The organism is Microbulbifer maximicatervae (SeqCode) (assembly GCF_056231245.1).
This window is the reverse complement of the sequence record NZ_CP174334.1, coordinates 3,190,396-3,245,352: the sequence shown is the minus strand read 5'-3', so window position 1 is coordinate 3,245,352 and position 54,957 is coordinate 3,190,396. Positions and strand designations below refer to the sequence as shown.

The 54,957-nt window shown below is 48.3% G+C and carries 61 protein-coding genes, 11 tRNA genes and 1 pseudogene (1 of these 73 only partly in view); 52 read left to right on the top strand and 21 right to left on the bottom strand.

Annotated features, from left to right (window positions below; translation table 11 throughout):
* On the bottom strand, positions 1-336 hold the 5' portion of the coding sequence (locus ACJJIS_RS14135; protein ID WP_282933559.1) for a glycine cleavage system transcriptional repressor. 195 nt of this gene lie to the left of the window's left edge; 336 of the gene's 531 nt are visible here — the first part of the coding sequence; its start codon is at positions 334-336; the stop codon falls past the left edge of the window.
* A gap of 131 nt (positions 337-467) precedes the next feature.
* Here ACJJIS_RS14135 and ACJJIS_RS14130 point away from each other — a divergent pair, with 131 nt between their 5' ends.
* The 4 genes from ACJJIS_RS14130 to ACJJIS_RS14115 all read left to right on the top strand — a co-directional run bounded on the left by ACJJIS_RS14130 (position 468) and on the right by ACJJIS_RS14115 (position 2,520).
* Complete coding sequence (locus ACJJIS_RS14130; protein ID WP_282933558.1) at positions 468-773, top strand: MTH1187 family thiamine-binding protein; 306 nt, start codon at positions 468-470, stop codon at positions 771-773.
* A gap of 16 nt (positions 774-789) precedes the next feature.
* Positions 790-1,602, top strand: coding sequence for a class I SAM-dependent methyltransferase (locus ACJJIS_RS14125; RefSeq protein WP_444935462.1), 813 nt, complete (start codon positions 790-792; stop codon positions 1,600-1,602).
* Between the two features lie 62 nt (positions 1,603-1,664).
* Entirely contained in the window at positions 1,665-1,889 is a 225-nt protein-coding gene (locus ACJJIS_RS14120; RefSeq protein WP_108732557.1) for a YheU family protein, read from the top strand.
* On the top strand, positions 1,882-2,520 hold the full coding sequence (locus ACJJIS_RS14115; protein WP_475708360.1) for an alpha/beta family hydrolase: 639 nt from the start codon (positions 1,882-1,884) through the stop codon (positions 2,518-2,520). The genes ACJJIS_RS14120 and ACJJIS_RS14115 overlap by 8 nt, the downstream gene beginning before the upstream one ends.
* Here ACJJIS_RS14115 and ACJJIS_RS14110 read toward each other — a convergent pair.
* Positions 2,495-2,782 (bottom strand): antibiotic biosynthesis monooxygenase family protein, encoded by a 288-nt coding sequence (locus ACJJIS_RS14110; RefSeq protein WP_445360004.1) that lies wholly within the window; start codon positions 2,780-2,782, stop codon positions 2,495-2,497. The genes ACJJIS_RS14115 and ACJJIS_RS14110 overlap by 26 nt on opposite strands.
* 118 nt (positions 2,783-2,900) lie before the next feature.
* Here ACJJIS_RS14110 and tusA point away from each other — a divergent pair, with 118 nt between their 5' ends.
* Entirely contained in the window at positions 2,901-3,131 is a 231-nt protein-coding gene (gene tusA, locus ACJJIS_RS14105) for a sulfurtransferase TusA (RefSeq protein ID WP_475710360.1), read from the top strand.
* A gap of 75 nt (positions 3,132-3,206) precedes the next feature.
* Here tusA and ACJJIS_RS14100 read toward each other — a convergent pair whose 3' ends face one another.
* Positions 3,207-3,893, bottom strand: coding sequence for a hypothetical protein (locus tag ACJJIS_RS14100; protein ID WP_444905848.1), 687 nt, complete (start codon positions 3,891-3,893; stop codon positions 3,207-3,209).
* 293 nt (positions 3,894-4,186) lie between these two features.
* Here ACJJIS_RS14100 and ACJJIS_RS14095 point away from each other — a divergent pair, with 293 nt between their 5' ends.
* The 5 genes from ACJJIS_RS14095 to ACJJIS_RS14075 are packed head-to-tail and all read left to right on the top strand — an operon-like array spanning position 4,187 to position 8,866.
* Complete coding sequence (locus ACJJIS_RS14095; RefSeq protein WP_475708359.1) at positions 4,187-4,771, top strand: elongation factor P hydroxylase; 585 nt, start codon at positions 4,187-4,189, stop codon at positions 4,769-4,771.
* Positions 4,768-5,661, top strand: a complete 894-nt coding sequence (locus ACJJIS_RS14090) for a 5'-3' exonuclease (RefSeq protein WP_444916619.1) — start codon at positions 4,768-4,770, stop codon at positions 5,659-5,661. The genes ACJJIS_RS14095 and ACJJIS_RS14090 overlap by 4 nt, the downstream gene beginning before the upstream one ends.
* On the top strand, positions 5,658-6,779 hold the full coding sequence (locus ACJJIS_RS14085; RefSeq protein WP_475708358.1) for a 4-phosphoerythronate dehydrogenase: 1,122 nt from the start codon (positions 5,658-5,660) through the stop codon (positions 6,777-6,779). The genes ACJJIS_RS14090 and ACJJIS_RS14085 overlap by 4 nt, the downstream gene beginning before the upstream one ends.
* The gene (locus ACJJIS_RS14080) at positions 6,770-7,921 is read left to right on the top strand and encodes an ATP-NAD kinase family protein (RefSeq protein WP_475708357.1); all 1,152 of its coding nucleotides are present in this window, start codon (positions 6,770-6,772) and stop codon (positions 7,919-7,921) included. Before ACJJIS_RS14085 ends, ACJJIS_RS14080 begins: the two co-directional genes overlap by 10 nt.
* A 3-nt stretch (positions 7,922-7,924) precedes the next feature.
* Positions 7,925-8,866 (top strand): class I SAM-dependent methyltransferase, encoded by a 942-nt coding sequence (locus ACJJIS_RS14075; RefSeq protein ID WP_475708356.1) that lies wholly within the window; start codon positions 7,925-7,927, stop codon positions 8,864-8,866.
* Between the two features lie 34 nt (positions 8,867-8,900).
* On the opposite strand, the gene ACJJIS_RS14070 is transcribed toward ACJJIS_RS14075, so the two are convergent.
* Positions 8,901-9,302 (bottom strand): hypothetical protein, encoded by a 402-nt coding sequence (locus tag ACJJIS_RS14070; RefSeq protein ID WP_444912587.1) that lies wholly within the window; start codon positions 9,300-9,302, stop codon positions 8,901-8,903.
* Positions 9,302-10,516 (bottom strand): pyridoxal phosphate-dependent aminotransferase, encoded by a 1,215-nt coding sequence (locus ACJJIS_RS14065; RefSeq protein ID WP_108732567.1) that lies wholly within the window; start codon positions 10,514-10,516, stop codon positions 9,302-9,304. Before ACJJIS_RS14065 ends, ACJJIS_RS14070 begins: the two co-directional genes overlap by 1 nt.
* A 186-nt stretch (positions 10,517-10,702) precedes the next feature.
* Here ACJJIS_RS14065 and msrB point away from each other — a divergent pair, with 186 nt between their 5' ends.
* The 19 genes from msrB (at position 10,703) to cyoD (ending at position 22,422) form a co-directional block, all read left to right on the top strand.
* Positions 10,703-11,119, top strand: a complete 417-nt coding sequence (gene msrB, locus ACJJIS_RS14060) for a peptide-methionine (R)-S-oxide reductase MsrB (RefSeq protein ID WP_475708355.1) — start codon at positions 10,703-10,705, stop codon at positions 11,117-11,119.
* Positions 11,116-11,892, top strand: coding sequence for a DUF1499 domain-containing protein (locus ACJJIS_RS14055; protein ID WP_282933544.1), 777 nt, complete (start codon positions 11,116-11,118; stop codon positions 11,890-11,892). Before msrB ends, ACJJIS_RS14055 begins: the two co-directional genes overlap by 4 nt.
* A 159-nt stretch (positions 11,893-12,051) precedes the next feature.
* Positions 12,052-12,127: transfer RNA gene (locus tag ACJJIS_RS14050), tRNA-Glu, on the top strand.
* A gap of 1 nt (position 12,128) precedes the next feature.
* Positions 12,129-12,204, top strand: a tRNA-Gly gene (locus ACJJIS_RS14045).
* A 118-nt stretch (positions 12,205-12,322) separates the two neighbouring features.
* Positions 12,323-12,398, top strand: a tRNA-Glu gene (locus ACJJIS_RS14040).
* Between the two features lie 33 nt (positions 12,399-12,431).
* Positions 12,432-12,507, top strand: a tRNA-Gly gene (locus ACJJIS_RS14035).
* Between the two features lie 118 nt (positions 12,508-12,625).
* Positions 12,626-12,701: transfer RNA gene (locus ACJJIS_RS14030), tRNA-Glu, on the top strand.
* Between the two features lie 33 nt (positions 12,702-12,734).
* Positions 12,735-12,810, top strand: a tRNA-Gly gene (locus tag ACJJIS_RS14025).
* Positions 12,811-12,928: 118 nt separating this feature from the next.
* A tRNA-Glu gene (locus ACJJIS_RS14020) sits at positions 12,929-13,004 on the top strand.
* A gap of 33 nt (positions 13,005-13,037) precedes the next feature.
* Positions 13,038-13,113, top strand: a tRNA-Gly gene (locus ACJJIS_RS14015).
* 203 nt (positions 13,114-13,316) lie between these two features.
* Complete coding sequence (locus tag ACJJIS_RS14010) at positions 13,317-14,252, top strand: ABC transporter ATP-binding protein (RefSeq protein ID WP_444905840.1); 936 nt, start codon at positions 13,317-13,319, stop codon at positions 14,250-14,252.
* A complete protein-coding gene (locus tag ACJJIS_RS14005; RefSeq protein ID WP_444905839.1) occupies positions 14,249-15,022 on the top strand; it encodes an ABC transporter permease in 774 nt (257 codons plus the stop codon). Before ACJJIS_RS14010 ends, ACJJIS_RS14005 begins: the two co-directional genes overlap by 4 nt.
* Before the next feature lie 7 nt (positions 15,023-15,029).
* Positions 15,030-15,860 (top strand): NADPH-dependent 7-cyano-7-deazaguanine reductase QueF, encoded by an 831-nt coding sequence (gene queF / locus ACJJIS_RS14000; RefSeq protein WP_444905838.1) that lies wholly within the window; start codon positions 15,030-15,032, stop codon positions 15,858-15,860.
* Positions 15,861-16,039: 179 nt separating this feature from the next.
* Positions 16,040-17,572, top strand: a complete 1,533-nt coding sequence (locus ACJJIS_RS13995; protein WP_444905837.1) for a DcaP family trimeric outer membrane transporter — start codon at positions 16,040-16,042, stop codon at positions 17,570-17,572.
* A 35-nt stretch (positions 17,573-17,607) separates the two neighbouring features.
* On the top strand, positions 17,608-18,189 hold the full coding sequence (locus tag ACJJIS_RS13990; RefSeq protein ID WP_444905836.1) for a hypothetical protein: 582 nt from the start codon (positions 17,608-17,610) through the stop codon (positions 18,187-18,189).
* 255 nt (positions 18,190-18,444) lie between these two features.
* The gene (locus ACJJIS_RS13985; RefSeq protein WP_444932707.1) at positions 18,445-19,410 is read left to right on the top strand and encodes a cytochrome c oxidase subunit II; all 966 of its coding nucleotides are present in this window, start codon (positions 18,445-18,447) and stop codon (positions 19,408-19,410) included.
* Positions 19,407-21,482: a cbb3-type cytochrome c oxidase subunit I gene (locus tag ACJJIS_RS13980; protein ID WP_413665088.1), complete on the top strand. Its 2,076-nt coding sequence runs from the start codon at positions 19,407-19,409 to the stop codon at positions 21,480-21,482. The genes ACJJIS_RS13985 and ACJJIS_RS13980 overlap by 4 nt, the downstream gene beginning before the upstream one ends.
* Positions 21,483-22,109 carry a cytochrome c oxidase subunit 3 gene (locus ACJJIS_RS13975; RefSeq protein ID WP_444894403.1) on the top strand — a complete coding sequence of 209 codons (627 nt, stop codon included), beginning with the start codon at positions 21,483-21,485 and terminating at the stop codon, positions 22,107-22,109. It abuts the gene before it with no gap.
* Entirely contained in the window at positions 22,102-22,422 is a 321-nt protein-coding gene (gene cyoD / locus ACJJIS_RS13970; protein ID WP_444912603.1) for a cytochrome o ubiquinol oxidase subunit IV, read from the top strand. Before ACJJIS_RS13975 ends, cyoD begins: the two co-directional genes overlap by 8 nt.
* A 29-nt stretch (positions 22,423-22,451) precedes the next feature.
* Here cyoD and ACJJIS_RS13965 read toward each other — a convergent pair whose 3' ends face one another.
* Positions 22,452-23,849: an adenylate/guanylate cyclase domain-containing protein gene (locus ACJJIS_RS13965; protein WP_282933535.1), complete on the bottom strand. Its 1,398-nt coding sequence runs from the start codon at positions 23,847-23,849 to the stop codon at positions 22,452-22,454.
* 889 nt (positions 23,850-24,738) lie between these two features.
* Here ACJJIS_RS13965 and ACJJIS_RS13960 point away from each other — a divergent pair.
* Positions 24,739-24,826 (top strand) — tRNA-Ser (locus ACJJIS_RS13960).
* Positions 24,827-25,707: 881 nt separating this feature from the next.
* Positions 25,708-25,795 (top strand) — tRNA-Ser (locus tag ACJJIS_RS13955).
* A gap of 128 nt (positions 25,796-25,923) precedes the next feature.
* Here the strand turns inward: ACJJIS_RS13955 and ACJJIS_RS13950 are convergent.
* The 9 genes and pseudogenes from ACJJIS_RS13950 to ACJJIS_RS13910 all read right to left on the bottom strand — a co-directional run bounded on the left by ACJJIS_RS13950 (position 25,924) and on the right by ACJJIS_RS13910 (position 32,148).
* Positions 25,924-26,175, bottom strand: a complete 252-nt coding sequence (locus ACJJIS_RS13950) for a hypothetical protein (RefSeq protein ID WP_444896630.1) — start codon at positions 26,173-26,175, stop codon at positions 25,924-25,926.
* 318 nt (positions 26,176-26,493) lie between these two features.
* Entirely contained in the window at positions 26,494-26,940 is a 447-nt protein-coding gene (locus tag ACJJIS_RS13945; RefSeq protein WP_475708354.1) for a hypothetical protein, read from the bottom strand.
* 346 nt (positions 26,941-27,286) lie between these two features.
* The gene (locus tag ACJJIS_RS13940; protein ID WP_475708353.1) at positions 27,287-27,916 is read right to left on the bottom strand and encodes an HAD-IA family hydrolase; all 630 of its coding nucleotides are present in this window, start codon (positions 27,914-27,916) and stop codon (positions 27,287-27,289) included.
* 24 nt (positions 27,917-27,940) lie between these two features.
* On the bottom strand, positions 27,941-28,249 hold the full coding sequence (locus ACJJIS_RS13935) for a hypothetical protein (RefSeq protein WP_444905831.1): 309 nt from the start codon (positions 28,247-28,249) through the stop codon (positions 27,941-27,943).
* Between the two features lies 1 nt (position 28,250).
* Complete coding sequence (locus tag ACJJIS_RS13930) at positions 28,251-28,868, bottom strand: LysE family translocator (RefSeq protein ID WP_475708352.1); 618 nt, start codon at positions 28,866-28,868, stop codon at positions 28,251-28,253.
* 72 nt (positions 28,869-28,940) lie between these two features.
* Positions 28,941-29,438 carry a hypothetical protein gene (locus tag ACJJIS_RS13925; protein WP_475708351.1) on the bottom strand — a complete coding sequence of 166 codons (498 nt, stop codon included), beginning with the start codon at positions 29,436-29,438 and terminating at the stop codon, positions 28,941-28,943.
* Positions 29,439-29,526: 88 nt separating this feature from the next.
* Complete coding sequence (locus ACJJIS_RS13920; RefSeq protein ID WP_444932710.1) at positions 29,527-30,405, bottom strand: CPBP family intramembrane glutamic endopeptidase; 879 nt, start codon at positions 30,403-30,405, stop codon at positions 29,527-29,529.
* Between the two features lie 724 nt (positions 30,406-31,129).
* Positions 31,130-31,711, bottom strand: a pseudogene (locus tag ACJJIS_RS13915) (HD domain-containing protein).
* Positions 31,712-31,839: 128 nt separating this feature from the next.
* On the bottom strand, positions 31,840-32,148 hold the full coding sequence (locus tag ACJJIS_RS13910; RefSeq protein WP_444896638.1) for a hypothetical protein: 309 nt from the start codon (positions 32,146-32,148) through the stop codon (positions 31,840-31,842).
* Between the two features lie 266 nt (positions 32,149-32,414).
* Between ACJJIS_RS13910 and ACJJIS_RS13905 the strand changes: the two genes are divergently transcribed.
* From ACJJIS_RS13905 to hdeA, 4 genes are all read left to right on the top strand, one after another.
* Entirely contained in the window at positions 32,415-32,915 is a 501-nt protein-coding gene (locus ACJJIS_RS13905; protein ID WP_444916052.1) for an HNH endonuclease family protein, read from the top strand.
* A gap of 379 nt (positions 32,916-33,294) precedes the next feature.
* Positions 33,295-33,975, top strand: coding sequence for a hypothetical protein (locus ACJJIS_RS13900; RefSeq protein ID WP_444959462.1), 681 nt, complete (start codon positions 33,295-33,297; stop codon positions 33,973-33,975).
* A gap of 108 nt (positions 33,976-34,083) precedes the next feature.
* Positions 34,084-34,311, top strand: a complete 228-nt coding sequence (locus ACJJIS_RS13895) for a hypothetical protein (protein ID WP_444932712.1) — start codon at positions 34,084-34,086, stop codon at positions 34,309-34,311.
* 2 nt (positions 34,312-34,313) lie between these two features.
* On the top strand, positions 34,314-34,742 hold the full coding sequence (hdeA, locus tag ACJJIS_RS13890) for an acid-activated periplasmic chaperone HdeA (protein ID WP_282933522.1): 429 nt from the start codon (positions 34,314-34,316) through the stop codon (positions 34,740-34,742).
* 301 nt (positions 34,743-35,043) lie between these two features.
* On the opposite strand, the gene ACJJIS_RS13885 is transcribed toward hdeA, so the two are convergent.
* Positions 35,044-35,119 (bottom strand) — tRNA-Arg (locus ACJJIS_RS13885).
* 410 nt (positions 35,120-35,529) lie between these two features.
* Between ACJJIS_RS13885 and ACJJIS_RS13880 the strand changes: the two genes are divergently transcribed.
* Positions 35,530-35,709, top strand: a complete 180-nt coding sequence (locus ACJJIS_RS13880) for a PA3496 family putative envelope integrity protein (RefSeq protein ID WP_108735213.1) — start codon at positions 35,530-35,532, stop codon at positions 35,707-35,709.
* 338 nt (positions 35,710-36,047) lie between these two features.
* Here the strand turns inward: ACJJIS_RS13880 and ACJJIS_RS13875 are convergent, their stop codons facing one another.
* Complete coding sequence (locus tag ACJJIS_RS13875; RefSeq protein ID WP_413665103.1) at positions 36,048-36,740, bottom strand: 2OG-Fe(II) oxygenase; 693 nt, start codon at positions 36,738-36,740, stop codon at positions 36,048-36,050.
* A gap of 304 nt (positions 36,741-37,044) precedes the next feature.
* On the opposite strand from ACJJIS_RS13875, the gene ccmA reads away from it, so the two are divergent.
* The 8 genes from ccmA (at position 37,045) to ACJJIS_RS13835 (ending at position 43,102) form a co-directional block, all read left to right on the top strand.
* Positions 37,045-37,713 (top strand): cytochrome c biogenesis heme-transporting ATPase CcmA, encoded by a 669-nt coding sequence (ccmA, locus tag ACJJIS_RS13870; protein ID WP_445364773.1) that lies wholly within the window; start codon positions 37,045-37,047, stop codon positions 37,711-37,713.
* A complete protein-coding gene (ccmB, locus tag ACJJIS_RS13865; RefSeq protein ID WP_444932714.1) occupies positions 37,700-38,413 on the top strand; it encodes a heme exporter protein CcmB in 714 nt (237 codons plus the stop codon). The genes ccmA and ccmB overlap by 14 nt, the downstream gene beginning before the upstream one ends.
* A 14-nt stretch (positions 38,414-38,427) precedes the next feature.
* Positions 38,428-39,171: a heme ABC transporter permease gene (locus tag ACJJIS_RS13860; protein ID WP_282933518.1), complete on the top strand. Its 744-nt coding sequence runs from the start codon at positions 38,428-38,430 to the stop codon at positions 39,169-39,171.
* A 1-nt stretch (position 39,172) separates the two neighbouring features.
* Positions 39,173-39,415, top strand: a complete 243-nt coding sequence (gene ccmD / locus ACJJIS_RS13855) for a heme exporter protein CcmD (RefSeq protein ID WP_444896642.1) — start codon at positions 39,173-39,175, stop codon at positions 39,413-39,415.
* An 87-nt stretch (positions 39,416-39,502) separates the two neighbouring features.
* Positions 39,503-39,952, top strand: coding sequence for a cytochrome c maturation protein CcmE (locus ACJJIS_RS13850; protein ID WP_444932715.1), 450 nt, complete (start codon positions 39,503-39,505; stop codon positions 39,950-39,952).
* Positions 39,949-41,940, top strand: a complete 1,992-nt coding sequence (locus tag ACJJIS_RS13845; RefSeq protein ID WP_444912612.1) for a heme lyase CcmF/NrfE family subunit — start codon at positions 39,949-39,951, stop codon at positions 41,938-41,940. Before ACJJIS_RS13850 ends, ACJJIS_RS13845 begins: the two co-directional genes overlap by 4 nt.
* 15 nt (positions 41,941-41,955) lie before the next feature.
* On the top strand, positions 41,956-42,540 hold the full coding sequence (locus tag ACJJIS_RS13840) for a DsbE family thiol:disulfide interchange protein (RefSeq protein ID WP_475708350.1): 585 nt from the start codon (positions 41,956-41,958) through the stop codon (positions 42,538-42,540).
* Positions 42,503-43,102 carry an IMPACT family protein gene (locus ACJJIS_RS13835; RefSeq protein ID WP_413665109.1) on the top strand — a complete coding sequence of 200 codons (600 nt, stop codon included), beginning with the start codon at positions 42,503-42,505 and terminating at the stop codon, positions 43,100-43,102. The genes ACJJIS_RS13840 and ACJJIS_RS13835 overlap by 38 nt, the downstream gene beginning before the upstream one ends.
* A gap of 5 nt (positions 43,103-43,107) precedes the next feature.
* On the opposite strand, the gene ACJJIS_RS13830 is transcribed toward ACJJIS_RS13835, so the two are convergent.
* The gene (locus tag ACJJIS_RS13830; RefSeq protein ID WP_475708349.1) at positions 43,108-44,307 is read right to left on the bottom strand and encodes a CaiB/BaiF CoA transferase family protein; all 1,200 of its coding nucleotides are present in this window, start codon (positions 44,305-44,307) and stop codon (positions 43,108-43,110) included.
* Between the two features lie 281 nt (positions 44,308-44,588).
* On the opposite strand from ACJJIS_RS13830, the gene ACJJIS_RS13825 reads away from it, so the two are divergent.
* The 8 genes from ACJJIS_RS13825 (at position 44,589) to ACJJIS_RS13790 (ending at position 51,406) form a co-directional block, all read left to right on the top strand.
* On the top strand, positions 44,589-45,440 hold the full coding sequence (locus ACJJIS_RS13825) for an HpcH/HpaI aldolase/citrate lyase family protein (RefSeq protein ID WP_413665111.1): 852 nt from the start codon (positions 44,589-44,591) through the stop codon (positions 45,438-45,440).
* A gap of 56 nt (positions 45,441-45,496) precedes the next feature.
* The gene (locus ACJJIS_RS13820; protein ID WP_444957232.1) at positions 45,497-46,024 is read left to right on the top strand and encodes a MaoC family dehydratase; all 528 of its coding nucleotides are present in this window, start codon (positions 45,497-45,499) and stop codon (positions 46,022-46,024) included.
* Between the two features lie 30 nt (positions 46,025-46,054).
* Positions 46,055-46,573: a MaoC family dehydratase gene (locus ACJJIS_RS13815; protein ID WP_413665113.1), complete on the top strand. Its 519-nt coding sequence runs from the start codon at positions 46,055-46,057 to the stop codon at positions 46,571-46,573.
* Between the two features lie 1,114 nt (positions 46,574-47,687).
* Positions 47,688-48,299, top strand: a complete 612-nt coding sequence (locus tag ACJJIS_RS13810; RefSeq protein WP_475708348.1) for a DUF998 domain-containing protein — start codon at positions 47,688-47,690, stop codon at positions 48,297-48,299.
* Between the two features lie 155 nt (positions 48,300-48,454).
* A complete protein-coding gene (locus tag ACJJIS_RS13805; protein ID WP_475708347.1) occupies positions 48,455-48,961 on the top strand; it encodes a GNAT family N-acetyltransferase in 507 nt (168 codons plus the stop codon).
* Positions 48,962-49,233: 272 nt separating this feature from the next.
* Entirely contained in the window at positions 49,234-50,232 is a 999-nt protein-coding gene (locus tag ACJJIS_RS13800) for a hypothetical protein (protein WP_475708346.1), read from the top strand.
* 55 nt (positions 50,233-50,287) lie between these two features.
* Complete coding sequence (locus tag ACJJIS_RS13795; RefSeq protein WP_475708345.1) at positions 50,288-50,776, top strand: GNAT family N-acetyltransferase; 489 nt, start codon at positions 50,288-50,290, stop codon at positions 50,774-50,776.
* A gap of 138 nt (positions 50,777-50,914) precedes the next feature.
* Positions 50,915-51,406 (top strand): GNAT family N-acetyltransferase, encoded by a 492-nt coding sequence (locus ACJJIS_RS13790; protein WP_475708344.1) that lies wholly within the window; start codon positions 50,915-50,917, stop codon positions 51,404-51,406.
* A 188-nt stretch (positions 51,407-51,594) separates the two neighbouring features.
* Here ACJJIS_RS13790 and ACJJIS_RS13785 read toward each other — a convergent pair whose 3' ends face one another.
* Genes ACJJIS_RS13785 through ACJJIS_RS13775 form a run of 3 tightly spaced genes read right to left on the bottom strand, consistent with a single transcriptional unit; the run spans position 51,595 to position 53,840 of the window.
* Complete coding sequence (locus tag ACJJIS_RS13785) at positions 51,595-52,698, bottom strand: 3-deoxy-7-phosphoheptulonate synthase (RefSeq protein ID WP_475708343.1); 1,104 nt, start codon at positions 52,696-52,698, stop codon at positions 51,595-51,597.
* A 52-nt stretch (positions 52,699-52,750) separates the two neighbouring features.
* Positions 52,751-53,473 (bottom strand): 4'-phosphopantetheinyl transferase family protein, encoded by a 723-nt coding sequence (locus tag ACJJIS_RS13780; RefSeq protein WP_475708342.1) that lies wholly within the window; start codon positions 53,471-53,473, stop codon positions 52,751-52,753.
* A gap of 22 nt (positions 53,474-53,495) precedes the next feature.
* The gene (locus ACJJIS_RS13775) at positions 53,496-53,840 is read right to left on the bottom strand and encodes a hypothetical protein (RefSeq protein ID WP_475708341.1); all 345 of its coding nucleotides are present in this window, start codon (positions 53,838-53,840) and stop codon (positions 53,496-53,498) included.
* Positions 53,841-54,957 lie beyond the last annotated feature (1,117 nt).

Below are 54,957 nucleotides of genomic sequence, written 5' to 3'. Positions count from 1 at the left end.
AGCGGTAAGTGCGCGCGAGATCTCGCGGACTATGCCGGGACGGTCGTTGCCAACCAGTTTCAGCGTCAGCGTTTGCTGGGGTTTGGCGGATACTGCAATGGCATCTTCAATGACCAGGTTGTAGCCTGCGTTTGCCAGGGCTGATAACGCCTCTTTAAGTGTCTCGCTTTTATCTGCGGGCACCGCCACCCGCAGGATTCCGGCAAACTTCCCAGCGAAGTGGGCCATATGGCTGTCTTCCCAGTTGCCGCCGTTATCTGCGATAACTGCTGAAAGCTTTTCCACGACACCGGGCTTGTCATCAGAGATCATGGAGATAACGAGATGCTGTTGCATATAGGGTTCCTTTGCTTCACGAGAGACGTTGAGCTGACATTGTAATAGGATCTCGTCGAATAACTCTATCGGCCAATCTCAAAAGCGTTATTTTGAAACCAATATCCAAGTACTTTAACGAGGGACTGTTGATGAACGTGATTGCTGACTTATGTGTGATCCCTATCGGCGTTGGTGTTTCCGTCAGTAAATACGTTGCTGAGTGCGAGCGGGTGCTGGAGGAGGCGGGGCTTTCCTATCGCCTGCACGCATACGGTACCAATATCGAGGGGGACTGGGATAAGGTGATGGCGGCAGTTAAAGAGTGCCACGAGCGGGTGCATCAAATGGGCGCCGACCGAATCAGTTCCAGTCTGAAATTGGGAACTCGTATTGACCGCGAGCAATCTATGCAGGATAAGATCGACAGTGTGCAAATGAAGTTGGACCAACGATAACAACACAGGAAAAACTATGACGAGCAATTTTAAGAAATCCCTGGTGGCCCTGGCCGGTGCCCTGGCTTTGGCGGGCACAGCCCAGGCTGCAGATTTCTCTGCTGCCATTAAGGGGGATCATCGCAACAAGGATTATGTCGCCCGCGATCAGTACCGCAATCCAGCGGAGACCCTGAAGTTTATGGGGATCGAGCCGGATATGACGGTAGTGGAAATTACTCCGGGTGGCGGTTGGTACACCGAAATTCTGGGGCCCTACCTGAGTAAGGAAGGGACCTTATATGCGGCGCACTTCCCTGAGAATAGTGAGTCCGACTACTTCAAGCGCTCCCTGAAGAACTTCAAAGCGAAGCTGGCTGCCAATGATAAGGCCTACAAGAAAGTGATTGTGACTGAGTTTGCCCCGCAAACCGGTCGCGAGATTGCTCCGGCAGGCAGTGCCGATGCCGTAGTAACTTTCCGCAACGTACACAACTGGATGTATCGCGATTATGCCGATGAAGCTTTTGCCAGCTTTTTTGCCGCGCTGAAGCCCGGTGGTGTTCTGGGGATCGTTGAGCACCGTGCCAAGCCAGGTACCAGCCTGGAAGATATGGTGAAAAGTGGTTATGTCACCCAGGAGTATGTTATCGACCTGGCTAAAAAAGCGGGCTTTGAGTTCGAAGAGGCCAGCGAGGTAAATGCGAACCCCAAAGACACTGCTGACCACCCCAAAGGCGTATGGACCTTACCACCGGTAATGCGCTTGGGTGAAGAGGACCGTGAAAAGTATCTCGCTATCGGCGAGAGCGATCGTATGACCCTGCGCTTCCGCAAACCCAAGTCCTGATCGTTTTACAATATTCTGGGGGTGGCTATGGCTGCTCCCAGCCTACCTGAATTAGTCGCTGTATGATTATTCCCTTCGAACAACTAGATGCCGATACCCTGCAAAGTCTGCTGGAAGAGTACGCCACTCGCGAGGGCACCGAATACGGTGAGCGTGAAGTGGAACTGGTGGACAAAGTTGCCAGCCTGCGTCGCCAGCTGCAATCCGGCCAAGTGGTGATCTGGTTTGAGCCCGGTGAAGAAACTGTAAACTTGGTCCTGGCCGAGGACCTGCCCCCCGATGTCTGAATGGTTAATCGATAGCCCGAGTGAGCCCTGTGCGCGCTTTCTATTTGCCCATGGCGCCGGGGCACCGATGGACAGTGAGTTTATGCAGTTCCTGGCGCAGGGGTTGTGTGAGCAGGGTGTGGAAGTTGTCCGTTTTGAGTTTCCCTATATGGCGCAGCGGCGCACCGGGGGAAGTAAGCGGCCACCCAATACCATGCCCCAGCTACAAGAGTCTTTCCGCGAGCAAATCGTCCAGCTAGGCCCCGAGTTGCCCCTGTTTATCGGTGGTAAGTCCATGGGCGGGCGCGTGGCGAGTCTATTGGCGGATGAATACTGGGGGCAGAAGGCGATTGCCGGTGCCGTGTGCCTGGGATATCCGTTTCACCCCCAGGGCAAGCCGGAAAAGCTGCGTACCGAGCACTTGGTGGATATTCGTTGCCAGACCTTGGTGATTCAGGGAGATCGGGACCCATTAGGCAGTCGGGCTGAGGTAGAAGGCTACGGTTTGGCGAACACCATTGAGGTCGAGTGGCTGGAAGATGGCGATCACGACTTTAAACCCCGTCGCGCCAGCGGTTTTAACCAACTTCAGCATTGGCAATCCGCAGTAGAATTGGCCGCCCGGTTTATGCTGCGATCTCCAGGACAGTGATGCGCTCTTCCCGCACCATCAGTGGGTTGAGTAGGTTCATCTGCGCGCGGCGCTCCTGGCTGGTATACCAGTGTTGCCAATGGAGCTCAGATTGCCATTTGGAGAGTGTAAAGCGCCGCAGGGGATTGCCCTTCTCGATATAGGTCTGCCCCTCGATAAAACCTACGGTGCGGTAGGCGCAAGTGAGGATTTTGCGGGCGGCCTCTTCATAGCTGTCCTGCATTTCTGCCGCAATTTCCCGTTCTATTAACACATAGATCATTGTCAGCCCGAATTGCGTTAGCCCTATGAGGATTTTAGTGCGGGTGCAGGGGAATTACCGCGCGGGCCTCTTGCCCCTGGAGATGACGACGGCGGTAAAATTGCGCACAATGATACTTATGAAGTCAGATCACACCTTAGATGCCCGCGGCCTCCTGTGCCCGGAACCCGTCATGATGCTGCATTCAGCGGTGCGTAAAGTCGCCGATGGTGAAGTGTTGAAAATGGTTGCTAGCGACCCCTCCACTCAGCGGGATGTGCCCAAGTTCTGCCAATTTCTTGGATATGAGCTGGTACAGCACGCAGAGGAAAATGACGAATTCGTCTACTGGATTAAAAAAGCGGAATAGCGGGTCGCCGTTGCTCCAGCCCCCATGCCATTGGCGGGGGCTGGCACACTCCTGAATATTAAGACTCAACAGTCCCTAGGGAGCTGTCACCAGGGCAGCGATAGCGGCCAGGGCTTCGGGGTCCTCGGATTTAATTTTGTTAGCGATATGGTGTTGGAAAAAGTACCGGAATCCCTCGCTCTCCTGCGCGGGGTACAGGCAGTGATCCCCCGGTAAAACCGGAGTGGTTTCAACAATATCGTGGTCTATTAGCATGCCGTGAATATCCCCGTCGGCGTGCAACCTCCAGCTGACGACCTCAATCAGTGTCAGGTTCTCGCGCTGTTCATCCATAAACACAGCGTGGGTGCCGATGGTGTCGGGGATCTCCTGGAGTACTTCCTCAGCTTTATTGCTCTCGTATTCAAAGTATTCCGCCGCAGTCTCCAGCTCGACGATCTTGTGAATGGGGGGCTGATGGAAGATTTCCTCGATGCCGGGGTCATAGTAGCCCTCAAAGCGTCCGTCGAGAGGGTCCTTGATGTCGGGACAGGCCACTATGGTGTTTAACCAGGGAACGAGGCCTACGACCTCGCCATTTGCTTTGAGACCCCAGCATAAAACTTTCAGGCTATATAGATCTGTGCCGCTGGAGTTGTTGGAGTAGAGCATTTCCAAGCCGTCTAGCTCCGGCGAAAGACGAATAAAGCGCCTGTCCGCAGAAGTTTCGATGGGCTCGCCGGTGAAGAGGTCAACCACATTGTTGATACTGTGGTCTGTCATGGAACACCTCCTTGCAGGGCCGGTTGTATACCGTCTCCACGTCAGATGAAGGTGCGACAGCGAAATGCCCTACCTCTGAAGGAAGACTGGGGCAGGAGGGTGTTTGATTGCTTTAATTCCCTCCTCGGGGAGACGCTAGAAGGACACGCCCTCTGCGGCATCCCTGTTCCTAAAGGTATATGTTGATTTGCCGAAATACAACCAGCGCCTTTTGCGCCCCGCAAGCGCCTGCGCTTTGATCGGGGCGCAGGCGTTGATATAGTCCCCGCCTTTGAGGTATCCCGGAGAACGCCTTGCCTGTTGCAACCGCACAAATGGCTTCTGTTCCTACGAAACTGCCAATGGCTGATCGTATCGTCAGAGTCTTCGATCACTGTTTTTCAGACCCAAATGGGCTCAATACCCGACTTCGCGGGGGCTTTTGCGAGCCCTATTACCGGCCCAGGGGGGAAGGTCAACCCTACCACCAGGTAGAGTTCACCCTGGACTATGCCGCCAGCGCTTTGCATGAAGTCGCGCACTGGTGTGTCGCCGGAGAGGCCCGGCGGCAATTGCCGGATTACGGTTACTGGTATGCGCCGGATGGTCGCAGTGCCGACCAGCAGGCTGAGTTCGAGCAGGTAGAGGTCAAGCCACAGGCCCTTGAATGGATCTTTGCACGGGCTTGCGGACTCAAGTTCCGCGTGAGCGCCGACAACCTGGAGAATGGATTGGGCGCCAGCGACCCGTTTAAAAAGGCCATCTGGCAGCAAGTTCTGGACTATTGTGATACCCGGCCCAACCCTCGGGCCTGTGCATTCGCCGAAGCCCTGATGAAGGAATTCGGCTGTCCCAATCCTTTTGATCGGGGCAGCTACCAATTGGCGGATCTCTCTTGAATAGTTATCTCATAGACGCATCGGTATATATTTTTCGCTACTACTTTGCGCTGCCGCCCAACTGGGAAAGTCGCAGTGGCTACTCCACTGAAGCCGTTTACGGCTTTACTAACTTCCTGTTGGATATGTTGGCGCGACAACCGGGCTATATTGCCTGCGCCTTCGACGAATCATTGGGAAGCTGTTTTCGCAACGAGATTTACTCAGACTATAAGTGCAGTCGCGCACTGCCCGATGAAGCCCTGGCTTTCCAGCTGGCGGCGTGTCGGGAAATGGCTGAGGTACTGGGTATTGCCAGCTTTTCCAGTGAGCGCTACGAGGCCGATGACATACTGGCCACATTAACCCGGAAGCTGCACCGGCATAACCCAGTGGTCGTGAGTCGGGACAAGGATCTGGGGCAGCTGCTGGCTCGGGGTGCTGTATCCCTGTGGGATTTTGCCAACGACCGGCACCTGGATGGCGAAGGCGTACGGGAAAAGTTCGGTGTGCGCCCGGAACAGATTCCCGACTATCTGGCCCTGGTGGGAGATACTAGCGATGATATTCCCGGGATACCCGGCGTTGGCCCAAAGACAGCGGCACGCCTGTTAGAGACATTCGACACTATAGAAATGTTGCTGGAGCAGCTCGATGCCCTTGCCACAATGCCCATTCGCGGAGCCAAGGGATTGGTGGCCCGGATAGAGGAATACGAAGAGCAGCTGCACCTCGCCAAGCGCCTGACCAGTCTTGAGGAGCGGGTTCCCCTGGGGGTAAAGCTGGCAGATTTGCGCCCACAGCCGGTAGATGTCTATCTGGCCCGTGCCCTGGCGGAGGAATTTGGTATCGGCGGCCTGAGCAAGAAGATTGAACGCACCTTAGCGGGTGTTGATGGAGAACTTACATGACGGATAGCGCTGCACAGAGTGCGGGATTAAAAATTGTCGCCGATGAGAATATTCCTGCGTTGGAGGAGTATTTCGGTGATCTGGGAACGCTGGAGCGCTACCACGGCCGCACCTTGAGCCGAGAACAATTAATTGATGCGGATATTTTGTTGGTGCGCTCGGTAACCCAGGTTGATCAAAGCCTGCTGGAGGGGACCCGGGTGCGCTTTGTTGGCAGCTGCACCATAGGCACTGATCACCTGGATACCCAGTGGTTGGAACGCAATGAGATCTTCTGGAGCGCCGCGCCTGGCTGCAATGCCAACTCCGTGGTGGAGTATGTTTTCTGCATCCTGGCCGCACTGGAAATTGACTGGCATGGGCGCAGCTTCGGCATAGTGGGCTGCGGCAATGTGGGCGGATTATTGCAACAGCGCTTGCATGCCCTCGGGGTTTCCTGCGCAGTTTACGATCCCTGGCTACCGGAAAACCCGGATGCGAGTGAGCTGGCAAAGGTGCTGAGCCAGGATATTGTTTGCCTTCACGCACCGCTGGTTAAGGGCGGCACCTACCCCAGTTTCCATATGATTGGAGCAGAGCAGTTGCGCCAGCTCCGCGATGGCAGCGTCTTGATTAGCGCCGGCCGGGGTGGGGTGGTAGACAACCGGGCACTGTTGGCGGAAATCCAGCGGGGCAAGCGTTTTACTTCCGTACTGGACGTATGGGAAAACGAACCGGATATCGATACTGAATTATTGCAGCATGTTGATCTGGGGACACCGCATATTGCCGGTTACAGCCTGGATGGGAAGCTGGCCGGCACCCGTATGATTCGCGAGGCCTTGTGCCGGGAATTGGGTATTGCACCTATGTCTGCGGAATGTCAGCCGGCTGTTACATTTAAAGAGATCACGGGAGACTCAGCAGAAGAATTACTGTTGCAGATGTACAACCCTCGCGCGGACGATCGCCGCCTGCGCGCGGCTGCAGCAGGTGGTGTGTCGATGGGGAAGGCTTTTGATTTGCTGCGTAAAGAGTACCCCGAGCGCCTGGAGTTCAGTCACTACAAAACTTCAGCCCAGACTTTGGGTGACGAAGAGAAACGGCAACTGGAAGTGTTGGGGTTGGCGTGCAGTTAAGTAAACAAGTAAAAAAGCTTGGTTTAATTATTAACCCCTGGGCTGGCATTGGTGGCCCGGCGGGTCTCAAGGGGAGCGATAGTGCTGAAACGGTGCAACGCGCGCTGGACGCAGGTATCGAGCCCCAGGCAAATCAGCGTGCGGCGCTGGCCCTTGAGGAGTTAAAGCCCTATAAGGATGAGCTGGAAATCCTGTGCTTTGCCGGCGATATGGGGGCCAGTACAGCGCGTAAACTCGGTTTTTCTGTCTGTGAAGTGGGCGTGGCCGAGTGCTCGCCATCCTCCCCGGAAGATACAGAGCGTGCAGCTGCCACTATCCGCAACAATGGTGCAGACCTCATTGTTTTTATTGGCGGTGACGGCACTGCGAGAAATATCGTCAATGCCCTGGGGGATAATTTCCCGGTACTCGGTATTCCCGCCGGAGTGAAAATGCATTCCGCCTGTTTTGCGATTTCCCCTAAAGCGGGTGGTGAGGTTTTGCGCCGTCTGATGGCTGGGCAACTGGTGGACCTCGCTGAGCGTGAAGTGCGGGATATTGATGAGCAGTCATTCCGCAGTGGGCGGGTAACCACGCGTTACTACGGCGAATTGCTGGTGCCCCAGGAAGGTCAGTTTTTACAGGCGGTAAAAAATGCCGGCCGCGAAGTGGAAGAGCTGGCAGTTGCGGATATCGCCGCAGAGATTACCGAAGACCTGGACCCGCAAACCCTGTATGTCGTTGGCCCAGGCTCTACTACGTTGGCAATCCTCAGCGAATTGGGCTGTGAGGGAACCCTGTTGGGGGTGGATTTATTATTGGATGGCCAGTTGTTGCAGTTGGATGTCAGTGCGCCGCAAATTGAACAGGCTATTGCCGATCACAGCGGGCCGGTAAAAATCATTCTCACCGCCATTGGTGGCCAGGGTCATTTAATTGGCCGGGGTAACCAACAATTGTCGGCCAATGTGCTGCGGCGCGTTGGGCGTGATAATTTAATCGTGGTTGCGACTAAAACAAAAATTACGGAATTGCATGGGCGCCCGCTATTAATCGATAGCGGTAACCCCAAGCTTGATAAACGGTGGAGTGGTTTTATTCGAGTGGTTACCGGCTACCGGGATGCCATTCTTTATCCACTGAGTAACGGGGATATTCAATAAGCGATGAGTGCAGATTGGCAGTTACTGCTGGAGCAGGTAGAAAATAAACTAGGACAAAATGTTGGCGACAGCCGCCGTTTTTTTCACGGCCGGGGTCGCAGCTATGAGGGGTTGGAGCAGGTCTGCGTCGACAGCTTTTTCCCCGCTTTGTTAGTAACTTTTTTTGAAAAATATGAAGGTGAAGTAGAGCTGTGTGAAAAACTCTGGCAAATGGCTGAGGCGCGAGGTTATCAAGGAGTTGCTGCACAGCGACGCTATCTCCCTGGGGCACCTTTACAGTGGCACTTTGGAGAGCCGGTAACAGACCCGGTCGCGCAGCGTGGAAACCTTAAATTCCCCCTCACGTTTGATCGACAAAATGTGGGTTTCTTCCTGGATATTGAGCCGGGCAGGGCCTGGCTTGAAGAGCAGGTGCGTGCAAGAGCTGGGCAGACGTCGGCAAAAATGCTCAATCTTTTCGCTTTCACCTGTGCCTTTTCTGCGGTCGCGCGAGCGGCAGGTGATATCGATATTGTAAATGTGGATGTCAATCGCGGTGTTTTAAATCGCGGACGGGAAAATCACGAGGTTAATGGGCTGTCGCTCAAAGGGGTTCAGTTCCTGCAATTCGATGCACTGCGTCAATTCAAGCGCTTCGACCGTCGCGGCCCCTTTGACCTGGGCATTGTCGACCCGCCGACGCGACAAAAAGGTCGCTTCGATGTCAGCCAGAATTATGAAAAGTTGCTGAGGCAGCTGCCCGCTTGTCTCGCCGCTGAGGCGGATCTTCTGATGGTGATCAACTCGCCCCGGCACAGCGAAGCCCAGTTTAGGGAGTTAATCCTCGGATCTGACAGCGGTTATGAAGTTGTAGCGCGGTTGGAGCAGAACCCGGATTTCCCTGATCGGGACCCGGATGCTGCCTTAAAAATGCTGCACGTTAAATATCGTCGCCAATCCCGGTAATGGCGATTGCCAATGCCGCGCATTAAGGAGCCTCTTACAGCGCGGCAAACTCCCGCATCAAGCGCTCCATCAGCGCCTGCAACTGGCCTGATGATCCCTCGCGCACAGCGCTGTTGAGCAACTGGGCGTTGCTCTGCCCGGACTCAGCTCCGGCATTAATCATTAGCAGGAAACCCTTGTGGGTTAATACTGCATCCTCCATCGCCTCCTGGCGCACTAGCTGGGAAAAGTTGATATAGCCACTCTGCTTAAGCCAGGTCATGGACCCCAGGCAGGCTAAATGGCGGGGGGAGTGCAGCCCGTACTCATCCGGTGAGTCGGGGCCGGAAATATCTTCCACGTAAACGGTTGCCGGTACCGGGAATTGATTAAACATGGCCAGCAGTACCCTGCCGGCATCCCGGTAAAAATCGTGAATATGTAAATCGTCCAGCATCAGCAGGAATATCGCTCCAAAAAGTCGCCCAGGCGTTCCATCGCATGCGATAAGTCGTCGGCACGGGGCAGGAAGACAATGCGCAGGTGGTCCGGTGCATCCCAGTGGAAGGCACTGCCTTGAGCCAGTAGTATTTTTTCCTGGCGCAGGAAATCCAGCACCAGCTGCTCGTCATTTTCGATCTTATGATGATCCAGATGCAGCTTGGGAAACAAGTAGATAGCACCGCTAGGTTTGACACAGCTCACACCGGGAATGTCATTGAGCATGCGGTGGGCCATATCTCGCTGTTGGCGCAGGCGCCCGCCGGGCAGGACCAAATCGTTAATACTCTGGTAGCCACCGAGAGCGGTTTGTACTGCGAACATGGCGGGTACATTGCCGCACAGGCGCATGGAAGCGAGTATTTCCATCCCTTGGATAAAACCCTTGGCTCGGTGTTTAGTGCCGCTGATAACCATCCAGCCAGAGCGGAAGCCGGCCAGGCGGTAGGACTTGGACAGGCCGTTAAAACTCAGGCAGAGCACGTCCGGGGCCAGTTTGGCCATCGGGGTAAATTCCGCATCGTCGTAGAGAATCTTGCTATAAATCTCATCGGCGAAGATCACCAGGTTGTGACTGCGGGCAACCTCGACAATATCCTCCAGTAGTTCCCGGGGATAAACGGCACCAGTGGGGTTATTGGGATTGATAACTACTATGCCCCGGGTTTTTGAGGTGATTTTTGCTTTGATATCCTCAATATCGGGCAGCCATCCGGACTCCTCGTCGCAGCGATAGAGAACCGGCTTGGCGCCGGTGAGGTTGGTGGCGGCCATCCACAGGGGGTAGTTGGGCATTGGCAACAGCATTTCGTCGCCATTGTTGAGAAGGGCTTGGGTGCTCATGGAGATTAATTCGGAGACGCCGTTGCCCAGGTAAATATCGTTAATCTCGACGCCCGGGATACCCAGGGTCTGGCACTCTTGCATAATGGCCTTGCGCGCAGCGAAGAGCCCTTTGGACTCGACGTAGCCCTGCGCCTCAGAGAGATTGTGAATGACGTCTTGGATAATCTCGTCGGGGGCGTTAAAACCGAAGGGGGCAGGGTTGCCAATATTCAGCTTGAGGATGCGGTGGCCTTCCTCTTCCATGCGCTGGGCCTGCTCCATCACGGGGCCGCGAATTTCGTAGCAGACGCCGTGCAGTTTTTCTGATTTATTGATGTCCTTCATGGTGACCTGGAAGCTCTATTGCAGAGCAGGAGCGGCCCAGGGCCGCGAGTTCAGTGCGCGAAAACCGGGTAATGTCCACCAGCGGTAGGTACCACTCCTGCGGGAAACCGGGAACCGATACATATAGGCATTGCGACAAGGCGGCGCCTGAACGGAAACCCCAATTGATTACGGAAACACTAGAGTATGTCAAAACAGATGGATGAGAACTACTGGCGGGATAAGCTTACAGATGAGGAGTTTGAGGTCTGCCGGGAAGGTGGGACAGAGGCGCCGTTTAGCGGCGAATATTGGGATGTTTTTGACGATGGCGTCTATCGTTGTCGTTGCTGTGGCGAGGTTTTATTCGGCTCGCAGTCAAAATTTGAGGGCGGTTGTGGTTGGCCCAGCTTTGATGCAGAGCATTATGAAGGTGCGGTGAAGGAGCTGCCTGACAGCAGCTACGGTATGCAGCGTGTAGAGATTCGCTGCAGTAAGTGCGATGCCCATCTCGGCCATGTATTCGACGATGGCCCCACCGATACGGGACTTCGCTACTGTGTGAACTCTCTATCGGTGAAGCTGGACCAGGGCAGTGATGAAACGGAGGATGACACTGAGTGACGGAATCACACTGGAGTAATTGGCTATTGCGGGTGCAGTGGATTCTGTTACTGCTGATCGTCCTTGCGGCTGCCGCCTTGCGTTACGGGTTGCTGCACTTCTCTGTGGTTTTCAAAATATTTGTGTTTTCTGGCGGTGCAGCCTTGGCAATTGCATTACTGAGCCTGTTTGTTTTTGTCTGGGGAGTGAGCAAGAGCAAGCCGTTGGTGCGCAGCAATGCTCTGTGGGCGGCGTTGCTCGGACTGCTGCCGGTGGCAATACCTCTGGTAACCGTAGGCAAGGGCAACTTCGATGTGCCAAGAATTCACGACATCAGTACCGATACCCGCAATCCCCCCCAGTATCAAGAGGTATTGAAGTTGCGCCAGAAAGGCGATAACAGTGCCGAATACGGTGGAGAGAAGGTGGCCGAATTGCAGCGGGAGGCGGATATATATGCCGATATAATGCCGTTGCACGTGGACTTCCCGATAGCTCGTACCACTGAGATCGCTGCTGAAGTGGCCGAAGACCTGGGCTGGAAAGTGGTTTCCTATGAGCCTCAGCGGGGCCACCTGGAGGCTGTAGCGAAAACACCGATCCTCGGTTTTACGGACGATATCGTTGTACGGGTCAGCGCTGACGTGGGTGGTGGCTCCAAAGTCGATGTGCGTTCCAGCTCCCGAGTCGGGGTCAGTGACTTGGGTACCAATGCGAAGCGTATCCGCCAATTTCTGGAAGAGTTGCACCTGCACGCACTGGTGCTCGAGGGAACCGGCACAGAGCGGTACTAGAATGCACTCCAGAAATGGCTGGGTTTTGTAAGTGTCTGACAACAAAAGAAAAAAAATCAAAAAGAGTGTTGACAGGTTTAGCGGTGATCCATAGAATGCGCCCCACTTCTGACGCAGGGCTACACTCAAAGGTGGAGCGAAACGACAGAAGGTTTCTGGGTCCCCATCGTCTAGAGGCCTAGGACACCGCCCTTTCACGGCGGTAACAGGGGTTCGACTCCCCTTGGGGATGCCACGCGGGAATAGCTCAGTTGGTAGAGCGCAACCTTGCCAAGGTTGAGGTCGCCGGTTCGAACCCGGTTTCCCGCTCCAATTTTCCGCTTTGCGAGATGATCTCTAGTCAACTCGGAAAGCACGCCACCGAGAAATCAGTGGTATTGCCATGGACAGCATGGCAGCACCGGATCGAAAGGTCGAAGTGCAAGTTTCTGTCCCCATCGTCTAGAGGCCTAGGACACCGCCCTTTCACGGCGGTAACAGGGGTTCGACTCCCCTTGGGGATGCCAATACGACCCGGTAGCAATGCTACCAGGTCAATTGCGGGAATAGCTCAGTTGGTAGAGCGCAACCTTGCCAAGGTTGAGGTCGCCGGTTCGAACCCGGTTTCCCGCTCCAATTTTCTGCTTTGCGAGATGATCTCTAGTCAACTTGGAAAGCACGCCACCGAGAAATCAGTGGCATTGCCATGGACAGCATGGCAGCACCGGATCGAAAGGTCGAAGTGCAAGTTTCTGTCCCCATCGTCTAGAGGCCTAGGACACCGCCCTTTCACGGCGGTAACAGGGGTTCGACTCCCCTTGGGGATGCCAATACGACCCGGTAGCAATGCTACCGGGTCAATTGCGGGAATAGCTCAGTTGGTAGAGCGCAACCTTGCCAAGGTTGAGGTCGCCGGTTCGAACCCGGTTTCCCGCTCCAATTTTCTGCTTTGCGAGATGATCTCTAGTCAACTCGGAAAGCACGCCACCGAGAAATCAGTGGCATTGCCATGGACAGCATGGCAGCACCGGATCGAAAGGTCGAAGTGCAAGTTTCTGTCCCCATCGTCTAGAGGCCTAGGACACCGCCCTTTCACGGCGGTAACAGGGGTTCGACTCCCCTTGGGGATGCCAATACGACCCGGTAGCAATGCTACCAGGTCAATTGCGGGAATAGCTCAGTTGGTAGAGCGCAACCTTGCCAAGGTTGAGGTCGCCGGTTCGAACCCGGTTTCCCGCTCCAAAAATAAAAAGCCGCTCAATCGAGCGGCTTTTTGTTTTTCCGATATAGTAATTCTTATCTTCTGCACGGTTACTTTTGCCCGGGACTCCTGCAAGTTCCGGTTCATCCCACCAAGTGACGTGTATGAAAAACCCTAGCTCCCCTCAGGTTGAAATTATTCGGGCAAGCGCGTTGAATAACGCTCCCCACTATAGGAGTGCAAGATGAGCGCTGCGCTATCGATCCATAACTTACAGAAAACCTACGACAATGGTTTCCAGGCCCTGAAAGGCATCAGTTTTGACGTGCAGCCGGGAGACTTCTTTGCGCTGCTGGGTCCCAATGGGGCGGGGAAGTCCACCACCATCGGTATCATCTGTTCCCTGGTGCGCAAAAGCGGTGGTTCAGTGTCGATTTTTGGTGAGGATATCGATGTCGATTTTGCTGCGGCCAAGCGCCTGTTAGGTGTTGTGCCACAAGAATTTAACTTCAGCCAGTTTGAGAAAGTGTTCGACATTGTCGTTACCCAGGGCGGTTTTTACGGTATGCCGCGCAAACTGGCTGAAGAACGCACTGAGAAATACCTGAAGCAGTTGGGCCTGTGGGATAAGCGCGCTACCCAGGCGCGCATGCTCTCCGGTGGTATGAAACGCAGATTGATGATTGCCCGCGCGCTGATTCACGAGCCGAAATTACTGATTCTGGATGAACCCACAGCCGGAGTGGATATAGAACTGCGGCGTTCCATGTGGAGTTTCCTGGAAAAAATAAACCAGCAGGGCACCACAATTATTCTCACCACCCACTATCTGGAGGAAGCCGAGAGCCTCTGTCGCAATATAGCGATTATCGACAAGGGCGCTATTGTCGAGAATACTTCGATAAAGTCACTGCTGAAAACCCTGAACCGGGAAACCTTTATCCTGGATTGCGCAGAATTTCTCACTGAGTGCCCGGACTTGTCCGGTTATGAAGGGCGTTTGCGGGACAATCACTCACTGGAAGTCACTATTGAAAAGGGACAATCTCTGACCGAGGTATTTGCGTCATTGCAGCGGCAGGGCATCACAGTCACCAGTATGCGCAATCGCGCCAATCGCTTGGAGGAGTTGTTCCTGTCCATGTTGTCGGAAGAAAAAATGTCGGGGCTAGAAGAGTGAAGGGCAGATTAATCTGGATATCATTCAGCACTATTTACCGTCGGGAAGTCCGGCGCTTTATGCGTATATGGCCGCAGACCCTGGTGCCGCCGGTAATCACTATGTCACTGTACTTTGTGATCTTTGGCTCCCTGATTGGTCGGCGAATTGGTGATATGGGGGGCTATCCGTATATCGAGTTTGTTGTGCCGGGTTTGATCATGATGTCGGTGATTACCAACTCCTACGCCAACGTAGTTTCGTCTTTTTACAGCGCTAAATTTCAGCGCAGTGTGGAGGAGCTTCTGGTCTCGCCAACGCCGAATTGGGTGATTATGGCGGGCTATGTACTCGGTGGCGTGTCACGGGGATTAATGGTGGGGTTGATAGTGACTCTCGTAGCGATGTTTTTTACCTCACTGACGGTAGAGCACATCTTTGTCACGGTAGCGATTGTATTTTTGACGGCGGTGCTGTTTTCCCTGGCTGGGTTTATCAATGCTATTTTTGCCAATAGTTTTGATGCTATCTCTATTATTCCGACCTTTGTATTAACTCCCCTCACATACCTGGGAGGCGTGTTTTACTCTATCGACCTGCTGTCGCCTTTTTGGCAGGGGTTGTCGAAATTGAACCCCATTCTTTATATGGTGAACTCCTTCCGTTACGGCATTTTGGGTGTTTCCGATATTAATGTTGCCGGGGCATTTTTTGGCGTCCTGGTATTTATTACGCTTTTGGCATCCTGGGCCATTTATCTGATGAGCCACGGTAAGCGACTGAGACATTGAGAAATTTATGACAAGAGAAGACTGGCAAAACCTCCCCCTGGGGCAGGAGACCACCTACGAATCCACTTACAACCCCGAGTTGCTCCATCCAATTCAGCGCTCAGTATCCCGAGCCCAGTTGGGGCTTTCTGCCGGCGCAATGCCTTTCTTTGGAGAGGACGAATGGTGGGGTTTTGAGCTTTCCTGGCTGAACCCCAGGGGCAAACCACAGGTGGCGGTGGCTCGTTTTAGTTTTCCTGCGGAAAGCCCCTGCATGGTGGAGTCAAAATCCTTCAAGTTGTATTTAAACTCTTTCAACCAGAGCAAGTTTGAATCCTGGAGATTGGTACAGGATGCCCTGGTGCGGGATCTCTCTGCAGCGGCGGGGGCAAATGTCGGCGTTACCCTGATGGATGTGGAAGATGCAGCGCTGGCAGTTGAGAAGCCAGAGGGCTACTGTCTGGATCATCTCGATATAGAAGTGAATAATTACGAACCGGACCCCGCACTCCTCGCCCTCGAAGGCGGTGAGGAAGATGTGAGTGAGGTTCTTTATAGCCACTTGCTGCGCAGTAATTGTCCGGTAACGGGACAACCAGATTGGGCGACAGTGGTTGTGGACTATAAAGGACCGGCACTAAAGCGAGAGGCACTGTTGGCTTATATTGTCTCCTTCCGCGAACACCAGGATTTTCACGAGCACTGTGTCGAGCGTATCTTTTGCGACTTGCAACAGCTGGCGGAATTTACCGAGTTAACTGTATGTGCCCGCTATACCCGCCGTGGCGGCTTGGATATTAATCCGCTGAGATCGACTCGCATTGAGAAACGTATGCCTTCGCGTTTTGCCCGTCAGTAATTTCCTTTCTTAAGTGCCACCGGAGTCCCCGGTGGTACGGTCCTTCAATTTCAATCTTTGCTTGGTGCCGGCCTGGGTTGGCGCTGCGGACTCTTAAGCTACGCTTTCCAGATAGGCCGGGGAAACCGACAGTGTAGTTGTGTTGGCCGCCCCACAGGAGGTGGAGTTGAGGCTGACAGATGGAGATTAATACCCAGTCCCCAGTAATTCCTGCCGTAGTAATCGGTTTTGCCCCACTTCTTTTTTCCCAATCCTCCACTGCAGAAGTTTATGTTAAAGCTGATGATCTGATACGGGTGATTGAGGCCCAGCAACAGCAGCTGGAAGAGCAGCAGGCTCAGATTCAGAAACAACAGGCAGACCTCGAAGTCCTGCGTCGGCAAATTGAGCAAATGCAACGGGCACCACCATCCCGACCGTCTCTGGAAGTAACTCCTGTACAGCCCGTTGAAGCACCGGTGAGCAAGGAGGACATGAATGATTTACAGCGACAGATTGAGGAAATACGCCAGGAAGTTCCACCTGGTTCGCTGCCTCCGCCGCGGGCCCAGTCTGATCAGGCGGTACCTGACCCCAGTGATATCGAAGATGTGATTGCCAATGCGACAACGGAGTGGCCTGGCTCCATTCCTTTGTTGGGAAATACGATGAAAGCGAAGATCAGTGGCTTTGCGGACTTGGATGTCAATTATGATACCGACGCGATCATCAGCCCCGCACAATTTGTACCTGCCGATATTGTGACTTTCGACAAAACGGCTGCAGAGGGAGCAGACGGGCAGACAGAATTTACCGTGCAAACCTCCAGGTTGGTATTTGAGACCCTGCAGCACTGGGAGGGACGTGAATTTAAAACCCTGATTTCGATGGACTTCCTGCAGGACTCCAGTGTTACCACTCCCAATCCCCGTATGCGCAAAGCTTATGGAGAAGTGAGCAATGCGCTATGGGGGGGCAGTATTCTTGTGGGGCAGCAGTGGTCAACATTTGCGAACTTGGAAGCGGTCCCCAATACCCTGGATTTCCAGGGGCCTAATTCGGCATTTGGCTTGCGCCATTCAATGGTCCGATGGATTAAGAGGTACGGGCCACAGTATTACTTTAAGGTGGCTATTGAAGCGCCGGACTCACAAATATTCGAGGATGCAACCGAGGTTGCCCGCTGGCCCGATGCGGTATTTGCGCTGGAGTCGGACTTGCCTAGGTCCCAGGTACAAGCGGGTTTGGTATTAAGGGATTTGCGCGCGAGTGGCGATCCGGATTCAGCCGTATCAACTACCGGCTGGGGATTAAATTTAAGCGGCACTTTCAATATGCCCGGCGTACTTTCCAAGGATGTTCTTTATTACTCTTTGTCCCTCGGTGCGGGATATAGCGGTCTACTTAATGACGCGCCACCAGATGCAGCTTATGATTTTTTTGATAACTCCGTAGAGGCACTAAACACTACAGCCTGGTATCTGGGGTACCAGCACTGGTGGACTCCTTGCCTGTATACCGTAGCGACCTATGGCAGGGTGAGACAGGATAATCTGGACTTCCAACCCGGTGATTCCTACAAAGCAACCCAATACCGCAGTATCAATATTGTTTGGTTACCCTTTCCCCGTTGGCTGACTGGAATCGAGGTGCTCTACGGCGCTCGCAAAGACAAGAATGGTGATAGGGGGTCTCTGGTGCGGACACAATTTACGACCCGAATGACGTTCTAAAAACAGCAATGTATTTAAAAGAGGTGTTCAGGTATATGCGAGTAAAACGAGAGAAGGTATTTCAAGCTCGAATTATTAGGTTGCTATGCAGCCTTTCATTGATTTCTCTTCTACTCGGATGGACTTCAGCCAGTACCGTGGTTACGCGGGTATGGCAGTCCCCATATATTGGTATTCAAAGCTTAGGAAAAACCCTGGTACTCGCATATACCCTGGTACCGAGGCCGATAGTCGGTGGGCAGGTAGAAAGGGAGTGGGTCATGCAACTGCAGGATACGGGTATTGATGCGCATTCCTGGAGTGCTCTGGGGGCAATAACTGGTGTTCCCTCAATGGGGGAGATTGCACCCTTGCTCCGGGAGAGGGGATTTGACACTTTATTGGTTACCCAATTGTTGGCATTAAAACGGATCAACCCGAATATCCGCAATTCCCAGGTTGCTGTTGTGGAGACACGTTTATATTCGGCGCCCAGTGACGAAGTTTATTGGTCGGTTCAGTCGGATACTTTTTTATACAAGTATTCAGGGGAGGAGCTGCGCCATCCCAATGAGAGAGATTTACGCGAGTTTGTAGAGGTGATGATTCGCACTATGTCTGGCAATGGCGTTTTATAGCCGCTAATTTATCGTGATTTTTATCGAACCTTTCTCCAGGCCAATAGAGCTGTTGTATTCAGCTATTCTGGTGAGACAAACCGTTGATGGGCCTATCAAAGAGTGCGCGTTCAATGGTTCGAAAGGGAATTCAAAGCGTTAGCAGGAATAGATGCCGGCTAACTACTTTTGGCGGTAGGCTTTACCATGGATTGGAATCTAAAAGCCCCTGTGGTTTTTTTGCGAGCGTATTTAAGATGGTGGCGGTGTGTTGATATGCACACTCTGCGAACACTATTTTTCCTGCCAGTTTTTCTCTCAGTCATATTAATCCCTTATTCAGCCATTGCTTCTGAAACCTTTCTGATGCCACTGGGTCCAGTGGCGGAAGAGCAGAAAGTACACTTCTTTTGGGCAATAGCACTTACCATGGTCGCCGTTCTCCCGGTATTTATTTTGGTCCCAGTGATCCTGTTCAAATACCGGAGGAAAAAAGGTCGAGGATTTTACGCGCCAAAATGGGAAACTTATGGCCCGCTGGAAGTGATTATGTGGGGTGTGCCATTTCTGGTCATTATTGTGTTGTCAGTGATGCTCTGGCGTGCAACGGCACGGCTCGATCCCTACAAGGAAATCCAGGGTGTTGTTCCCCCGGTAAAAGTGCAGGTAGTGGGGCTCGACTGGAAATGGTTGTTTATCTATCCGGAGCTGGATATTGCAACAGTCGGTGAATTGGTTGTGCCCGTACACACTCCAGTCTCAATGATATTGACCAGTGATACTGTAATGCAGTCGTTTTTTATTTCTGCACTGGCAGGGCAGATTTATGTGATGCCGGGAATGACCACAAAGCTTAATTTTATTGCATCCAAGACGGGAGAGACGGAGGGAGAGAACACCCAATATACCGGCGATGGTTTTGCTGATCAAAAATTTGTCGTCCGAGTGGTGAATGATGAATCCTTCGAGACTTGGGTCCAAGGTGTGCGAGCTGGAGGGGTTGTCCTAAACGCTGAAAATTATAACCGCCTGGCACAGCGAAATACCAAAAAACAAGCATACAAAGTCTTGGGAAATAGCAAGATGCCAGAAAATACACTGTATTTTAACTTGCCGGGCACAGACCTTTTTCATGAAATAGTAATGCGTTATCACTCCGGTAAACCGCTGAGCATAGAAGAGCAGCCCGGCACCCGAAAATTCGGCCGAGGCGAGGATGATGCCGAGGGAGCGCAGCCATGAACAATTTGGATTACGGTTGGCTGGGTAAGCTCAATTGGGATTCTCTGGTATTTAGCGGGTTTCTTGAGCGGCCCTCAGTCAGTGAGGCCGTTGCCAGTGTGGCGGGCTCGATAGTAATACTGGCAACAGTGGGAATCCTGTTTTTATTGACCTGGTTTAAAGTCTGGGGAACACTCTGGCGGGATTGGTTGACCAGCACTGATCACAAAAGAATCGGCATTATGTATATCGCTTTTGCGATCGTGATGTTGGTTCGAGGGTTGCTGGAGGGGATGGTAATGCGTGCCCAGCAAGCCGCCGCACCGGAAGGCTTCCTCTATGCAGATCACTTTGCCCAGTTGTTCAGTACACACGGCACCATAATGGTGTTTTTTGTGGCAGTTCCGTTTTTGGTGGGCCTTATTAATTTCGCTATGCCGCTGCAAATTGGTGCCCGTGATGTGGCCTTCCCGGTACTTAATCAAATCAGCCTGGCGGTGACAGTTTCCTCCGGTATTTTGTTGATGGTCTCTCTGGTGGTGGGGCAGTTTTCTACTGGGGGGTGGTCGGCTTATCCGCCTTATACGGGGGCGGATTTTAGCCCTGGGGTTGGGCCTGACTACTGGATATGGGCGATCGTATTTTCTGGGGCGGGGACGACATTAACGGGGATTAATTTCACCGTCACCGTGTATAAATGCCGTGGTCCAGGAATGCACCTATTCCGTATGCCACTGTTTTGTTGGACCGTACTCTGTGCCTCCATTCTAATGATTTTCGCAATGCCACCTCTCAGCGTTGCCGCCTTAATGTTGGGCTTGGATCGCTACCTGGATTTCCACTTCTTCACCAATGACCTCGGTGGAAATATGATGAACTATGCCAATTTATTTTGGCTCTTTGGTCACCCTGAGGTCTATCTGTTGGTGCTGCCAGCCTATGGTATTTTTTCCGAGGTCTTTTCCACCTATTCGGCAAAAACCCTGTACGGCTATAAATCCCTGGTGATTGCCACCATGTGTATTGCGATCCTGTCCTTTACTGTGTGGTTACATCACTTTTTTACCATGGGGCAGAGTCCGACGATTAATATTGCCTTTGGTATAGCGACTATGCTGATCGCGGTGCCGACCGGAGTGAAAGTTTACGACTGGATGGCGACCATGTATCGCGGTCGAATACGTTTTACCACTCCAATGGTTTATGCCATCGGATTTTTAATCCTGTTTGTGATTGGTGGCCTCTCCGGCGTTATCCTGGCTAACCCCACTGTCGATTTCCAAGTGCACAATACACTGTTCTTGGTGGCGCATTTCCACAATGTTCTGATACCCGGCGTGTTGTTTGGAATTTTGGCAGGGTACAACTACTGGTTCCCCAAAGCATTTGGTTTCCGCCTTAATGATAAATGGGGTAAACGCTCAGCCTATCTCTGGTTTGCAGGATTTATGGTGACATTCTTCCCGCTCTATGGCGCCGGCTTATTGGGGATGCCAAGACGATCATTCAGCTATGCCGATCTCACATTCAAGCCGTACATGATCGTTGCTTTTATCGGCGCAATGATTGTTCTGGCGGCGTTAATTTCGCTGGTTATTCAATTTATCGTAAGTATCAGGGACCGAAAGAAAACCCAGGTTCCTGTAGGTGATCCTTGGGATGGTCGCTCCCTGGAGTGGAACTCTCCCGCTCCAGTACCGGCTTATAACTTTGTTGAAATACCCAAGGTTACTGATCGGGATGCATTTACTGAGGCTAAGGAGCACGGTGAAGCCTATAAGCGGCCTAAAGTCTATCGAGACATAGAGCTCCCTAAAAATAATCCTCTCGGATTTATTTTGTGCGTTGTCAGTGGAATTTTGATGTTTGCCCTGGTTTGGTACATCTGGTGGCTTGCACTGATCTCCGCATTAACCATTTTGGTTGCAGTTATCGCGGCCACCTTCCGCAAAGAAACGGAATATATTATTCCTGCCAGTCAGTTAGAGAAGGATACGGAAGCTTGGTTGGCCTTGGTCGAGAAGAGCGAGGCAGTGAGCCGGGACCTGGAAGATTCCCCGCGAAATGTCGGCCTTGCGAAGCTGGAGATCTAAATGAATCCCGTCTCTTCACCGAAAAGCCCGGGCAGTATCAATCCCCACGAAGCCATCCACAGAGATCCCGATATGGTGATCTTTGGCTTCTGGGTCTTCATGATGAGCGACCTGATTTTCTTTGGGGTGGTATTTGCGATTTATATCACCATGGTGGGCGCTACCGCCGGAGGGCCGGGCCCGAAGGAACTTTTTGATTTCGGCAGCTTGTTCGCCCAAACGATGCTTCTTCTAACCAGCAGCCTCACTGCGGGTATTGCGACAGTTATTGTTAAGCATGAACGCAGTCGCGCTGCCTTTCTATTTTGGGTGGTGATAACCCTGTTATTGGGTATGGGCTTCCTGGCGTTGGAACTTTACGACTTTGCCGGGATGGCCGAGAAGGGAGGTGTGCCACAGCGCAGTGGATACCTGTCAGCCTTTTTTGGCTTAGTGCCCTTGCACGGTCTCCATGTCACTTTCGGCTGTCTGTGGATGATCGTTTTGATCGTTCAGGTTTTCACTATGGGATTGGGGGATGTCGTAAAGCTGCGCTTTCTGCGCCTGGCATTATTCTGGCATTTCCTCGATTTGATTTGGATCGGAATTTTTTCCGTGGTTTATTTCGGTGGCTGGGTCTATGGCTAAAGAACCGACTTTTGCACAACACCTGCGGCTGTATATCACAGGTTATATCCTGTCTATTGTGCTCACTCTAGCGGCTTTTGCCGCAGTGCTGACGATCGGAAGGGAGAATAAAAGTGTTTTGATTCTAGTTGCGTTACTAGGGGTTGCGCAACTGGTGGTGCAATTAAAATATTTCTTGAACGTAACGACCCAGCGGGACCGGAGGGATAACCTGGCGTTAATCCTTTTCTCTAGCTTAATTCTTTTGATTATTGTGTTGGGTACAGTCTGGATTATGGGGAATCTGGCGGTGCGTATGCATACTACTATGTAGAATTTTACGCTTACGCACCTTTTATAAAGTTAGATAATGACTTTGCTCTTCAGGTTGGATGCTGCTTTTTGCAGGGACTGTAAAACCTTTTCCTTATCGTAATTTCGGATTTTATCCAGGTCTAAATGCATTGAGAATCCGGGGGCATGCTCCTCCAAGTAACTCTGCTGGCCACCCAGGTTCTTACGCAGATCAGTAACCTGGTAAACCTTCACCGGGGTACTAATACCTTTCACAGTGATGTGCCCTTTGTCCCGGCACATTACTGTGTGTTTGATCATGGCCCAGGTCTCGTGGCTAATCAGGATTTCTCCCGGCTGGGCGGCGCCTTCCAATCGAGAGGCGAGATTAACGTGGGTACCCATCACCGTGTAAGACTGGTAGTTGGCGGTACCAAAAATGCCGACAGTACAGTAGCCGGTATTAATACCCATACGAACCTGCAGGGGGCGCGAGATACCTTTGTTATACCATTCCTGCTTCATTTCACGTACGCGTTTACGCATCGCCAGGGCCATAGCTACGCAGCGCAGAGCGTCTGACTTTGGTCCTTTACTCTCATCGTCCCCAAAAACAACCATTACCGCATCGCCGATAAACTTATCGATAGTGCCGCCGTATTGCCCAGCGATGCGTGCCATTTCAGAGAGGTAATTATTGAGCAGCTGGGTAAAGGTCTCTGCCTCTAACTCCTCGGTGAGCTGGCTAAAGTCTTTGATGTCAGAAAAGAAAACGGTGAGGAGCTTTCGCTGGGTCACCAGAGCTTCTTCATCCCCGGTAGTGACAGAGCGCCACAGCTTTTGTGGCAGGTACTTGGAAAGCTTGTAGGAGCGAACCTTGCTAACGCGTTGCTCAACCATCAGGGAGTGATTGGCTTCCTTAAGCTGGCCAATCTGGCGGTGGGTAAAGAATGCATAGGCGCATAAATAGGCCAGAATACAGATCAGGCTCACGGTGCTGATAGTGAGGTCAGCGCTCACTAGCAGAGATGGCTCGTGCATCAGGTACCCGATAACGACCCCAACCAATAAGCCGGTATTGTGCTCAAACCAAGCGCGACCACCGCCGCCCCCAGTGAGGGCATTCAGCTGGACCATGGTAACCAGCAGCAGCGAGGGCAGCATGCTGAAGTCTGCCAGGGATATGGTGATGCCGATCAGTACTGTATCCAGGAAAGAAAGGCAGCGGCGGGTTTTCAGTGCTTTTTTATCGCCAGTTTTGTAGAGGATAAATTGGGCGAGAGCGGTATAAGCAATGATAAAAAGAGCAGATCCGGTAATAACCAGCTTGTCTGATTGCCATGGCGCATCCCAATTCACCGCGTTTGCCAGGGTACCGGCAGCGGCAAATAAAATCAGGGTGCGAAAATAGGTGGAGTAGCGAGGGTTAACATTCCGCCCCGTGCTCTCCTCAAGCTGGTCCTGCATTTGTGTTGTTCTTTGTCCGTTTGAGCAGAAAGTGAACACCTTGCGCGTTGGCGATAGGGTGGCTCCGATTTCCCCATCCACCGTATAGCCACGCCGTGACTCCAGCAGCGCAGTTTACTCTTCCGAGGAACAGAATGCGAAAAAACTGTGCATGCAAGTGATATTTTTCTCGTTGTTGTTGCCAGTGATATTACCGCACCTCCAGCCTCAGAACCTCCCAATTTTCATGGCAGATTTGCAGTTTAGGCAGGGAGGGTACCTTAGGGCTTTGCGTATCAAGGTTTATATAGATAGCGACCACTGACTCTACAGCAGGCCAAGGATTATGACAGGGTGCTTTTCCGACATTATTAACCTAGATCAATCTGAGCTCAGGAATCCGGGCGACTTGTACCAGGTGAAGGGAAAAGGGGGGTGTCAGCAAAAGGCAAGTTTTCCTATAGCTGCTTTAAGGGGGTGGGTATCGGCCTCAGATAAAGCCGGGCTTATATTCACCTTTGAGTCAAGGGGTTACATAAGTTGTACAGCCCATATATTGGAGAACTGGAGGGGCAGAGCAGGCCGGAAAACTAATGCTGGTCGGACTAATATAGAGCCTGGGTCAAACGACTCACAGAGTCTAGCCACCAAACCTGCGATAGCTGAGGGGCTCATTTGAGGGGGCAAATAGCCGTGGTGACTTGTAGCGGATAGTCTGAGCTCCCTCATGATGCCCCGTTTTAACAGCCAGAGAGACTTTTTTCGCATTAGTGCTTGCACAACAAGGAACATTTGGGTAAAGTGCGCGCTCTCTCGACGACACGGCAGCTATCTTCCTGATTTCCTTGAAGATTTCGCTGAAGAGAGAGACCGCTACAACGCGGAGAGCCCTCGCGAAGGGTGACAATTTGGTGAGGTGTCCGAGTGGTCGAAGGAGCACGCCTGGAAAGTGTGTATGTCGCAAGGCATCGAGGGTTCGAATCCCTCCCTCACCGCCATCTTCTAAAAGCCCGGCTTATGCCGGGCTTTTTTGTTTCTGCCTTTCGATTGGTTTCTCTATGTCTTTTTTGGCGATTCTACTCGTCAGCCCAGAGATTTTTGGGCTTTGCTAAGGGGGGATCTCATCTTAGAAGGGTTTGCCAAATACTACTGCGTTTATAATTGACGGGCTGTTAGATTTAAGGGGGTACACAAAGGCCTCTTTACTCATTCTGCTGTAGTATTTTATATAGATCCTCATTTTTGTTGCTATTATCCCTGCTGTCTAAATTGTGGGCTAAGTTGGTTTTGAGGGAATTTTAACTGCGAGTTAGCTCTTCTCCTTGCTTCTGCCTGCAGCTCCACTGTCTACTTTTTAGGGTTAAATTCATACATATTTATATTTTGGCTCTTATTGAGGCAAATTATCTAAATGAAATTTGTACCTGCTGAGTAAAAACTTCTTATTCAACAACCTTCTCTGCTTCCTATTTTTTCTTTCATTTAGAGTGGCTTGTTGGAAGTTTGTGCCGTCGGTCATATAAGTGAGAGTTACACTGCTGGTATCAATCAGCTATAACGCAATAAACAAACCCTAACAGGGACGGGCGCAAAGCTTTTTCCAAACAAAGTTGGCAGTTTGGCGGTGGTGTAGGAGATACTTAGGGTGCCCTCCAATGGTTTATGTAGCCCCCCAGGGAAGCCGCTAGTAGCTGAGCATGAGCACTAAGAAAAAGGTAAGTACACATTCACCCCAGATTCCACTGGAATTTTCTTCGACATTTGGGTAAAGTGCGCACTCTCTTGACGATATAACAGCTATCCTATTGATTTACTTAAGGGTTTTGCTGGAAAGAGAGGCCGCTTTAAGGCGGAATGCCCTCGCAGAGGGTGACAATTTGGTGAGGTGTCCGAGTGGTCGAAGGAGCACGCCTGGAAAGTGTGTATGTCGCAAGGCATCGAGGGTTCGAATCCCTCCCTCACCGCCATCATCTAAAAGCCCGGCTTATGCCGGGCTTTTTTATTTCTGAAGCTTTTGTTCTTTAGTCTTGAGTATCAAAGACCTTAGTTGCCACCGTTTTCTCCTATAGTCGGAGGAGGCTGCGAGGCAGAGACCCTATTTATTACCGCAATACTCATCAAAATTACTGGGAGTGTTAGCAAAGCCAGCCTTCTCTGCAAGTTCCCACGGTCGTTCGCATTCTTTAGTTTTACTACACCAAAGGTAGCCGGCTGAGTTTATACACCCGTGGGCATCCTTGTCTGAACCGACCGGTGTGGTGGGCTTGGGATCCTCTGGAGTATCTGAGGAGCACCCCATCAGGGACGCGACTAGGATAAAAGCGGCGGCTTCTTTGATTTTGAGCATTACAATCACCAGAAAGTTAAGGTTATTGTTAAGTATACGATTTAGTGCAGTACCCTTCACAAGCCGTGCCTAATTGTTACTTCAAGGCCAGTTCAAGTGGGTCTTTTAATATTATTATTAAGTTTGGAAGGGTATGGGGTTGATAAGCCCCTTCAGTCTAGTAGCTTATCTGCAAATCTGGCTATACTTAAAAATCACCCTCTCGACAACTCTCAAAAGTCCTGGTTACTTTAATATCCTGTCTTAGGGCCGTGATATCTCTATCGCAGGAAAAAATAAGTCCGTAAGTAGTAGCGGATTGCCTAAATCTACAGTATTTCATACTGACTTCACCATACTGGCAAGCAGCTTTTCACATGCTCTATAGAGAATAGGTTCTAGCTCTTTTGCTCCAAAAACAGGCCTATGTCTGAGCATCCCTCTTAGGCTGAATACTCCTGAAAAATATTCTCTCCATGGCATTTTCTCTCGAGCCCTATAAGAGGAGTGTGTTTTATTGGAGTCGGCGTAATAGAGTCGAGCTGCGACTTCAATCTTTGGCCGCCAGAATACAGGCATTGCGCCAAATTCTCCAAAGTATGCGGTGTCAAACTCACCCCCTCTTACTTTTAAGACTACAACCTCTAGTGCTAAATCATTGGATTTAAGTTCTATTCGACTCGATATATGTGGTAAGGAGAAAATTTCTACCAGCCTATGACGAATGCCCGCCTCTAAATCTTCGCCCTTAAAAGCCCCCCCAAGCACCAATCTTACTAAATTCATTCTGTGAGACGACAATCATTTTATCCAGATAGACTCGTGGTTTACTCTTTTTAAATAACTTTGAGAACATTCTTACTGTAGCCAGATGTAGGTTTTGTGAGGATGGGTATAAGGGTTAGTGCTAGAGGTGTCGTGTGAAACCAACATCCTGTTAGGCATGGAATGATAGGTTTTCTGTCTGTATTTTGCACTATTATTAATGGCTAATTTGTACCTCCATGGACAAAGAGCCAAATAGATATTGCTTGTCGGGAATCATCTTTCCTCTGCCGCCCATGATGACCGGTTGTAGCATAAGCTTGAATGAATGATGTTAATAAACTAAAGGTATAGTGTTCTTGGAGGATTAGTTACCTATTAGTTTTGGTAACTCTCTCATCGCTTGAAAGGACACTACACCAACTGTATTAGATTCCTCGTTAAGACGATTAAAAAAGTAAGTTTTCATGCCTGCTTCTATACCAGCCTGAACTCCCACTGGTCCATCATCTATAACGGAGCAGTTCTCAGGATGGTAACCCATACTTTTTGCGGCATGTAGGTATATGCCTGGATCAGGCTTCCATATGCCTACTTCATATGAACTGAATAAATTATTTCCGAAATACTTAGATAGCCCACATATATCTAATGCATGCTTGATTTTTTGCAGGGGGCCGCTAGATACTACCGCTTTCTCACCATCAAGTGCCTCAAGAGCGTCTGCTACACCTTCAACAGGTTTTAACTCTCTGGTAAAGATTTTTGTGACTATATCGCGATAAGCTGCAACAAAATTGCTTTTCAGTTTGATATTATTCTCTTCTTCTAATAGGGATAGAATGCTTGCCAGTTTCCAACCTCTGAATTTTATGACCAATTCATCGGCATCTAGTTTTACTCCGTAATTTTCGAACATCATAGCTAAGCCAATACTGGAGAGATGTTCGCTATCGACTAAGGTGCCGTCGTTATCAAAAAGTAGGCATTTACTCACGGACGAAGCTCGTATTGATTTTTTTCATGTTGCGCTATTTTTCCATAGTGCGTTTATATAAATCATATATAAAGCCGCCGCCGCAACAGGCATGAAGTGCCACCAATAAGAGGAGGCGTCCCCTCCGAGGTTGTATTGGTATATAACAATGCCGGTAGCAAGTACGCTTAATGAGGGTAAGAAATACAGGGAGGCCGCAAGTATGAATGATGAGATCTTTGATAAGTTTCTTCTATTATTAATGCCGCCTACAGCAAATACAGCCATCATAAAAAGAAAACTGGAAAATGATAGTTGGAGAAATGAACCAATAACAACCCAAGTTAAAGACATGTTAATCTCTGCTCGTAAAGGCGAGTTTGAGTCCTAAAGCTGCGAAGCTGCCAGCAAAGACTCGTTGGATGATAATGCTAATTTTTTCTGAGTGAATAACATAATTTCGAATGACTGTTGCTAGTAAGCCATAAACAATGAAAACCAGAAAGGTTATAGCCATGAAGGCAAGTCCAAGTATCAGCATACTATCTACGGGGTTCTGTATTTGAGAGGGAATAAACTGGGGTAAGAATGCCAGGAAGAAGATGGTTAGCTTTGGGTTTAAGATATTAATCATAAATCCCTTGAAAGCAATTGAAGTTAAACTCTGTTTCTTTTGATTTTCTTCTAGAGTCAGGGAGCTGCTGGATTTAAGCATTGACCAAGCTAAGTACAGTAAGTACGCGACCCCTGCATATTTTACAAGCTGAAATGCTAATGCACTGGTATGAATGATTACGGACAGCCCCATGATGCAAGCAAGGATAGAGGGGATGGTGCCTAGCGTACAACCTAACGCTGCAGAAATACTTGCCCTTTTACCCTTGAATAGCCCCGCAGCAACTGTATATAGAACTCCCGTTCCCGGTATCAACACAACGATAAAAGAGGTAATCAAAAACTCAATGCTTATCATAAGGACAAGTCCTGACATAAATTATAGATTTAAATGCTGGATTTAGGGATAACCCTTTTGAATGGTGGCCTCTCAATCTTCTTCAATTTTTAAGCTTATACTAGCTATTGGTGTTCCTGGGGGAAGGCCATTAAGCTGTTCATATATCTGCCCAAGCAGATCCAAATGAACTTCCCAAGATATAGATTGATAATTTTCTGTAATGTACTCCCCGCCCATTATCGGTGGTCGGATTGGTGAATAGCAACAACCTTGAGTTAATGGTTGGTCCACTAACTCAAGTAATAATCTATATTTAAACCAGTGGCCCGGAATATCTTTCATTGCTGCTATCATCTCTCGGAATGTACTCCAGGATTTAGCGGCAAGTTCCATTTCTCCTGTGCCAGTATCTAGGAAATATACACGTTCCTTGTTCAGTAGGCCTTCCTTCCTTTTGAAGAATAAATCCCCCATGGAGGTCAGAAGACACATGGAGGCCTTTTTGCCAACTAGCCATCTCCAGCATTCAAGGGCATCTCTTTTTCCTAGATCAGTAACTGGAGCAAAAATATCTACTTCATTATCCATAATGTATTTCTATATGCCTGCGGTAAAATTGCCCAAAACTCATGATTGTTCTTAATCCAAGCCTCTGTCACACATCTATGGCGCTACGTCAAGATTTTTGTGGAGACAGCAGTTCGCTTGCAGATTGAGCGGAGCCGAACTCTTGTTGGCCCTTTCTCCAGAAATAAATGCTGATACAAAAAATAACTACAGGTAAAACCATACCAAATTCATTGAGATACCAACCTGAATCTGTGCTTTGTAGGGTCAATGGATTGAAGAATTTTTGAATAAATGCATTGAGGCTCATGTGGAAAATAACGGCAGGCCAAACACTGTTAGTCTTTAATCTTACGTAAGTCATGATTACTGACATTGACATTAAGCCTAGCGTAAAGAAAAACAACTGATAGCTGAGAGGGGCTGTTTCATTCCCGTAGACACCTGCTACCATCATGGGCCAATGCCAGGCGGCCCATGTAAACCCAGAGGTTAATGCGATCCCTGAGAAGGACATAAGCTTTGAGAGCTCAGGTACAAGCAATCCACGCCATCCAATCTCCTCTCCTAAAACTCCAGGCAGTATCAATATAAAGCTGATACTTGCAGTAATTAAGAATCTAAAGATGATTACACTGGTATCACTCCAGGCATCTACTTTATACCCCTCTCTTAGTGCCGTAACGTATTCTGAGTTATACCACTCCCCGAAACCTAAGATCCACATAATAAGGTAGGCAGCTGCTACATAGCCCAAGGGTACCAAATAGCTTAACCACTGATATTTCCAGCTTCCCCAAGACCATCCTAAGGAGCCCAGACTCTTCTTGAATATCAAGCATGTTGTGACCGTGGCAAGCCCAACAGAAAGCATTAAGGGTACTGCGCTTTCCATGTGAAAAATTAGCCAGTATCCGATAGGGTAGAGGCTCGCTGTGAGAATTAAAAAAACAGCGATAATTTTGATCGAGCTCAGCGATTCTTTCATCTAGATCGTTAACTCCGTGCCATCTTTAAAATGGCTAATCTGCAGTATGTCTATGTGCGAAATAGGATATCTCTTGTACTTTTAATGAGTGGGGATTACAAGAGGCTTAAGGTTTTGAAGGTTGCCCTGCAGAGTACTGTTATTGAGGCTAGGTGAATTTTACACTCTCTAAATTATCTATTCTAAATGTAGAAGGAATAGCTTATTAACTGCTTTTCGAACTCATACCTATTGACCTTTTATTTGGCTTGGCTGCTTTAAGTCTACCAGACGACACATTGCATCTTTTGTAGATTCGATTAACGGTATCCCTTGTGAGATATCCAGAGATATTGATCAATCTTTGTAGGTTTAAAGAGTCTAGCTTTAGGTAGGCCTATTTTGTTTGGTAGTTCGAGGCGCAGCTCGAAGTGTCTTTGTTAACAACCGCTTACTGGGTAGGTATTATTTTTCATGTGGAAGTCAACTTTTGAATGAGAATATATATCCTACCAGCTATGCTTGATCTTTGTTTAAGGGGGTGGTGAAATTGAGGGGATGTAAGTACAGTAGAAGTAGTAAAAAGTTAAACCTTTCTTAAAGGTATAATTTCAGGTGCTTGCTATTTTTAATTTAATATGCACCTCTGTACCAGCTGGATGTAAAATTTTATAATTGTCTCACTGTTAGAGTAGTGCATTCTACTCGTAGCATTACTGTATACAAGTTTATGGATGCCTTCTGATCACTTTAAAGCTCCACTCTCAATTGCTTCATGGAGTTTTTTCTCTATAGTAGACCACAATTTATGACTGCCACCTGCTATTTTTTCTGAGTTGACAGTGAAAACCTGTTCCTTGGAAATATTGTGTTTCTGCCAGCTATGGCCGTTACCATAAATGTTATGTAGTAGTGGAGGTACTCTATCAATCGCTTTTGCAAACTTACCATCAGGTGAAACGCCTTCCTCAAATTCCTCCTATAAAGCTATAAATTCAGCTGAGAGCTTGTCCGGTAATATCGATAGTGTTTGCGCTAGACTTTGGGTCTCACTTAATTGTTGCTCGTCGGTGAGTGGTTGATACACAATTTGATCACCTGCTCCAATTTCACCCAGGTCATGTATCAATAGCATCTTAACAACGCGGCTAATATCAATACGTTCATTGGCGTAGTCTTTGAGCATAAGTGCGATTAAGGAGACATGCCAGCTATGCTCTGCTGAGTTCTCGTAACGATTTATACCGACTGGCTTTGTTTGCCTCAGGACAGCTTTAAGCTTCTCAATTTCGATAACAAATTCTATGATTTTTTCAATATCACTCATTCTACTTCGCTTCTCACGTAGGATCTTCTATTGAAACTGAATTATATAAGTCTTTGTTGGAGTATTTTTAGGCTTTGATATAAAGATATTATATGGTACGCCACAGTTTCCCTCTGGCTGATGCTGATTCAATTGTTTACTGCTTCTTCAGCCCACACAGGAGATCTGAAGTGATTTTTATTTATAGTTTTTTTGTGAAAATTTTTTAGAGTCACTCCTTCTACATTCACGTTAAGATCTAGGGATACATAGCCTTCAGGCATGTATTTATGTACTATAAAATGTGTACCACTTGGGATTATCATGCCTTCGTTAGTCTGTAGCGATTTTGTTAAAGTCCAGACTTCAGATGTACCGGAATCTCGAAAGCTAAGGAAGGTGGTAGTGGAACCTACCCCAAGGAAAAATCCTACGATTAAAGTTGTTATTGTTTTCATGCATTTCGCTATTGCTGTTGAGATGTATTGAATTGTTCTGCTAACGAATTTTATTGGTTTAAGTATATACAGTATCGATAAATTGTCGCTATTTGTATATTTTTACTACTACAGGTTTGCACATGCTAAATAACCCGTATCTCTGTCAGGTTCGATTATTACTTATATCCTCGAATAAATTTTGTGTTAAGAAAAGTGCTTGTTGACGCGCCCTTAAACTACAATCAAAATGCTCCCCCAGCAGTAATTAGCCGCAGTTTAGCTTTATGCGACTTAAGTCTTTATTAATAGTGTCCATGCTGACCCTCAGCGGATGTTATGAAGTAACCCCTCAATCTTATGATCGAAGTGAGTGGTTGCCACGGTGGTCTGATGTCGATGGTGATTGCCAGAATACTCGTCAGGAGCTATTGATCCGTCTCTCTTTGGCTCCTGTTGCCTTCAGCAATGAGAAGAGCTGTACAGTGGTTACAGGCCTGTGGATGGACCCCTATACGGGACAGTTTTTTGAAAAAGCTTCGGATCTGGATGTGGAGCATATAGTACCGCTATCTTGGGCTCATAAGTACGGTGGTGCTAGTTGGAGCCGGGAGCAGCGCAAAGCTTTTGCAGAAGACCCTGCAAATTTGTGGCTGGTTGATGATGGCCACAATCGCAGTAAGGGAGATAAAGGGCCCGATCAGTGGCTGCCGCCCTATAAGCCAGCCCAAGCCATTTATATCCGTCAGTTTGAGGTTGTGGCCCGTAAGTATCGGCTTGGCGACTGAATACGACACTCTACCGTTAGAGCTGACATTGAGCTGATTTTTAAGTAAATCGGCTCCTGATGGAAATCACTGATCTCCTGATTATTTAGATCCTTCACTCCTTGCTCCCCATCCTATTATCTCCTTCGGGTTAGTTGGCAATAGTGATATTTAGCTATCCACCTAACCTACAGGTCCTGGTATGAACGCTAGTCAGAAATGGCATTAATGTACACTTCAGTTAAAGCACTGTGATTTTCTTCTGCTGCTGAATATTCATTTCTGCGATTACTTGCCGCTTAGATAGGGTGGGGTGTTACGAATTTGGCTTCCTTGGGTTACATAATTGAAGCGATATTTACGGGCATTAAATTGAGTTAAAAGATGATAGGGGGGAGCTATGGATAGAGTTGCGGGTATCTCGGCGTTTGGCATGGGGTTAATTTATATTAGTGCTTTTGTATTCTTTGGTGCTTTTTGGTCTTTTCCATCGGATGGGAGCCCCATAGAAAAAATGACATTCTTGGCAGAAAATCAACTGATTTTTAATATTGCCTATACCCTAATGTACTTGGTCTTTGCGATATTACTGGGCTGTGTGGTAGTTAGCTTATATGAAAAGCTAAAAAGTAAGAGGAGGGAGATTGCTGCATTGGCATCCTTGTTTGGAGCAGTCTGGGTGGGCCTTGTCATAGCGAGCGGTATGATCGCAAATATAGGACTCGCCTATGCTTTGGGGCTTATGGAAGTCAGTGTTCAGCAGGCTTTCGATACCTGGGGAATAATATACTTGATGGTTGAAAGTCTTGGTGGTGGCAATGAGTTGGTGGGTGGACTTTGGGTTTTGTTAATTAGTATTGCTGCATTGCAAGCTGGGCTTTTTTCCCGGCCATTAAATTTTATCGGTGTGCTAGTGGGAGTGGCGGGAATTGCGACTATCTATCCGGACGATATCTTTACAGAAATATTCGGAATTTCCCAAATAGTCTGGTTTATTTGGTTAGGTTTCTCTTTGTTAAGGCTGGGTAGGCACAGTCAAAAATGGGAGGCAGCAAACTCTATTCCGACCGCTAATAGCTAAAGGTGTATATAGGTAAAGCCTGCTTCTTCACATGGAATGCGTCTGGACAATAAAGTTTGTATGCAAGTGGGTAAGAAAGTGTTTTTGATTTTCCCCAAAAAATGAAAAATGCGTCTATCCTTTCAATGGGCCAAGCATTCGTTTATTCAGTGTCTTGGCTTGCGTTTCCGCTGTCGTAAGGCTGGTGAATCCGGGGCTATTCCTTGCCTCGCTGTTTGTCGCAGTCATTTTAGTGACTTGCCGGCCAGTCCTCCCCGGCCCGTGGGTAGCGAGCGGATTGCACATTACCTGCAATTGATTCACGGGGTGATAACCCTGGATATTTTGGAGATCTAATTGTGAAAAGTAAGCAGTTCATTCTTCCTTTGGTAATTGCCAGTCTTGCTGCTTCTGCTGCCTTCGCGGATAACCATCCCAAGAAGCCGGCGAAAGACTGGACCTGTGCGGATTTCCTGGCTATCGACGATGAGTTTAAACCTAAAGCAGTTTATTGGGCTGCCGCCTACGCCAAGAAAGGCACGGAAGAGGGGGATATGCTGGATATTGAAGGCACAGAAAAAGTGACGCCGATGGTGATTACCGCCTGCACCAAAGCGCCAAAAGAATCTTTCTGGGCTAAGTTCAAAGATGAGTGGCACAAGGTGGGGATGCACCACAAGAAGGACAAAGCTGAAAAGCAGATGATGAAAATGCAGAAAAAAATGCAGGATGGCACTCAGATGAACAATAGTAATGGTGGCAGTGGCACAAACGGGACTAACCAGTAGGCGCTGTTCGTCAATACTTGCATTGCTATTGTTCTGGGCCCGGCTTGTGCCGGGCTTTGTCTATCCTGAGATGGAGATTCACCAGCGAAATGGTTTCGGTTAGTATTTATGGTGAATGGACGAAAAGTAGGCAAATGGATTTGTGATATGGGAAAGACTGTAAGAAACGAAGCCAGGCGGGGGAGAACAATTAGCCGTTCTACCAGGCTCTTCTGGGGTGGGGTGCTGTTGGCTGGGTTATTCCTGGCGTTGTTTATGCATTCGTCAAAGGCAGTCGTTTGCTAATTTGCCTTGATATGTATGGCGCCCCCGGGTGGACTCGAACCACCAGTCCGGACTTAGGAGGTCCGTGGTTTATCCTGTTAACCGACGGGGGCGGGTGTCAGCACTGCTGAAGAGCGGCGCTATTCTAGCCTGTGGAAAGCCCTGTGTCATGCCATGCTTTTCACCATTAACTCACCTTCCATCAAATCGTACCAAGTTGCTGTGTCACTGAGGGTAACATTGGCGCCACTCGGTTACTGCTATTCCCGTCGTTCCCTTTTCTTAAAATTTTCGAAAAACCTTCATAAATCTGTCTTTTTTCTTCGCTACTTTGACTTCGAAATGGCGGTTTTTGCGGATAGCTTTGTTCGGGGATCAGTTGGAAAGTTTTGACGTAAAAGCCGTATTTCCACTTGATAAATTATTGCTTGACCACGATTGATTGAGCTGGATAACCTGCAATTGCACCCTTGGTGCGATAAGGATATTTCTGCTTTCTCTAATCAAGATTATGGAGTTTCGTATGAGCGGCCACGTTAACGAAAGACGCCTAGATTTTGATAATGTGGGTATTCCACAAATTGCAACTGAAGTGCTGAAGGAAGCTACCTCTCAGCCACCACGCGACGCACGTCGAATGGTAGAAGACAAATTGGAGGAAAAGCGTTTAAGGCGTGAATTAATGGATTATGATTTCGACTAACGAAATATGCTGAAACTTTAACGGCTACGGCCAGCTATGCAGGGTGCAGATAATAAATTAAAGTAATCTAAAAATAGGATTGCTTAAACTGTACTCTGCGTAGTTAATAGATTTTATTGAAAATTTGCCTTTCCTGCCCAAGTCACTTCTATTTTCCCCTGGCTTTTCTCTGTGCTTTTAAATCGTTGGGCTTTGTTTCCCCGTATTGTATTTTCACTAATTAAAGTTGTTAGGTTTATTATTTTTGCAATGGGCGCTATGGAGATAGGGAAGAAGGTGTGTAGGTACAGAGCCCGTAAGGGATGCGGGCTCTATCGTAGGTATTGAGTTGGCTGTAGCTACATATTTTGTGTGGCTGCAGAGTTGCCTCCAAACCAACCCAGCAGACGCTTGAGTTTTGAAGCTAACTTGCCGCGCTTGGCCTTTCTGTTTTTGTCAGCATCGCTGACTAACCAGGCTACCTGGATAACCAATCTTTTACCTTCGAAAGGCAAGTGTCCGTGGAACGAGTTATCGGCTCGCTTAAATGCGGCCAGGGTACCGTACGAAGGTTTTACCTCTGGGGCTGCAGTATCTTCAAAGTTATCGCCGCTTTTTAAGAAACGCAGGCAGCCTGTGCCGTCCAAGGACCACTCCGGGTTCAGGTAGAGCAGGGCGGTAGCAATTTTTGACTGTCCGTCGGTATGGATGCGGCCGTGGCGTTTCTTGAGTGTACGGCTAATGGAAACATAGGTTGGGTATTGAGAAAGATTCTCAATACCCAGGTTGTTGCCAATAGCATCGGCGAATTCTGGAGCCCTAAACTGTTCAATCAGTTCATTTATTGTGGTGCCACAACTGCTTCTATCGTAGGGAAGGTAACCGGCCCCTTTAAGCTTTGGGAAGTCTTTGATAAAGGATGCCATCAGGTTCTCGGCCAGCAAGTTCTTGGCCACGAAGAAAGGAAATGGCTGTTGGTGAATCTGGCTTTCTTGGCCAATTAAAGTAGTAGCGTCGAGCCAGGGATCGATATGGGTGGCGAGATTGTTCATAGACACGCATCCTTACGAGCAGAAGAATTGGCCCTTTTGGGGGTCCAGCTTTATGTCGACTTCTGAGATTACCCACTTCCTTGAGGGTACAGCGAGAAACAGGTACTGAATCTCACGACGGTGTGAAAATACCAAAACTACAATTCAGTGCCAATTTAAATAGCGCTTTTCAGTGTGAATCAGTGGGCATTCTTGCGAAAGATCAAGGGTTGCTAAAATGTTGCTCGCTGAGACAATGCAATTAGCGCTGGTGCCGGTATAATGCCGTTCAGATTTGTCAGAGCGGTTTTATCCTGGAATGTCTGTGACCCCTAAGTCCCAAGTTGTGCTGCAAGTGAGAGATCTCGCCTGCGAAAGGGATGGTCGGCGCTTGTTTGAGGGCCTTCAGTTTTCTCTTCAAGCCGGCGCTGCAATTCAAATCAAAGGCAGTAATGGCGCGGGTAAAACGACCTTGCTGCGCACTTTGATTGGCAGTAGCAGTGATTTCACTGGGGAGATCCTTTGGTGTGATACCGCCTACCCGCAATCGCTCTCGGTGATGCGTGAATCCTTACTATATATCGGGCACAGGGGCGGAGTGCGCAGTGGCCTGACTCCGCTGGAAAACCTCACCTGGTATGGTGCTGACCATGAGGACGCGCTTAATGCGCTCGATAAAGTCGACCTGACCGGCTTTGAGGACAGCTTGTGCCACTCCCTTTCCGCCGGCCAGAATCGCCGGGTTGCCCTAGCGCGATTATTTCTACCTGATTCCCCTCGATTGTGGATACTCGATGAGCCACTGACCGCCCTCGACGTTGTGGGTGTTGCTGCATTGGAAGAGCAAATGGCGGTCCATCTTTATAGCGGTGGTTCAATTCTGCTGACCTCACACCAACCTCTGTCATTAGCCGGACTCAGTGAGGTTAATTTGTCTGACTATTCAGTCTCTGAGCCTTTTGAGGATTTTGGGGGAGAGCATGTCGACAGTTGATGTCCAAACACCGGTGAGCGAAGTGCGCAGTGGCCCTGGTTTTATGGCGCTGTTCCGGATTGAAATGCTCTTGGCGTTGAGAAAACGAGCAGATATTGCCAACCCCTTATTATTTTTTGTGACGGTTTTAGCACTTTTGCCGTTAGGGGTAGGACCTGAGCCCGAACTTCTGGCAAAGATGGCTCCGGGCATGATCTGGGTAATGGCCCTACTGTCCACCATGCTATCCCAGGAAAGCCTTTTTAAAGGTGATTTCGAAGATGGCACCCTGGAGCAGCTCACCCTGTTACCACAACCGCTTTACTTTGCGGTTCTTGCAAAATCCCTGGTGCACTGGATTGCCACAGGCTTGCCGCTGGCATTGCTGTCGCCGCTGCTCGCCTTAATGCTGAATCTGCCCGTGGATGGTTATGTTTGTTTGCTGGCTTCCCTATTGCTGGGAACTGCAAGTTTGAGTTTGATCGGGGCCATTGGTGCAGCACTCACTGTTGCCTTGCGCCGCCCCGGTTTGCTCTTGGCACTAATTGTTATGCCGCTGTATGTGCCCGTGCTAATCTTCGGCACCGGCGCAGTACAGGCGGCAATTGATGGCTATGCCTACAGCGCCCAACTGGCGATATTGGCAGCACTCCTAGCGGCTGCTGCGGCACTGGCGCCACTCGCTGCTGCGGGTGCAATACGTATTAGCCTGGATAATTGATTTGGAGGTCTTTCTTGGCTTGGCAATGGTTTCACCGCCTGGGTTCGCCCCGCTGGTTCTATCAAAAAACTGAAGCCTGGCTGCCCTGGCTGGCGCTGGCTAGTGTTGTATTGCTCGCTGTAGGCAGTGTTTGGGGCCTGGGTTTTGCCCCAGAAGATGCCAAGCAGGGCAATAGTTACCGCATTATCTTTATCCATGTACCCGCCGCCTTCCTGGCCCTGGCCGGTTACTACATTATGGCGATCAGCGGTGCTATCGGCTTGATCTGGAAGATGAAGCTCTCCTTTGCCGTGATGCGCGCTGCCGCGCCGATCGGTGCGGTATTGACCTTTGTCTCGCTATTTACCGGTGCTGTGTGGGGTAAACCTACCTGGGGTGCTTACTGGGTATGGGATGCCCGCATTACTTCAATGCTGATACTCCTGTTTCTCTATGTCGGCGTTATGGCACTTACCCACGCAGTGAACCGGGAGCAGGTCGCCGACAAAGCTTCTGCACTGCTGGCTTTGGTGGGCACCGTGAATATCCCGATTATTTACAAGTCCGTAGACTGGTGGTTTACCTTGCACCAGCCCGCGACCATTCGCCTGACCGAATCCAGCAGTATTGATCCGAGTATGTTCTACCCGCTGCTGACCATGATTATCGGTTTCTACTGTATGTATGCCTGGACCCTGCTGACTCACACCCGCACTCTGCTGCTCAAGCGCGAGATGCGCACCAAGTGGGTACAGGAAGAACTGGCGGGAGGTCGATAAAGTGGAGTTTCAATTTGCCAACCTGGCTGATTTCCTAACGATGGACGGCCACGGTGTATTTGTGTGGGTGTCCTACGCGGTGACTTTCCTGAGTCTCGCGGGGATGGCTCTCTACCCTTACATTGCCCGCCGCGGCCTGAAGGCAGAGCTGGTGCGACAGCAGAAAATTGCCCAGCGCCGCCGCCAGGCAGTGAGTGAGCGCACAGTAACCACAAAGAAAGAAATAGCAGAGGAACCGGCTTAATTTCAATTTGCCGGGTTCCAGCGGATAGGGCGATGGAGAACCTATCAGCGCAATAGAATTAAATAGTTATGGAGTAGGACTTAGACAATGCACCCTGTACGCAAGCAACGCCTGATACTCGTACTTGTCCTGGTGGTATTGTCCAGTGCAGCAGTAGGTTTTGTAGCCTATGCGATGCGCGGCAATATCGATTATTTCTATGCCCCCAAGGCCTTTGCAGCGGGTGAAGTCCCGATGGAAAAGCGGATTCGCGCGGGAGGTTGTGTTGTCCCGGGCAGTGTGCAGCGAGCTACTGGTAGCCTGGAAGTCCAGTTTGTGATTACTGATGGCGAGGCTCAACTCTCCGTAGTCTTCGACAAAATCCTGCCGGACCTATTTGCCGAAGGCGAAGCAGCAGTGATTACCGGCCAGTTGATGCCAAGCGGTGTTCTGCGTGCGGACCAGGTGCTGGCCAAGCACGATGAAACTTATACGCCACCTGAGGTAGCCGACACCATGGTTTCCCATGAAGGTTGTTCCGATGGAGCGAAAATATGATCCCTGAGCTGGGCCATTTTGCGTTAATTGTCGGCTTGCTGCTTTCGGTTGCTCTCGCAACAGTGCCGATGGCCGGTAGCTATTCATCGCGCCCTGTGTGGATGGATGCGGGGCGTCCGCTGGCTCTGGGTATTTTTGCGTTCGTTCTGATCGCTTTTGCCTGCCTGACCACTTCTTTTGTGCAGAGTGATTTCACGGTTAATTACGTAGCACAGAACTCCAACAGTATCCTGCCGGTTTATTACAAAGTTACCGCTGTATGGGGTGGGCATGAGGGCTCCATTCTGTTGTGGCTTTTGATTCAGGCTGGTTGGGCTGCGGCAGTAGCGCTGTTTGGTAAGCAGCTGCCCCCAGAGCTTTCCGCGCGGGTTTTATCCGTACTCGGTTTTGTACTGATCGGGTTTTTCCTGTTTATTCTGTTTACTTCCAACCCATTTGATCGCACCCTGCCATTCCCGCCGATGGAAGGTTCTGACCTGAACCCGCTGTTGCAGGACCCCGGTATGATTTTCCATCCGCCCTTGCTTTATATGGGGTATGTGGGTTTCTCGGTAGCCTTTGCTTTTGCTATTGCGGCATTGCTCGGTGGCCAGCTGGATGCGGTGTGGGCCCGTTGGGCAAGACCCTGGACGGCTGTGGCTTGGGGCTTCCTGACCTTGGGTATTGCCCTGGGTAGCTGGTGGGCTTATTACGAGCTGGGCTGGGGTGGCTGGTGGTTCTGGGACCCGGTTGAGAATGCATCCCTGATGCCTTGGTTGGTAGGGACTGCCTTGATGCACTCTTTGGCGGTAACTGAGAAGCGTGGCCTGTTTAAGAGCTGGACTATCCTGCTGGCGATTTTCGCTTTCAGTCTCAGCCTGCTCGGCACCTTCCTGGTGCGCTCAGGGGTGATTACCTCGGTGCATGCATTTGCTACTGACCCACTGCGAGGCAGCTTTATTCTTGGCTTCCTGGCTGTAATTGTCGGCACTTCGCTGCTGTTATTTGCCCTGCGCGCACCGACAGTCAGCGCCCGTAGCGTTTTCTCTTTCCGCTCTTTGGAAACCTTCCTGCTTGGCAATAACATTCTGTTGATGCTGATTATGGGCATGGTTTTGACCGGTACTCTTTACCCGCTTCTGGCCGACGCCATGAACTGGGGCAAGGTGAGTGTGGGTCCGCCCTTCTTTAATCTTTTCTTCGTGCCACTGATGGTTGTTCTCTGCCTGCTGGTGGGGATGGGCGTGCGCGCCAACTGGAAAGACAGCCGCTGGGACAAACTCCTGAGCGCATGGCGTTTGCCATTTGTCGCTTCGTTGGTAGTTGCGTTGCTGTGGACCCTGGCCCTGGGAGATTTCCATTGGGGAGCGGCGCTGGGAATCTTTATTGGTATCTGGGTCTTTGCTTCCAGCATCGCTGATATCGTGGCTAAAACCCGCAACTCCAGCTCATTCTTTGCCGGCCTTAAGCGTCAGAGAGCCAGTTACTACGGGATGCATATCGCACATATCGGCCTGGCAGTTTCGGTGTTGGGGGTAGTACTGACCACCGTTTACAGTATTGAGGAAGATGTGCGTATGGGTGCTGGGGACAGTTTCCAGGTTTCCGGTTACGACTTCAAATTTGACGGTGTTCGTATGGTTCAGGGGCCTAATTACCGAGCCTTTGAAGGTGTATTGCATGTCAGCAAGGACGGGAAGCCGGTTGCAGAGCTGCATCCCCAGAAACGCAATTACCTCTCTGGTGGCAACACCATGACAGAGGCGGCGATCGATACCGGACTCTTCCGCGATATTTATGTGGCCCTCGGTGAGCCGATGGACAGGTCTAACCCAAGCGGTGATTGGGCTGTGCGACTTCAGTACAAAGCCTTTGTGGTATGGATTTGGTTGGGCTCGCTTTTGATGGCGATTGGTGGAGCTATTGCTGTAGCGGATAAGCGCTATCGCAAAGCGAAAGCCGCTAAACCTGTAGATATAGAAGTTACAGGCAATGTTGCTACGGCGTAATAGTTGGAAAGGATAATGTCTAGACTCAAACTCTTTTTGCCCCTGGTAATATTTGTCGTGCTGGCCTTGTTATTTTGGCGGGGCCTCTACCTGGACCCACAGGAAATGCCGTCGGCCCTGCTGAATAAACCTGTGCCGGAATTCTCTTTGCAAAAAGTGGCGGATAACAGCCAAATTGTAGAGAAGAAAGATCTTCCCAATGGCCCGCATTTGATGAATGTGTGGGCCACTTGGTGTGTAGCTTGCCGGGTAGAGCACCCCTATTTGAATGCTCTGGCTGAGCAGGGTGTGCCGATCGTTGGCGTTAACCTCAAAGATGAGGATGAGGCAGCAATCAAGTGGTTGGAGAAATTCCACAATCCCTACTTGTATAGCCTCGCCGATAGAGATGGCCGTTTGGCTCTGGACCTCGGTGTTTTCGGTGCGCCGGAAACTTTCCTGGTGGATTCCGAAGGGACTATTCGCTGCAAACACGTTGGCGTTGTCGACAATAAAGTCTGGCAGACCAAGCTCCAGCCCTTGTACGAAAAATTAAAAAACCAGCGCTGGGACGATATTGTCGGTGAGTTATCAGATTCCCTCATCTCCCGTTGTCAGTGAGACAGAAGAAAAGAAGAGCCGTTTTATTTGTTGGCTGGGGCCAGTAGAGAATAAAGCGGCTTTTCAACAACAGCTGGATACTGTCCGCGCTCAATATCCCGATGCAAGCCACCACTGTACCGCGTTGGTGATCGGCAACCCTTCCAACCCGGAAGTAATGCAAGCAGATGACGACGGCGAGCCCGGTGGTAGCGCGGGGCGACCAATGCTGGAATTGCTGTTGAAACAGGGTGTCGGTAATGTGGGCGCTATAGTGACCCGCTATTTTGGTGGTACCAAGCTTGGGGTGGGTGGCTTGATGCGCGCCTATCGCGGTGCGGTAGGTGCAGCGCTGCAAGATATTCCTTTACAGCCTTTTATTCCCCTGCTGCATGTTTCGGTTTGCTGTGATTTTTCCCAGGAAGCCCGCCTGCGCTTTTTGGTGGGACGTCACCAGGGGAGTTGTGGGCAGGCGGAATATGCCAGTGATGTCACTGTGCCAGTTTCACTCCCCCAGGATCAGTGGTCGCAATTGCAGGCGCAACTATTGGCAGAGGGCTTTCAGCTTCTCGATGATCAATAGTTCTTTCAAATGATGCCGTACTTGGCAAGCTTGGCTATCTCAGCCCCGGAATAGCCAAGCTCAGCCAGAATATCCTTGGTGTCCTCTCCCAGGGTAGGTGCCCGCTTGAAATTAACCATCTCTCCATCGCAGCGAATTGACGGTGCCAGTATTTTAATATCCTTGCCGTGATCACCGGGTATTGTTTGGATGCGGTCGGTATCGGAAACAAAGGGGTTTGTTAGCGCCTGCTCAACATCATATACCGGGGCTGCCGGCACCTGACCAGCTAAAATTTTCAGCCATTCTGCAGTATCTTTTTTTGACAGTATCTCATCTAAGATTTCAGTTAATTCCGATTGATTTTTTCTGCGTTCCCTGAAATTTACAAACTTGGGTGCGTCAACTAATTCTGGATGTTCAATACATTGACACAGGGCTTTCCAGAATTTTTCCTTATTGCACATCAGGTAAATCCAGTCGTCCTTTGTTTTATAAAGTTGACAAGGGCTCAGGGAAAAGTGTGCCGATCGCGGCACCCGCTTTTGGTTGTGCCCTGCATTTAATTGCCACATGGCCACATAACTTAAATTATATAAAGCGTTGTCAAAAAGACTGACATCAATATCTCGACCCTTGCCAGTTTCCCTAGCACTAAGCACTCCGGAAACAACGGCCAGCGCGAGAGCTACTCCAGTGGATAAATCCACCAAGGACAAGCCACACCGGGTGGGCGGACCGTCAGGGTCACCTGTTAATTTGAAATATCCTGCTTCCGCCTGCACGGGGTAATCATACCCTGGCCATTTGGCCCTTTCGCCATTCCGGCCGTAGGCCGTCAAGTGGGCGCAAACAATTTTGGGGTTCAGCTTTCCCAGTTGTTTGTAAGTAATACCCAGCTTGCCCGGTACGTCTCCCCGTAAGTTATCGGTCAGGGCATCTGCGCTAAGAATTAATTTGTGCAAAATTTCCTGCCCCTGGGGAGAGGAAAGGTTAAGGGATAAGCTGCGTTTGTTGTGATTGAAAGCCTGGAAAAAAAGGCTGCTATTATCCCCGGATTCACTTTCCAAGAAGTAAGGGCCTACGGTACGACCGACATCTCCGCCACGAGAGATATCTTCGATCTTAATGATTTCTGCTCCCAGATTTGCCAGATACAAAGTGCCAAAAGGGCCGGCACCATATTGTTCCACTGCCACAATCCGCAATCCTGAAAGAGGTAACATGTCGGAATATTCCACTAAATACAGATACGCCGTACCCCTCAGCATAGAGCAGGAGCTGTAAATTCGATGGGGTTGATTGGTAGATATTGAGAATAACTGGTCACTCGTATTTTGGTGATCTGGCCGCTAGGTAGAGCTCACGGAAGGTGGATGTCGCGATTTAATACAGAGTTGCTAGTCTTTTGGGTGAGCTACTGGATTGGTTCTGAATCCGGTCGTTGAGAAGGGCACCGGGAATGGATATCCGGCAATCTGTCAATTTGTTGAAAGGGTGCCGCTAGATGGGCAGTGTCATTAACAGAAGCAAGTACTTTCGCAGTGTCCTGTTTGTTCCTGCGACCCGGCCGGATCGCTATGAAAAAGCAATGGCCAGCGGAGCCGATATTGCCTGTGTGGATTTGGAAAATGCCGTTTCCCTGGAAGATAAAGATACTGCAAGGGAGCAGGTGGTCAATTTCTTTACAGGAAAGGATATTGTTCCCACTCAGCGCGCGTTGAGAATCAACCAGCTCGACAGCGATTGCGGCATCAAGGATATGTTGATGCTGCTAGATCTGCCGCAACTGCCAGACGTTGTGATTCTTCCCAAGGTTCAATCAGCAGAAGAAGTGATTGGTTTTTGCCAGGTTATGGCCCCCTCCCATAAAACGATTCGAATAATAGCCCTGATTGAATCCCCAAAAGGTTTGGAGAATGCGTTGAGTATTGCCCAGGTAGAGGAGGTGGTTTGCCTGGCCTTTGGCGCGGCTGATTACAGTGCAACAGTGGGGTCAGATATGAGCTGGGATGCTCTTTTATATGGCAGGGGGCGGCTGGTTCAGGCTGCCGCATTTGCAGGCATTGATGCTGTAGATGGCCCCTATTTGGAGCTGGATGATGAAAGAAGCCTAATTGAGGAAACACAGAGGGTCTCCGCCCTGGGGTTTTCTGGAAAAATAGCCATCCATCCAAAGCAAATTAAACCGATTCACCAAGGATTGGCACCATCTAGTGAGGCGCTCTCTCATGCTCAGCGAGTACTGAAAGCTTATAAAGAGAATCATGGTGGAGTTCTTGTAGTTGATGGACAGATGGTGGATATGCCCGTGGTTGAGCGGGCGCTGAAAACTGTGGCGGCCTCGAAGGGATTGTGACCGTACTATAGCAGAGCCAAACTCACCGGAGCCTTACGGTAAGGCAAGAGGTTTCTATGCCCCGCTATCATTTTCCTGCGTATATAAAGACCGGTAAAAATCGCTATCGAGAGCGTTACGGTCTCGATTTTGAAGACTTTAAGGTAGGGCAGGTTTTTCATCATAGGCCCGGCGTTACCATTAGCCAGCACGATAATAAGGAAGAGTGCATCAAGACCTTAAATCAAGCCATGCTGCATTTTGATGAGTGTTACACCGCCCAAACTGAATTCGGTAAGCCGTTAATTGATACTACTTTAGCGGTTCAACAGCTAATGGGCTTGATCTGGAAGACCTACAATCGACGGAAAAAAATTGTTGGTTGGAGAAAAATTTCCATGGTGGCACCAGCTTATGGCGGTGATACCTTGTATTCTGAGAGTAAGGTTCTCGAAGTCCAGGCAGGTAGTGAGTATGACGACGCGGGGCTGGTAGAAATTGTTATATATGGAAAGAATCAAGACAAGAAGACTATTTGCGAAATACAGTGTGACATGTTGATCTTCAAACGCAATCACCTGCCTTTCTCTGCGAACGGCTACTAAATTTCCATTTTCCATATTTAGGTGACCTCAATGAAAGAGTCATTTAATTTTTTGCGGGAAGTAGAAGATAACGTTTATATAGAAACGGTCGGAATAGACTTTGAAGATTTTGAAGTGGGGCAAATATTCGAGCATCGTCCAGGTCGAACCTTCACTGAAGCTAGCTGTGTCGACTATGCACTTCGCTCATTCGATCTCAGCCCGTTTATCACTGATAAGGTATATGCGCGTCGAGTTTATGGTGATAGGCAACGAGTATTGGAGACATTTGTTTTAAGCGCAATGGCGCATACAACTAGGACGTTTGGAAAGGTTGTAGCCAACTTGGAGATGAGTGACTGTGAGTTGCAGCCAGTTTATGTGGGAGATACTTTATACTTCGAATCTGAGATACTTTCCAAAAGGGAGTCAAAATCAAGGCCTGAACAGGGGTTGCTTAGCATATATTCCCGCGCTCAAAATCAACATGGTGAATGGGTTTGCGCCTACAAGCGAACGTTACTTGTTTATCGTAAGAACTTTGGTCCCTATAAGGCTGCTGGATACTGATTTCGCAGCCTAGCCAATGGCTTCTTTTTCCTACTCTGGATTGTCGAGAGTGGTATAGCGCAAGTAGTAAAATTCAAGAGGTCCTCCAGTATAGCGATGGATCGAAAAGAGCATTCTAATATCTCCCTGCTTTAACTATTTTAAATGTAGCCTGTACCGTCTCCGCCTGTTGCTAATACCTCGGGGGGATGGTTACATCCATTGTAAAATGTGTGTAACTGGATTGACTTATACAGATTTGCATATATCGTAAAAACGAGGAGAATGTTGATATATTGTGCGGCTGCAAGGTGTCTTTAGGGGTACCTTTGTACAGTGTGACAAATAGCTTCTTTGTATACCCTTAAAGATAAATATCTTAATTCAGTAGGTAGTAATAGAACGCTTGTAGAAACAGACATAGGGAATTAAGCAGTTACTCAGAGATACTGTGAATGTCAGTTGACACATTTGTCATGACTAGTGATGGGTGCTTACCGTCTGTAGATAGTGAAAGCAAGAAAGCCACGTGTAAGATTTTCAAATTGATAAAAGAGCACAGGGTAGTTTACCCTGATATTTATTCAAATGAAGATGAATTAGATAAATATGCATATGAAGTACTACAGATCAGAAGTTCCTGTTAAGCAGAATGCATCTGGTAAGTACTAACGCTATTATGCTTTCTTGGGGGCAGCGCTTCGAGCCTCCCCATGAGTGATTGGCATTAAGTGACTATGGTAGATAGATCGATATTATTGAAAGAACTTAGAATTTCCTGTGATCCAGATTTTGGCATGTGTTTAGAGCTTTTCAGTTGGGATCATCTCGATTATATCGAGGATATTTTAGCTGAGTACTTCGATATTGAGTATGAGTTCAAAATACAAGATTCGGAGAACTCTAGGTACGCGCTCTTATTTGGCAATAGTGTTGAAGAGAGTATCCTGGAAAATGCCTTATTGGCTATAAATCGCTACCATGCGTATTCTCGGCAACTTTACGTCACAATGTAGGGTGTTACTTGATAAGCTGATGCCGTGTTTTTCGATCACATGAGCCTGCATTGGGCAGTCAGGTAGCGCTGGCTTGTTTGAGATGTGGATGTTAATTTTTCTACAAGATGGAGTGAGTTTTGGGTAATCGGGATTTGATATTCATTAGGCAGGCAATGCTGATACCTGTGTTTGCACTGTATAATATTTTCTTGGGGTTGTTTTTGCCTGGCTATAGTATTGTGACTCAGCATATTAGTGAGTTAGCATTGGAATCACCTTTCTTTCCATATTCACATAGACTTACAGATATATTGATTGGTCTTTCTATGTGTATATTTTCTCTGCCTTGTTTGTCACTCGCAAAGGCTAAATTTACTTTTTTAACGATGTTTGCATTTGGTGTAACATGGATTTTTGCGGGGCTCTTTATTATGAATAGCCCATTACATGATGTATATGGGCTAACAAGTATCTTAATAGTTGTTCCTGTTATATTTGCTTTAGAGATGCGCAATTATTATATCTCAAAGAAATTCCAGGATTTATGCGTACTTGTAACCTTGATTCACGTTGTTTTCTTTTGGTTCTTTAGTTATGGATATATGCCTGTTGAATACAAAGGAGTGACACAAAGGATTTGGGTGGCAGTTACTTTGATATGGTATGGACTGGCAGCTTATCAGCTTTCATCGTCGGCCAAAAAGAAGGTGCATGAACAAGTTGCGTCATATTCTATGCCTGTTACGTAATGCGTTAAGGTATCAAATCAGATGAATCAAGAATCGTAGGAATTTACTCAAAAAGTAATCTACTTGTGGGAGACAGAAAGAGTGTCAATTTAAAGAAAAAATTTCAATATAACAAAGCTGGGAAAATAGTTTAAAAAATTTAGAGAGAGCAAAATTTGGATATTCAGATACGCAAAGAGAGTAAAAGAGATATTGAGCCAATCCACAGAGTCACTACCTTGGCTTTTCGGGAGGCTCCGTATACTAATCACTCTGAGCAGTTTATCGTGAAGGCCCTTCGCCAAGCTGACGCATTATTTATATCAAAGGTGGCTGAAGTGGATGAAGAAATTATAGGCCACATTGCCATTTCTCCAGTTGTTATTTCTGATGGCTCAGCCAACTGGTTCGGGCTCGGGCCGATTTCAGTACTACCTGAGTATCAGAACAGAGGAGTTGGCTCAAAGCTTGTTCGGAGCGCCCTGGTTGACCTCAAAGAACAAGGTGCGGCAGGCTGCGTTGTGCTGGGGGAGCCTGCTTATTACGGGCGTTTTGGCTTCAAAGTTGTCGAAGGGCTGATTTTACCCGATGTACCCGTAGAGTACTTCCAGGCACTGTCGTTTGATGACGATTTTCCAAGTGGAGAGGTTGTATATCACAGAGCATTCTCGGCACGAGCTTAACTGTCAGCTGCACTACGATGGACCTTCCACCGTTTTACAGATAGAAAAGGGCGGATGAGTAAAATTCTATTTTTTATAGGCGTGATAATGAATATATGAGAAAATATGAAAAGAGTTAGATCTATCATTAAGCACCAGTAAGCATAGCAAAAAGACTATATGGATATAGTGGATAGCTCGCTTCTCCCAAAAGGGGTGCTTGTATGAATTATAGTGCGCATAAATTTCAAGTTTTATTGCAATATCAATTATAAAAATTTTATGGAGAAAAAGTGGCTGAACTTCCCTCTAATATTTATTTGAAACTGCCGAAGTCGATTGAGGTTCAAGATTTCTTGTCATTATTGGATAGTGAGTCTGAATCAGACTTTGTAAACGCTGCCACTATATTAAGCCCGGAACACGGACTCGAACTTGCGAAGAAATTACTAGAGCAGCTTAGTGACTTTTTTGAAGTTCGTCCGGAGAGTTTTAAAAAGTACGGCTCCGTAATCGGTATTCGATACGTTCTAGGTATGCAAGCGGAGCAGATACTTGATGAGCTATTGTTATTTTATGGACAGCTAGTTAACCCCATTGATCTTAGGGCATATATATCGGGTGATGATTCGTGGGAGATTTTTTACAGGGTTGAAGGTGGTAAATTAATAAAAGAGCATTGCCAGGCCGATGAATCTGAAGTTACGGAGTTGATTCAAACTGTGTATGCTTGGTGGCATCAGGGGCTACCCAAGTCAATTTTTGAAGGCCAATTAATTGATTCCCGTACCGAAGTACCAAAACCAATTAAGCCCGTAAAAATCATAACGAAAACAAAAATAAAAGTGCCGGATGACTACTTTTGGGAAATGATATTTTTCAATATGATCCCGGGAAAGAATGAAACACCCCATAATGATGATATTCATTCTTATTGGAGCTATTCCTGGGAGGGAACCGATGATCGGTACCAACAGGTTATGTGTGCATTTAAGCGATTACGGACTGCTTATGTTCGGTGCGGTGTAGATTTTAAGAGGCATGAAGGTTCAGGTTGTGACATAACCTATAATTTTAGTGAAAGTTCAAATAACAGTAGTTATGCACTCACTTATGCTTTGTTTAGTGCGCTTATTGGAGCTGAGGTTAAACAATTTGTTACGATGCATCCAGATTTTGAGAAGCATTATATTTGTACAGGTGGGGTCGTGACTGTGGAGGTGCGCCAGAACAAGAAGGTTATCTCTACAGAAATTCATAATGTTAAGAGTATACTCTTGGATGGTGATTAGTTTAAATGATTAATAAATTGGTTAAATTGATATTAAGTGGTGCGAGAATCGGTCCATGAGTATAGAAATTAGACATAGTAGAAAAGAAGATATTCCTGAAATTAAAGATATATATGCTCAGTCTTCCTGCTATGCAGGAACACTCCAAGTCCCATACCCTTCAATAGATAAATGGGAGAAGTTTCTGGGGGATATCCCCGATAACTTTTATAGCATTGTAGCTGTCCTGGATGGGATGATTGTCGGTCAAATTGGAATGGAGGTGTTCTCGAATCCAAGGCGAAAGCATGTCTCAAATATAGGTATGGCAGTAAGTGAAGAACATCAAAATAGTGGGGTTGGCTCAAAGCTTTTGGAGGCGATGCTCAACCTATCTATTAACTGGCTTGCCGTTCGCCGTATAGAGTTAGAGGTTTATACTGATAATGAACAGGCTATAGGTCTATATAAGAAGTATGGATTTGAGGTCGAAGGCACTGCAAAAAATTATGCATTTCGAAATGGTGAATATGCTGATGTCTATTTGATGGCTAAGGTGATTTAGCTCAATATAACTTAGTGATTGAAGGCTATATACTAGGAAAAATAAGGTTGCTATAACTGTTGATACGTATGCCCTCTAGTACCTGTGAGAGGAGGGACACCTTTATTTTGGTTTATGAACATGGAGTCTTGGTCAAGGATGTCTGAAATTAATATTCGCTCTGCGAATGAGCGGGATCTAGCTAGGTGCTTTGAGATTGAATCTGTATCTTATACTGGTAACGAGGCAGCAACAAAAGAAAAGATTCTAAAGCGAATTTTGACTTACCCCGAAGGTTTTCTTGTTATAGAGAATAATAAGGAAGTTATAGGTTTTATTAATTCAGGAGCAACTCACGACGTAGAGTTATCTAACGAAGAGTTTAAAGAGCTGGTGGGGCATGATTCGAATGGAGAAAACATTGTTATTATGTCACTGGTGGTTCACCCTAATTATCAAGGTAAGGGTATGGCAAATAAGCTATTGAACAGCTTTATTAGCTCTATGAGTGAGCTAGGGAAAAAGAGAATTTATCTGATATGTCAGGATGAGCTTGTTGGTATGTATGCTAAATATGGATTTATTCATCAAGGTAAATCTGATTCTACTCATGGTGGCTTGAGTTGGCATGAGATGTTTCTTACGCTCTAAAGTAAATAAATTTAACATCGTTGTGTTTTCTTATTTTCTTTCTGGGATCGTTGTGAATTCAGACCATATCTATTGGAATGAATTGCTTGCAAATAGAATCTGCACCAAAAACTGAAGAAGTTGGCACTGTTTTGCCAGTGCCGCTATAACTTCAGGGGATCGGTAACTTAAATATGTCTGAAGTACTATTACAGAGCACTTTGATTTAATTCCATTCCCATATTGTGGGAGGTGGTAAATAGATGGCGACGTCTGACAACGGCGTCAGAAAGCATCTCTAACGCCTGATAAGTATCCTTCCAGCCGATACAAGCATCAGTAACCGATTGTCCGTAGGTCATCTTGTCCCAGGGGCAAATCTTTTGGCTTCCTTCTTCGAGGAAGCTCTCAATCATTACAGCTGAGATATTTCTTTGCCCTGTACTGATTTGATCGCAGAGAGACTCCGCAACAATCATTTGAATACTATGTATTTTCTGGCTGTTGCCGTGGCTGCAATCCACCATAATGCCGGTGGGGAGCGATGCATAATCAAGCTGAGATATCGCCTGTTCTATGTCCTCAGCATGGTAATTGGGCCTTCTTCCTCCACGAAGAATTAAGTGGCAGTTGGGGTTGCCTGTAGACTGAACAGCTTCAAGTTTTCCATTGCGGATTGTGGTACAGAATATCTGTTGAAATTGAGCTGCCTGAATCGCATCCATTGCAACTTTGACATTTCCGTCAGTACTATTTTTAAAACCGATAGGACAGGGAAGTGCAGAGGCTAATTCCCGGTGTGTTTGTGATTCCGTGGTACGAGCGCCGATAGCTCCCCAGGAAATCAAATCTGCTATGTAGAGTGCATTCAGCGGGCACAGGAATTCAGTGGCAGCCCCTAATTCCAGTGCATTGATGTTGAGCAATAACTCCCTGGCTTTAGTGAGCCCGGTATGCATATCGGCGCTGCCATCCAAATGAGGATCATAAATAAAACCTTTCCAGCCTACAGTAGTACGCGGTTTCTCAAAATATGTACGCATGACAAGACAAAGACTGCTTTCAAACTGGTTTTGAATTTCGGACAGTTTTTGCGCATAGTCTAGCGCAGCTTCAGGGTCGTGAATTGAGCACGGACCGACCACAACCAGTAGGCGGTCATCTTCACCGCTTAGTATTCTGGCAACCTGGTGGCGAGTTCGCTCGATCGCTAAAGCGGTATCAGACGGGCAGGGCATTTTTTGGATTAGCTCGTCATTACCCGGGAGTTTCATATGAGTCCGTGCGCTCAGAATAGCTGGAACGTCAGACATAAAATGGTCCTTCTCTTCTTAACGAAAGTACTGTCGGTATAGTCGGTGGTGATTAATATTCAACGACACTTAATATGCCGCCTTGATGCGGTTGAAAGATGGCTGTATAGGTGCTTCCACTGAGAACTCTGGGGGAGAGGTCCTGCAAAATTCTTAGTTCTAACTTTTGTTGCTGGGGCGATACTGAAGTAATTTCAACATCCAGAAAGTCAAAGTACTTTCCGACTTTTGGGTATAGCGCCTTGAAAAAGCTTTCTTTCACTGAGAAAGCTATTGTTAGCCACTGTTCCAAAGGAAAACCGCTCTCTGATAGTAGTCTTACTTCTGAATTACTGACTATATTGTGTTTGATTTCTTCGGCAGTCTTATCTGAAATAATTGTTTCATAATCAATTCCAAGCCCTTCAGATGTAGTGCTGGCTGCACAGATTGCTCGATTGCTAGCATGGGTAATAGAAGCTCGTACACCCTTTGGCCATACCGGGCAGCGGTTTTTTCCTACAGGGATTTCCTCTACGGGCATACCCAGCTTACTGAGGGCAAAGTGAGCACAGGCTCGCCCAGCAAGAAATTCGGCCTGTCGGGACGGGACTGCGTTGTTTAATGCATCTGAAAAAGGAATATTAAGCAGTTCAAAAAACGAGTCACAATAGTTTCTCACGCTAAAAGTGGTTTCTATCAGGCAACCAGAAAAGTGATTGGACTCGATATTTTGAAACCCACCTAAAAACGCAGATATTGAGTTGTAACTATCACTAAAGGGGTCCTGGTTCATGATGTCGTAGCTTCTTCAGTATCTATATTTTTTCGTCTTGAGGGAGGTGCTTGGCGGAGAGGTTCTTCTCTGTGATTTTTTCATATACCGCACTCTTTAAGCCATTTGATCCTAGAGGGTTAGCAATAACAATACCAACTGTTGCAGAGAAAAAATAAAGAGTCCCGGCCATAGAGGCAAGTATTTTATCTAGAATACTAACCTTCAAATTACCAAAGGTATTGCCTGTGAAATATTGGGTATCACATAGGCTGTTTGTTTGACCATGGTGCTGTATTTGGTTCTCATTCTCAATGTGAGTTAGCGTCGCTTCCCAGTTGGAACCGATCCATGTTTTTATGATGGGAATTAAGCGATAGCTGCTCACCCATTGCTTCTTTACCTTCGAACTTTGCGGCTGGCTGTGAAGCCCAAAAAGAATTGGAGCGGTAAGAGAAAATAAATTTGAGTTCATGACAGCAGTAATGACAGTCCCTGTGTTTCTAAACTTAAGCAATATATATAGGGTCTATCCCCGATATTAATTTTTAAGAAGAAGTAATGATGGGGCACTAGGCTACCCCAGTCAGGCACTAAACGCAAATAAAAATTATTATCATTTGGGGTTGGTGATGTGGCGCCGCATTTTCTTCCAAGCCCAGGAATTGGTTAATTTCCAGCTTCTCTTGCTGACTATTTTTTATCCACTACCTCCTGTGTGGGGTTGTGAATCAATGAGTTTTCTGCAGAAATTAACTAGCGGGCAGCTCAGGTTGCTACTGATGGCATCAAGTGGCTTTATGAGTAGATGTTATGGGTTGTTTGCCAAGGCTAAGATGGCAGGAATTCGCAATTCTGTGGGGGCGCTTACCTCTATTCCCCATAGCCGATTTTTTTTGTAAAAATAGAGCTTCAGTATTTGATTTCTATATTAAATTTCCGTGTGCTGAATATGGTTATTAGACCATTTCCATGGATATTATTAACCCTAATGAGGTTGCCTGTATTTGTAAGGGCTTGCTAACTGATGGCTTGGGGTCGGATATTCTGGCCAATGCAGTGGTATTCTTTAGGTTGGGGTATAACCGACCTGATATTTAATGAGCGGGAGGACCGCTTATTGATAAGTGTCACAGCTACTTTGCTTGATGAAAGAGCTGGTTCACCATTTTATGAGTGTGAAAAAGTGGTCAAAGGCCAAAAATCATATCTCAATCGTTTTACTTTTACGCATTTACATTTCGATTATGAATGAGCTAATTTATTTAGCGTTTCTATTTTAATTTACTCTGTTTTATTGCTCGTTTTCGACAATATGTCCCTTTTTGCTGTGCTTTTGTCTTTATGTGTTTTTTGGGGGAGTGCAGGAAACTATTTTTCTTGAAAGGTAGCCTCCCAAGTTATCACGATATCAACCATTGTAACTATAACTTTACTTTTTAATCTCCTTCGCCTCTCACTTTATCTTATTTCTGGTTTTTCTTTTCACTGAAGCTTGGTAGGGT

Excerpts from the sequence above, each read along its gene's own strand:
- ACJJIS_RS13875 (WP_413665103.1), bottom strand. The coding sequence starts at position 36,740 with ATGAACAATCTCGCCACCCATATCGATCCCTGGCTCGACGCTACTACT.
- ACJJIS_RS13825 (WP_413665111.1), top strand. The coding sequence starts at position 44,589 with ATGGGCAGTGTCATTAACAGAAGCAAGTACTTTCGCAGTGTCCTGTTT.
- ccmB (WP_444932714.1), top strand. The coding sequence starts at position 37,700 with ATGTCGACAGTTGATGTCCAAACACCGGTGAGCGAAGTGCGCAGTGGC.
- ACJJIS_RS13880 (WP_108735213.1), top strand. The coding sequence starts at position 35,530 with ATGAGCGGCCACGTTAACGAAAGACGCCTAGATTTTGATAATGTGGGT.
- ACJJIS_RS13990 (WP_444905836.1), top strand. The coding sequence starts at position 17,608 with ATGCGAGTAAAACGAGAGAAGGTATTTCAAGCTCGAATTATTAGGTTG.
- ACJJIS_RS14065 (WP_108732567.1), bottom strand. The coding sequence starts at position 10,516 with ATGAAGGACATCAATAAATCAGAAAAACTGCACGGCGTCTGCTACGAA.
- msrB (WP_475708355.1), top strand. The coding sequence starts at position 10,703 with ATGTCAAAACAGATGGATGAGAACTACTGGCGGGATAAGCTTACAGAT.
- ACJJIS_RS13995 (WP_444905837.1), top strand. The coding sequence starts at position 16,040 with ATGGAGATTAATACCCAGTCCCCAGTAATTCCTGCCGTAGTAATCGGT.
- ACJJIS_RS13780 (WP_475708342.1), bottom strand. The coding sequence starts at position 53,473 with ATGAACCAGGACCCCTTTAGTGATAGTTACAACTCAATATCTGCGTTT.
- ACJJIS_RS13920 (WP_444932710.1), bottom strand. The coding sequence starts at position 30,405 with ATGAAAGAATCGCTGAGCTCGATCAAAATTATCGCTGTTTTTTTAATT.
- ACJJIS_RS13830 (WP_475708349.1), bottom strand. The coding sequence starts at position 44,307 with ATGTTACCTCTTTCAGGATTGCGGATTGTGGCAGTGGAACAATATGGT.
- ACJJIS_RS13930 (WP_475708352.1), bottom strand. The coding sequence starts at position 28,868 with ATGATAAGCATTGAGTTTTTGATTACCTCTTTTATCGTTGTGTTGATA.
- ACJJIS_RS13785 (WP_475708343.1), bottom strand. The coding sequence starts at position 52,698 with ATGTCTGACGTTCCAGCTATTCTGAGCGCACGGACTCATATGAAACTC.
- ACJJIS_RS13895 (WP_444932712.1), top strand. The coding sequence starts at position 34,084 with ATGCGTCTATCCTTTCAATGGGCCAAGCATTCGTTTATTCAGTGTCTT.
- ACJJIS_RS13905 (WP_444916052.1), top strand. The coding sequence starts at position 32,415 with ATGCGACTTAAGTCTTTATTAATAGTGTCCATGCTGACCCTCAGCGGA.
- ACJJIS_RS13925 (WP_475708351.1), bottom strand. The coding sequence starts at position 29,438 with ATGGATAATGAAGTAGATATTTTTGCTCCAGTTACTGATCTAGGAAAA.
- ACJJIS_RS13945 (WP_475708354.1), bottom strand. The coding sequence starts at position 26,940 with ATGAATTTAGTAAGATTGGTGCTTGGGGGGGCTTTTAAGGGCGAAGAT.
- ACJJIS_RS13815 (WP_413665113.1), top strand. The coding sequence starts at position 46,055 with ATGAAAGAGTCATTTAATTTTTTGCGGGAAGTAGAAGATAACGTTTAT.
- ACJJIS_RS13795 (WP_475708345.1), top strand. The coding sequence starts at position 50,288 with ATGAGTATAGAAATTAGACATAGTAGAAAAGAAGATATTCCTGAAATT.
- ACJJIS_RS14010 (WP_444905840.1), top strand. The coding sequence starts at position 13,317 with ATGAGCGCTGCGCTATCGATCCATAACTTACAGAAAACCTACGACAAT.
- ACJJIS_RS13840 (WP_475708350.1), top strand. The coding sequence starts at position 41,956 with ATGTCTAGACTCAAACTCTTTTTGCCCCTGGTAATATTTGTCGTGCTG.
- ACJJIS_RS14100 (WP_444905848.1), bottom strand. The coding sequence starts at position 3,893 with ATGACAGACCACAGTATCAACAATGTGGTTGACCTCTTCACCGGCGAG.
- ACJJIS_RS13790 (WP_475708344.1), top strand. The coding sequence starts at position 50,915 with ATGTCTGAAATTAATATTCGCTCTGCGAATGAGCGGGATCTAGCTAGG.
- ACJJIS_RS14110 (WP_445360004.1), bottom strand. The coding sequence starts at position 2,782 with ATGATCTATGTGTTAATAGAACGGGAAATTGCGGCAGAAATGCAGGAC.
- ACJJIS_RS13845 (WP_444912612.1), top strand. The coding sequence starts at position 39,949 with ATGATCCCTGAGCTGGGCCATTTTGCGTTAATTGTCGGCTTGCTGCTT.
- ACJJIS_RS14130 (WP_282933558.1), top strand. The coding sequence starts at position 468 with ATGAACGTGATTGCTGACTTATGTGTGATCCCTATCGGCGTTGGTGTT.
- ACJJIS_RS13985 (WP_444932707.1), top strand. The coding sequence starts at position 18,445 with ATGCACACTCTGCGAACACTATTTTTCCTGCCAGTTTTTCTCTCAGTC.
- ACJJIS_RS13980 (WP_413665088.1), top strand. The coding sequence starts at position 19,407 with ATGAACAATTTGGATTACGGTTGGCTGGGTAAGCTCAATTGGGATTCT.
- ACJJIS_RS14075 (WP_475708356.1), top strand. The coding sequence starts at position 7,925 with ATGAGTGCAGATTGGCAGTTACTGCTGGAGCAGGTAGAAAATAAACTA.
- ACJJIS_RS13975 (WP_444894403.1), top strand. The coding sequence starts at position 21,483 with ATGAATCCCGTCTCTTCACCGAAAAGCCCGGGCAGTATCAATCCCCAC.
- ACJJIS_RS13910 (WP_444896638.1), bottom strand. The coding sequence starts at position 32,148 with ATGAAAACAATAACAACTTTAATCGTAGGATTTTTCCTTGGGGTAGGT.
- ACJJIS_RS13965 (WP_282933535.1), bottom strand. The coding sequence starts at position 23,849 with ATGCAGGACCAGCTTGAGGAGAGCACGGGGCGGAATGTTAACCCTCGC.
- ACJJIS_RS14115 (WP_475708360.1), top strand. The coding sequence starts at position 1,882 with ATGTCTGAATGGTTAATCGATAGCCCGAGTGAGCCCTGTGCGCGCTTT.
- queF (WP_444905838.1), top strand. The coding sequence starts at position 15,030 with ATGACAAGAGAAGACTGGCAAAACCTCCCCCTGGGGCAGGAGACCACC.
- ACJJIS_RS13900 (WP_444959462.1), top strand. The coding sequence starts at position 33,295 with ATGGATAGAGTTGCGGGTATCTCGGCGTTTGGCATGGGGTTAATTTAT.
- ACJJIS_RS14120 (WP_108732557.1), top strand. The coding sequence starts at position 1,665 with ATGATTATTCCCTTCGAACAACTAGATGCCGATACCCTGCAAAGTCTG.
- ACJJIS_RS14070 (WP_444912587.1), bottom strand. The coding sequence starts at position 9,302 with ATGCTGGACGATTTACATATTCACGATTTTTACCGGGATGCCGGCAGG.
- ACJJIS_RS14125 (WP_444935462.1), top strand. The coding sequence starts at position 790 with ATGACGAGCAATTTTAAGAAATCCCTGGTGGCCCTGGCCGGTGCCCTG.
- ACJJIS_RS13935 (WP_444905831.1), bottom strand. The coding sequence starts at position 28,249 with ATGTCTTTAACTTGGGTTGTTATTGGTTCATTTCTCCAACTATCATTT.
- ACJJIS_RS13850 (WP_444932715.1), top strand. The coding sequence starts at position 39,503 with ATGCACCCTGTACGCAAGCAACGCCTGATACTCGTACTTGTCCTGGTG.
- ACJJIS_RS14085 (WP_475708358.1), top strand. The coding sequence starts at position 5,658 with ATGACGGATAGCGCTGCACAGAGTGCGGGATTAAAAATTGTCGCCGAT.
- ACJJIS_RS13950 (WP_444896630.1), bottom strand. The coding sequence starts at position 26,175 with ATGCTCAAAATCAAAGAAGCCGCCGCTTTTATCCTAGTCGCGTCCCTG.
- ACJJIS_RS13820 (WP_444957232.1), top strand. The coding sequence starts at position 45,497 with ATGCCCCGCTATCATTTTCCTGCGTATATAAAGACCGGTAAAAATCGC.
- cyoD (WP_444912603.1), top strand. The coding sequence starts at position 22,102 with ATGGCTAAAGAACCGACTTTTGCACAACACCTGCGGCTGTATATCACA.
- tusA (WP_475710360.1), top strand. The coding sequence starts at position 2,901 with ATGAAGTCAGATCACACCTTAGATGCCCGCGGCCTCCTGTGCCCGGAA.